The organism is Gemmatimonadales bacterium (assembly GCA_036500345.1).
GTDB lineage: Bacteria > Gemmatimonadota > Gemmatimonadetes > Gemmatimonadales > GWC2-71-9 > Palsa-1233.
Genome location: DASYCE010000027.1, coordinates 1 through 57,671, shown reverse-complemented (window position 1 = coordinate 57,671; position 57,671 = coordinate 1). Strand labels below are relative to the sequence as shown.

44 protein-coding genes and 1 riboswitch (1 of these 45 running past the window's edge) are annotated in these 57,671 nt (G+C 65.7%); of the genes, 38 read left to right on the top strand and 6 right to left on the bottom strand.

The genetic code is table 11. The features are described from left to right. The 4 genes from VGM20_12465 to VGM20_12450 all read left to right on the top strand — a co-directional run. Nucleotides 1-651, top strand: partial view of a twin-arginine translocation signal domain-containing protein gene (locus VGM20_12465; GenBank protein ID HEY4101677.1) — the 3' portion only. Its footprint begins 18 nt before the window's first position; 651 of the gene's 669 nt are visible here — the last part of the coding sequence; its start codon lies off the left edge, out of view; the stop codon is at nucleotides 649-651. 2 nt (nucleotides 652-653) lie between these two features. Continuing rightward, entirely contained in the window at nucleotides 654-1,094 is a 441-nt protein-coding gene (locus tag VGM20_12460; GenBank protein ID HEY4101676.1) for a DUF6526 family protein, read from the top strand. A 107-nt stretch (nucleotides 1,095-1,201) separates the two neighbouring features. Beyond that, complete coding sequence (locus VGM20_12455) at nucleotides 1,202-3,004, top strand: M28 family peptidase (GenBank protein ID HEY4101675.1); 1,803 nt, start codon at nucleotides 1,202-1,204, stop codon at nucleotides 3,002-3,004. Nucleotides 3,005-3,093: 89 nt separating this feature from the next. Continuing rightward, a complete protein-coding gene (locus VGM20_12450; GenBank protein HEY4101674.1) occupies nucleotides 3,094-5,433 on the top strand; it encodes a M20/M25/M40 family metallo-hydrolase in 2,340 nt (779 codons plus the stop codon). A gap of 13 nt (nucleotides 5,434-5,446) precedes the next feature. Here VGM20_12450 and VGM20_12445 read toward each other — a convergent pair whose 3' ends face one another. Next, a complete protein-coding gene (locus VGM20_12445) occupies nucleotides 5,447-6,535 on the bottom strand; it encodes a hypothetical protein (GenBank protein HEY4101673.1) in 1,089 nt (362 codons plus the stop codon). Between the two features lie 192 nt (nucleotides 6,536-6,727). On the opposite strand from VGM20_12445, the gene VGM20_12440 reads away from it, so the two are divergent. From VGM20_12440 to VGM20_12405, 8 genes are all read left to right on the top strand, one after another. After that, nucleotides 6,728-8,023 (top strand): amidohydrolase family protein, encoded by a 1,296-nt coding sequence (locus VGM20_12440; GenBank protein ID HEY4101672.1) that lies wholly within the window; start codon nucleotides 6,728-6,730, stop codon nucleotides 8,021-8,023. A 100-nt stretch (nucleotides 8,024-8,123) separates the two neighbouring features. Next, entirely contained in the window at nucleotides 8,124-10,106 is a 1,983-nt protein-coding gene (locus VGM20_12435) for a M20/M25/M40 family metallo-hydrolase (protein ID HEY4101671.1), read from the top strand. Nucleotides 10,107-10,221: 115 nt separating this feature from the next. Then, nucleotides 10,222-11,157 carry an ABC transporter ATP-binding protein gene (locus VGM20_12430; GenBank protein ID HEY4101670.1) on the top strand — a complete coding sequence of 312 codons (936 nt, stop codon included), beginning with the start codon at nucleotides 10,222-10,224 and terminating at the stop codon, nucleotides 11,155-11,157. Next, nucleotides 11,154-12,209 carry a hypothetical protein gene (locus VGM20_12425; GenBank protein ID HEY4101669.1) on the top strand — a complete coding sequence of 352 codons (1,056 nt, stop codon included), beginning with the start codon at nucleotides 11,154-11,156 and terminating at the stop codon, nucleotides 12,207-12,209. Before VGM20_12430 ends, VGM20_12425 begins: the two co-directional genes overlap by 4 nt. Further along, a complete protein-coding gene (locus VGM20_12420; GenBank protein ID HEY4101668.1) occupies nucleotides 12,206-13,114 on the top strand; it encodes an ABC transporter ATP-binding protein in 909 nt (302 codons plus the stop codon). The genes VGM20_12425 and VGM20_12420 overlap by 4 nt, the downstream gene beginning before the upstream one ends. Next, complete coding sequence (locus tag VGM20_12415) at nucleotides 13,111-13,860, top strand: ABC transporter permease subunit (protein HEY4101667.1); 750 nt, start codon at nucleotides 13,111-13,113, stop codon at nucleotides 13,858-13,860. The genes VGM20_12420 and VGM20_12415 overlap by 4 nt, the downstream gene beginning before the upstream one ends. A gap of 81 nt (nucleotides 13,861-13,941) precedes the next feature. Beyond that, nucleotides 13,942-14,343, top strand: a complete 402-nt coding sequence (locus VGM20_12410) for a hypothetical protein (GenBank protein HEY4101666.1) — start codon at nucleotides 13,942-13,944, stop codon at nucleotides 14,341-14,343. A gap of 125 nt (nucleotides 14,344-14,468) precedes the next feature. Continuing rightward, the gene (locus tag VGM20_12405) at nucleotides 14,469-16,616 is read left to right on the top strand and encodes a CHASE3 domain-containing protein (GenBank protein ID HEY4101665.1); all 2,148 of its coding nucleotides are present in this window, start codon (nucleotides 14,469-14,471) and stop codon (nucleotides 16,614-16,616) included. A gap of 6 nt (nucleotides 16,617-16,622) precedes the next feature. On the opposite strand, the gene VGM20_12400 is transcribed toward VGM20_12405, so the two are convergent. Next, on the bottom strand, nucleotides 16,623-19,151 hold the full coding sequence (locus VGM20_12400; protein HEY4101664.1) for a DPP IV N-terminal domain-containing protein: 2,529 nt from the start codon (nucleotides 19,149-19,151) through the stop codon (nucleotides 16,623-16,625). A gap of 115 nt (nucleotides 19,152-19,266) precedes the next feature. Between VGM20_12400 and VGM20_12395 the strand changes: the two genes are divergently transcribed. The 15 genes from VGM20_12395 (at nucleotide 19,267) to VGM20_12325 (ending at nucleotide 36,555) form a co-directional block, all read left to right on the top strand. Further along, nucleotides 19,267-21,684 carry a glucan 1,4-alpha-glucosidase gene (locus VGM20_12395; GenBank protein HEY4101663.1) on the top strand — a complete coding sequence of 806 codons (2,418 nt, stop codon included), beginning with the start codon at nucleotides 19,267-19,269 and terminating at the stop codon, nucleotides 21,682-21,684. Continuing rightward, entirely contained in the window at nucleotides 21,681-22,394 is a 714-nt protein-coding gene (locus VGM20_12390; GenBank protein ID HEY4101662.1) for an ROK family protein, read from the top strand. The genes VGM20_12395 and VGM20_12390 overlap by 4 nt, the downstream gene beginning before the upstream one ends. A gap of 113 nt (nucleotides 22,395-22,507) precedes the next feature. Next, a complete protein-coding gene (locus VGM20_12385; protein ID HEY4101661.1) occupies nucleotides 22,508-22,753 on the top strand; it encodes a hypothetical protein in 246 nt (81 codons plus the stop codon). 39 nt (nucleotides 22,754-22,792) lie between these two features. Then, a complete protein-coding gene (locus VGM20_12380; GenBank protein HEY4101660.1) occupies nucleotides 22,793-23,476 on the top strand; it encodes a hypothetical protein in 684 nt (227 codons plus the stop codon). A gap of 86 nt (nucleotides 23,477-23,562) precedes the next feature. Further along, a complete protein-coding gene (locus tag VGM20_12375) occupies nucleotides 23,563-23,844 on the top strand; it encodes a hypothetical protein (GenBank protein ID HEY4101659.1) in 282 nt (93 codons plus the stop codon). Nucleotides 23,845-23,957: 113 nt separating this feature from the next. After that, complete coding sequence (locus VGM20_12370; protein ID HEY4101658.1) at nucleotides 23,958-25,088, top strand: potassium channel family protein; 1,131 nt, start codon at nucleotides 23,958-23,960, stop codon at nucleotides 25,086-25,088. A 119-nt stretch (nucleotides 25,089-25,207) separates the two neighbouring features. Then, entirely contained in the window at nucleotides 25,208-27,496 is a 2,289-nt protein-coding gene (locus VGM20_12365) for a prolyl oligopeptidase family serine peptidase (GenBank protein ID HEY4101657.1), read from the top strand. A gap of 27 nt (nucleotides 27,497-27,523) precedes the next feature. Next, entirely contained in the window at nucleotides 27,524-29,959 is a 2,436-nt protein-coding gene (locus VGM20_12360; protein HEY4101656.1) for a fused MFS/spermidine synthase, read from the top strand. Next, nucleotides 29,956-30,426 (top strand): DinB family protein, encoded by a 471-nt coding sequence (locus tag VGM20_12355; protein HEY4101655.1) that lies wholly within the window; start codon nucleotides 29,956-29,958, stop codon nucleotides 30,424-30,426. Before VGM20_12360 ends, VGM20_12355 begins: the two co-directional genes overlap by 4 nt. Next, nucleotides 30,423-30,911 carry a GNAT family N-acetyltransferase gene (locus VGM20_12350; GenBank protein HEY4101654.1) on the top strand — a complete coding sequence of 163 codons (489 nt, stop codon included), beginning with the start codon at nucleotides 30,423-30,425 and terminating at the stop codon, nucleotides 30,909-30,911. The genes VGM20_12355 and VGM20_12350 overlap by 4 nt, the downstream gene beginning before the upstream one ends. A 69-nt stretch (nucleotides 30,912-30,980) precedes the next feature. Beyond that, nucleotides 30,981-31,051, top strand: a riboswitch (SAM riboswitch). Nucleotides 31,052-31,169: 118 nt separating this feature from the next. Continuing rightward, the gene (locus VGM20_12345) at nucleotides 31,170-32,183 is read left to right on the top strand and encodes a hypothetical protein (GenBank protein ID HEY4101653.1); all 1,014 of its coding nucleotides are present in this window, start codon (nucleotides 31,170-31,172) and stop codon (nucleotides 32,181-32,183) included. Next, the gene (locus tag VGM20_12340) at nucleotides 32,183-33,238 is read left to right on the top strand and encodes an LLM class flavin-dependent oxidoreductase (protein HEY4101652.1); all 1,056 of its coding nucleotides are present in this window, start codon (nucleotides 32,183-32,185) and stop codon (nucleotides 33,236-33,238) included. Before VGM20_12345 ends, VGM20_12340 begins: the two co-directional genes overlap by 1 nt. A gap of 250 nt (nucleotides 33,239-33,488) precedes the next feature. Next, nucleotides 33,489-34,058, top strand: coding sequence for a YceI family protein (locus VGM20_12335; protein HEY4101651.1), 570 nt, complete (start codon nucleotides 33,489-33,491; stop codon nucleotides 34,056-34,058). A gap of 18 nt (nucleotides 34,059-34,076) precedes the next feature. Continuing rightward, a complete protein-coding gene (locus tag VGM20_12330) occupies nucleotides 34,077-34,736 on the top strand; it encodes a hypothetical protein (protein ID HEY4101650.1) in 660 nt (219 codons plus the stop codon). Between the two features lie 31 nt (nucleotides 34,737-34,767). Next, nucleotides 34,768-36,555, top strand: coding sequence for a glycoside hydrolase family 15 protein (locus VGM20_12325; GenBank protein HEY4101649.1), 1,788 nt, complete (start codon nucleotides 34,768-34,770; stop codon nucleotides 36,553-36,555). Here the strand turns inward: VGM20_12325 and VGM20_12320 are convergent. Further along, on the bottom strand, nucleotides 36,533-37,261 hold the full coding sequence (locus VGM20_12320; GenBank protein HEY4101648.1) for a hypothetical protein: 729 nt from the start codon (nucleotides 37,259-37,261) through the stop codon (nucleotides 36,533-36,535). The genes VGM20_12325 and VGM20_12320 overlap by 23 nt on opposite strands. Continuing rightward, nucleotides 37,258-38,436 carry an FAD-dependent oxidoreductase gene (locus VGM20_12315; protein HEY4101647.1) on the bottom strand — a complete coding sequence of 393 codons (1,179 nt, stop codon included), beginning with the start codon at nucleotides 38,434-38,436 and terminating at the stop codon, nucleotides 37,258-37,260. The genes VGM20_12320 and VGM20_12315 overlap by 4 nt, the downstream gene beginning before the upstream one ends. 178 nt (nucleotides 38,437-38,614) lie before the next feature. Between VGM20_12315 and VGM20_12310 the strand changes: the two genes are divergently transcribed. From VGM20_12310 to VGM20_12290, 5 genes are all read left to right on the top strand, one after another. Then, entirely contained in the window at nucleotides 38,615-39,673 is a 1,059-nt protein-coding gene (locus VGM20_12310) for an acetamidase/formamidase family protein (GenBank protein ID HEY4101646.1), read from the top strand. Beyond that, nucleotides 39,673-41,877 carry a glycoside hydrolase family 2 TIM barrel-domain containing protein gene (locus VGM20_12305; GenBank protein HEY4101645.1) on the top strand — a complete coding sequence of 735 codons (2,205 nt, stop codon included), beginning with the start codon at nucleotides 39,673-39,675 and terminating at the stop codon, nucleotides 41,875-41,877. The genes VGM20_12310 and VGM20_12305 overlap by 1 nt, the downstream gene beginning before the upstream one ends. An 89-nt stretch (nucleotides 41,878-41,966) precedes the next feature. Beyond that, nucleotides 41,967-43,034 (top strand): aldose epimerase family protein, encoded by a 1,068-nt coding sequence (locus VGM20_12300; GenBank protein HEY4101644.1) that lies wholly within the window; start codon nucleotides 41,967-41,969, stop codon nucleotides 43,032-43,034. A gap of 1 nt (nucleotide 43,035) precedes the next feature. Next, the gene (gene araD, locus VGM20_12295) at nucleotides 43,036-43,728 is read left to right on the top strand and encodes an L-ribulose-5-phosphate 4-epimerase AraD (protein ID HEY4101643.1); all 693 of its coding nucleotides are present in this window, start codon (nucleotides 43,036-43,038) and stop codon (nucleotides 43,726-43,728) included. A gap of 51 nt (nucleotides 43,729-43,779) precedes the next feature. Then, nucleotides 43,780-45,177: a hypothetical protein gene (locus VGM20_12290; protein ID HEY4101642.1), complete on the top strand. Its 1,398-nt coding sequence runs from the start codon at nucleotides 43,780-43,782 to the stop codon at nucleotides 45,175-45,177. Nucleotides 45,178-45,184: 7 nt separating this feature from the next. Here VGM20_12290 and VGM20_12285 read toward each other — a convergent pair whose 3' ends face one another. After that, entirely contained in the window at nucleotides 45,185-46,768 is a 1,584-nt protein-coding gene (locus VGM20_12285) for a ribulokinase (GenBank protein ID HEY4101641.1), read from the bottom strand. Then, nucleotides 46,765-48,222, bottom strand: coding sequence for a hypothetical protein (locus VGM20_12280; protein HEY4101640.1), 1,458 nt, complete (start codon nucleotides 48,220-48,222; stop codon nucleotides 46,765-46,767). The genes VGM20_12285 and VGM20_12280 overlap by 4 nt, the downstream gene beginning before the upstream one ends. 113 nt (nucleotides 48,223-48,335) lie before the next feature. On the opposite strand from VGM20_12280, the gene VGM20_12275 reads away from it, so the two are divergent. The 6 genes from VGM20_12275 to VGM20_12250 all read left to right on the top strand — a co-directional run bounded on the left by VGM20_12275 (nucleotide 48,336) and on the right by VGM20_12250 (nucleotide 57,399). Beyond that, nucleotides 48,336-49,322, top strand: a complete 987-nt coding sequence (locus VGM20_12275) for an ABC transporter permease (protein ID HEY4101639.1) — start codon at nucleotides 48,336-48,338, stop codon at nucleotides 49,320-49,322. 34 nt (nucleotides 49,323-49,356) lie between these two features. Next, complete coding sequence (locus VGM20_12270) at nucleotides 49,357-50,355, top strand: substrate-binding domain-containing protein (GenBank protein HEY4101638.1); 999 nt, start codon at nucleotides 49,357-49,359, stop codon at nucleotides 50,353-50,355. Next, nucleotides 50,307-51,848, top strand: a complete 1,542-nt coding sequence (locus VGM20_12265) for a sugar ABC transporter ATP-binding protein (GenBank protein HEY4101637.1) — start codon at nucleotides 50,307-50,309, stop codon at nucleotides 51,846-51,848. The genes VGM20_12270 and VGM20_12265 overlap by 49 nt, the downstream gene beginning before the upstream one ends. Continuing rightward, nucleotides 51,845-53,542 carry a hypothetical protein gene (locus VGM20_12260; protein ID HEY4101636.1) on the top strand — a complete coding sequence of 566 codons (1,698 nt, stop codon included), beginning with the start codon at nucleotides 51,845-51,847 and terminating at the stop codon, nucleotides 53,540-53,542. The genes VGM20_12265 and VGM20_12260 overlap by 4 nt, the downstream gene beginning before the upstream one ends. 120 nt (nucleotides 53,543-53,662) lie before the next feature. Further along, nucleotides 53,663-55,450: a hypothetical protein gene (locus VGM20_12255; protein ID HEY4101635.1), complete on the top strand. Its 1,788-nt coding sequence runs from the start codon at nucleotides 53,663-53,665 to the stop codon at nucleotides 55,448-55,450. 35 nt (nucleotides 55,451-55,485) lie between these two features. Next, the gene (locus tag VGM20_12250) at nucleotides 55,486-57,399 is read left to right on the top strand and encodes a glycoside hydrolase family 127 protein (GenBank protein HEY4101634.1); all 1,914 of its coding nucleotides are present in this window, start codon (nucleotides 55,486-55,488) and stop codon (nucleotides 57,397-57,399) included. Nucleotides 57,400-57,671 lie beyond the last annotated feature (272 nt).

The window sequence follows — 57,671 nt, the reverse complement described above, 5'->3', positions numbered from 1 at the left end:
GATTTCCTCAGCTGGCTCGGCGCTGGTGGCGCTGCCGCCGCGGCCGGCATACCGTTTCCCGCCCGGGCGACGCGCGATTCGATCCCGCGTCCGGTCAGCACCAAATGGGACATGAGCTGGACCGATCGCGCCACGGGCAGGATGCGGGCGGTCTTCGATTCGCCCGGCCTGTCCGAAGGGGCAGCGATCTTCCGGGCGCAGGCGTGGCGCAAGGAGTACCAGGAGGTCTACGGCGGCGACGCCAAGGACCTGACTGCAATCGTCGTCTTCCGCCACGAGGGGATTCCGCTGGTGATGAACGACGCCTTCTGGGAACGATTCAAGTGTGGCAAGGAAAACAAGATCAAGGATCCCAGGACGAAGAAGTGGTCCACGGTCAATCCGGTGAGCGGCGTCCAGGCCGGCGCACCGGCGTCGATGGCTGACTACAACATTCCGGCGTTTGTGGCTGCCGGCGGGATCGTGCTGGCGTGCAATCTGGCCTTTGGCGGGATGGTCGCGATGCTGCAGAAGGCCGACAAGCTCTCCGCCGACGACGCACGCAAGAAGGCGATCGACATGCTCGTCCCGGGCGTCATTCTGCAACCGTCCGGCTTCTTCGCCGTGCTGCAGGCGCAGCAGGTGGGCTGCCACTACTTCCCGGCGAGCTGACGATGAGCCATCCTCTCTCGCAGGACCTGAAGAATCATGCGCGGTACATCCCGCTCTTCCATTTCGTGGCGGGGCCGATCTTCTATCTCAACCTGCTCTACTCGATCGTGATGGCGATCCGCTATCCGATCCTCGACAACATCGTCGGCGTCGCGGTCGCGCTGGCGCTGGTGATCCTCTTTCTCACCGCCCGCCGGTTTGCGACAACGGTGCAGGACCGGGTCATTCGCCTCGAAGAGCAGCTGCGATTCGAGCGGTTGCTGCCGGACGACCTGCGCAACCGGATCCCCGAATTCACTCGCGATCAATTCATCGCACTCCGCTTCGCGTCGGACGCCGAGCTTCCCGAACTGGCGCGGTCGGTGCTCGACCAGCGCATTCACGACCAGGATGCCATCAAGCAGATGGTCAAGGCGTGGCGGGCAGATTACATGCGGGTGTGACCTGACTCGATTCTGACGTCCACCGAAACCACCGGGGCTCGGCGATCGTCGGGCCCCGGCAGCGTATCCTGCTGCCGTCCACGTCGTACCCTGCGAGGAGATCGTCGATGCCCACTCGTCATTTCGTGCGTGCTGTGGCCGCAGTCCTGCTGCTCCCCGGTTGCCTCGTCGCACAGACGCGTGCAGCGACGCCCGCGACGCAGCCCGCCAATCCGTGGGCGGCACTCCTCCTCCCCACCACGCACGCACCGACACCGACCACCGCTGCGATCACGCCGGCCGATCTGCGGACCAGGCTCTTCGCATTTGCCGCGGATTCGATGATGGGTCGTCGCACCGGTACGGCCGGGAACGTCAAAGGCGTCGAGTACATCGCCAGCGAAGTGAAGCGCTTCGGCCTCCTCCCCGGCGGTGTCGACGCCACCTATTTCCAGCCGGTCGCCGTGCCGATCGACCTGCGCACCTTTGATTCGACCAGCACGATCTCCGTCGCCGGCACCGCGCTCACTCCCTGGGTCGATTTCCTCCCGCGCGATCCCGGCGCGCCATTGCGCCCGCTCAACGGCGTCCAGGTGATCTACGGCGGTGTCTGGTCGGATTCCAACTCGGTGATCACGGCGGCCGAGGCGGCGGGGAAATTCGTGGTGATCACATCGACGGCGACCGGAGCGACCAATCCGCGCGGCATTCCGTCGCGTCCGGAGGTCACCGGTCGTTTCTCGACCGCTGCCGGCATCGCGGTCGTCGGGCTCGAGGCCTTTTCGCCGGCGGAGCGGCAGGCGTATCACACCCCGCAAGCCGGAATGCGGGACCAGGATGCGCCGATCTACATGTATGTCACCGGTGCTGCCGCCGAACGACTGATGGGGCATGCGCTCGACGGGCTTGAACGCGGTGCAGCGGGTGGCACGGTGTCCGGCGCGCTGCGCTACACCCGCAGCCCCGCGTACAACCTCCCGGTCCGCAACGTGATCGCATTGTTGCCGGGGAGTGATCCCGCGCTTCGCGGCGAATACGTCGTGATCGGCGCCCACAACGATCATATCGGCACCGTTGGCAGCGCGGCCGCGCCGGTTCCGTTGACCGACATCATGCAGCCGATGGCGCACGACTCGATCTATCTGATCGATCATCTCTTTCGCAAAGGCGGCGCCGATGATCCGCCGCCGGTGCTGAATCCGGTGCAGCAGCAGGACGTCAACGCCATCCTCGCGACGGTGCGGCGCGAGAGTCACGGCAAGTCTGCCCGGATCGATTCGATCTTCAACGGTGCCGATGACGACGGATCGGGGAGCATGAGCGTCCTGGAACTGGCGCAGTACTTCGCCGCCCAGCCGGTCAAGCCGAAGCGCTCCATTCTCTTTGTCTGGCACGTCGGAGAGGAAGAAGGGTTGTGGGGCTCGCAGTGGTTCACCGATCATCCCACCGTGCCGCGCGATTCGATCGTGGCCGAACTCAACATGGACATGGTGGGGCGCGGGGCTGTCACCGACGAGACCGGCAACAGCATCAGCGGCACGCCGTTGCACGGTGGTCCCGGCTATCTGCAGGTGGTCGGATCGCGCCGCCTCTCCACCGAGCTCGGCGATCTCGTCGAGTCGGTGAACAAGTCGGGAGCGCACGGCCTGCATTTCGACTACTCGATGGACGCCGACCACCATCCGCAGCAGATCTACTGCCGCAGCGATCACTACGAGTATGCCCGCTACGGCATCCCGATCGCCTTCTTCACCACCGGCGGCCACGCCGACTATCATCAGCTGACCGATGAGCCGCAGTACATCGACTACTCGCGAATGGCGCAGGTCACGAACTTCATGGCCGACCTCGCCCGGCATGTGGCCAATCTCGATCATCGTCTGGTCGTCGACCACAGCAAGCCGGACCCCCGCGCCGACTGCGTGCAGTAGCGTCCCCGGGCCCGCCGATCGGCGGGCCCTCGCGCTTCCGGCGTCGCCCCGACACCTTCCCTCCTACCGCTTCACCAGGAGCGATCTGCGTGATTGAAGATCGTGCGACGTCGGTGCGCGCCGGCCGAGGCGGTGAAGTCGTCGCGGCCGCGATTCTCGCGGCAGCGCTCTGGGCAGGATTCGCCAGTACCGGATCGCCGCGCGTCGTCCCCGCCACCGCACCGCCCTCCGCGTTCTCGGCCGAACGCGCGATGGCCGATCTGCGCGTGATCGCGGCGGCACCGCACGCCGTCGGCACAGCACAGCATGACCGGATCCGCGACTATCTCGTTGATCGATTGCGCGCACTCGGATGCGGCGACGCCCATGTCCAGTCGGGGACCGGCTTCAATACACTCTCCGGACCGCTTGCTGCCACCATCGCCAACGTGGTGTGCCGGATTCGCGGAACGCCCGGCGCGCCGGCGATCCTGCTCACGGCGCACTACGATGCCGTCCCCCGCGGCCCGGGTGCCGGAGACGACGCCGTTGGCGTCGCGACAATCCTCGAGACGGTGCGTGCGATGCAGAGCTCGCCCCCGCTTCCTCGCGACGTGATCGTCCTGTTCTCGGATGCCGAAGAGGAGGGGCTCCTCGGCGCGGAAGCGTTCGTCAATCTCCATCCGTGGGCGAAGGATGTCGGGACCGTGCTGAACCTCGACACGCGTGGCGACCGCGGCCCGGTGTACATGTTCCAGACGTCACCCGGGAACGCGCCGCTGATCGCTGCCATCGCCACGAGCGTCGACGATGCCCGCACCAACTCGCTCACCGGCGAAGTGTACCGACACCTGCAGAGTGACACCGACATGAGCATCTGGCTCGATTCGGCGTTTCCGGTCGGCGCACTCAACTTCGCCAACATCGACGGATTCACGCATTACCACACGCCGATCGATGATATCACGTCGCTCGATCCGCGAGTCGTGCAGCAGATGGGCGATTACGCCATCGGCCTCGTTCGCCAGCTGGCGATCGATCGAGGACCGGAGCGCACCCACGACGCGATCTACTTCAGCGCCCCGCTCCTTGGTGTGGTCCATTATCCGGCATCGCTTGCGGTGCCGATCGCCATCGTCGAACTGCTCGGGTTGCTGATCCTGGCCGCGCTCGCCGTGCGCCGCGGCTCGCTCTCCGCCCGTGGCACGGGATTGGGCGCGATCCTTGTTGCGATGATCGTGATCGTTCCCGCGGTGGCAACGGCGATCGCGTGGCGCGCAATCCTGCACGTCCACTCGGGGTACGCCGAGATCCTGCAGGGCGATCCGTACAATTCGCGCTGGTACCTGCTGGCGTGTGCGGGATGGACCACGACGATCGCGATCGCGCTTGCTCGCCGGTTCGAACGACGCGCAACGCCGCTCGAACTCAGCGCTGTTGCCCTGTTCCTCTGGGCGATCGTCGGCATCGCCGCCGCATTCCTCCTTCCCGGCGCGACGTACATCTTTGCGTTGCCCCTCGCCGCCGCGATGATCGGCGCAGCATGCTGGCTGCATGCTCGCTCACGCAACCGTCAGCCACCAGCAGCGATCGCGCTCGCGGCGGTTCCGGCGCTGATCCTGTGGCCGCCGACGATCCATGCGCTCGAGGTGGCACTCACTGCCAATCTGCTCACCTTCTGCGCGGCGTTGATCGGCCTCATGATGTCGCTGCTGATTCTGCCGATCGCTCTCCTCGGCAGGTCGCGCAGCTGGATCGTGGCCGCGGCAGCGATCGCATGCGTCGGCGGACTCGTGATCGCGGAAGCGCGCTCGGGATTCACCGCAACGCGCAAACAACCGGACTCGCTGCTCTTCCTCCACGATGCGACCACCGGCCACCAATGGTGGGCGTCGTTTGATCGTCGTGCCGACCAGTGGACCACGCCCATCCTCGGCCCAACCCCAACGCGGCGCACCTTTGATGACTGGTCGTTGGCGCGGCCCGGCATCCAGCTCCTTGCGCGCGAGGGAGCGCCCGTCGCGCCCGACACCGCCTTTCCGGGATCAGTGCTGAGCAGTGCGGTACCGGGTGGACGGCGGATTCACATGCATCTCGCGCAGCACGCTCCCGGTGAGTCGGTCAAGATCGTCGTCGATACCAGCGTGGGCATCACCGACATGACGATCAACGGCCGCGTCCTCGTCAACGGCGGCGACGCCCGGTATCGACCGTCCTATCGCCGAGGGGCCGATGGAACGTTGTTGCGCTACTTCGGTGTGCCGCAAGAAGGTGTCGATCTCTGGTTCACGGCGCATTCCCCAATGCCGGCACGGTTCACGATCATCTCGTCGGTCGATGGACTGCCGCCGCCATCAGCCGGTCCGCTGCCGCCGCGCCCCGCCACCTTGATGAGCAAGCCTTTCGTCCCGACCGACGTCACGCTTACGCGGCACACGGCGACGCTCTGATCGGATGACCGATCTAGTCGCCGGCGGTGCGGTCCGCGGCGAGGAATCGAAGCAGCGCCGTTTCATCCGCGTCGAGATGGTCGCGGCACGTCCGCCGTAGGCACGCTCGCACCCAGCGATCGTAGAGTGCGCGGTCGCGGAACGCCTGCAGCACGGCGGGGTGGATGTAACTCTTGCGGCAGACGGCGACAGTATTGCCGAGTCGCGCCGCGACGGCGGCGATCGCGCTGCCGATCCCTGTGGCACGGCGTTCGCCCGCGTCATCCTGATCGGCCGCGGCGTCCGACGAGTCAAGTTGCTGCGCAGCGAGCAGGGTACCGGCCCAGGTGCGAAAGTCCTTCGCCGTGAAGTCGTGGTCCGAGATCTCTCGCAGGTACTGATTCACGTCGGCGGACTCGATCGGCTGCGGTTCGCCGTGGTCATCGAGATACTGGAAGAGGTGCTGCCCGGGAAGGTCGCGGCAGCGATGCACCAGGCGCGCCAGCCGCCGATCGGTCATCGTGATGTCGTGCGGCTTGCCGCTCTTTCCGCGGAAGTGGAAGCGGATGCGGCTGCCATCCACTTCCACATGCCGATCGGTCAGCGTCGTCAGCCCGAAGGAATGATTGGTGCGGGCGTATTCCTCATTGCCGACCCGCACCAGCGTCGCCTCGAGCAGGCGAACGACCGTCGCCAGGACCCGTTCGCGAGGCATTCCCGGCAGCGCCAGATCCCGGGCAACTGCTGCGCGGATCCTGGGCAGCGCCCGGCCGAACGAGAGCATCCGTTCGTATTTGGTCTCGTCGCGGGCGACGCGCCATCGCGGGTGATACCGATACTGTTTCCGGCCGCGCGCGTCCCGTCCGGTCGCCTGCAGGTGCCCGTTCGCCGTCGCACAGATCCACACCGCCGTCCAGGCTGGCGGAATCGCGAGCGAACCGATGCGCGCCAGCGTCGACGCTTCACGAACGGCGCCTCCATCGTCCGCGGTGTAGGAGAATCCCCGTCCCGAGCGGGACCGACGGATCCCGGGCCCGCTGTCGTCCACGTACCGCAGTTGCGCTGCACGCGCGTCGGAAACAGGCCGGACCGCCGCGACGCCACGCGGCGCCGTCTTTCTCACCGCTCCTCGCCTCACCAGGCCGACCCGACGACGATCATGCGCTCTCTCGAGTGGAAGTCCCCGTGTTACACGTCGAACCGGATACGCTCAGAGACGATTCACGCGATGCGTCGCGACACGACCACCGTCCCCCGTGCTACATTATCGAGACTCACCGCAATCACACTCGGTCGCCTGACTCGGGATTTCGCCATGAAGCTGATCCTCGCCGCGCTCCTTGTTCCCGTCGCACTCGTCGCCCAGGGCCGTCAGGGCCGGGGAGGCGCGCCGAGCGGACCGGCCACACTGCTCACGCCGGCACGCGTCTGGGACGGCACCAGCAGCAAGCCGCACGAAGGCTGGGCGGTCCTCGTTCGCGGCAACCAGATCGTCGCCGTCGGGCCGCGCGCACAGATCAACGCGCCCGCCGACACGAGGACGATCGACCTTCCCAATACGACGCTCCTTCCCGGCTTGATCGAAGCACATTCGCACATGATGCTGCATCCGTACAACGAGACGTCGTGGAATGACCAGGTTCTCCACGAACCGGAAGCGTTGCGCGTTGCCCGCGCCGTCATTCACGCCGACTCGACGTTGCTGGCGGGATTCACCACGGTCCGCGATCTCGGCACCGAGGGTGCCGGCTATGCCGACGTCGGGCTCAAGATGGCGATCAATCAGGGCATCATCCCCGGGCCGCGCATGTTCGTCGTGACCCGCGCGATCGTGTCGACCGGCGAGTACGGCCCGAAGGGATTCGCCACCGAGTACACCGACGACATTCCGCAGGGCGCCGAGGAGGCTGACGGCGTCGACGGGATTTCGCGCGTGGTGCGCGATCAGATGAAGCACGGCGCCGACTGGATCAAGATCTACGCAGATTATCGGTACGGCCCCAACGGGGAAACGGAGCCGGGCTTCACCGAGGACGAGATGAAGCTGATCGTCAACGTCGCCAATACCGGCGGGCGCCCGGTCGCCGCACACGCCACGTCACCGGAAGGGATGCGCCGTGCGATTCTCGCAGGCGTGCGCACCATCGAACACGGCGATGCCGGAACGCCCGAGGTCTTCAAGCTGATGAAGGAACACGGCACCTATTTCATCCCGACGGTCGCCGCCGGTGAATCGCAACTGGAGCAGGCCGGGCGCTATCACATCGGCGATTCGCTGCCGCGCTCGCTCGAGACGAAGCGGACCTCGTTCCAGGAGGCGATGAAGGCCGGCGTGATGATCGGCAGCGGCAGCGACGTCGGCGTCTTCTCCCACGGCGACAACGCCAAGGAATTGATCCTCATGGTCCAGTTCGGGATGAAGCCGATCGACGCCCTCATCGCTGCGACGTCGACCGACGCGAAGATGCTGCAGATGGACGATCGCATCGGGATGGTAAAGCCTGGGCTCTGGGCCGATCTCATCGCGGTCGACGGCGACCCGACGGTCGACATCTCCACGCTCAAGCACGTCACGTTCGTGATGAAGAACGGCGTCGTCTACAAGCAGTGATCGGCGCAACGGTCGAATTGCAACGCCCGTCGCCTTGTCGGCATTGGCACATCGAGGCATTATCTATTTCCTCACCTCTTCCAGACCCGGAGTTGGTTCGATGTTACGCAAGGCGCTGATACCACTGATCGCCCTCTCCATTCCCGCGACGCTCCTCGCCCAAGGCCCCGAAAAGATCGACACCGCGATGAACGCGAAGATCGAGGCCGAGGGGATGCAGCATTCGAAGATCATGTGGATCGAGCATTACCTGACCGACGTCTATGGTCCCCGTCCGATCGGCTCGCCCAACCATGTGGCCGCGGCCAACTGGGCGGTCAAGACGATGACCTCGTTCGGGATGCAGAACGCGCACCTCGAACCGTTCACCTGGAAGGGTGTTGGCTGGATGCCGGGACGGATGACCGGCTGGGTGACGTCGCCCGTCAAGTTCAACGTCAAGTTCGAAGCGCAGCCGTGGTCGCCGTCGACCAGGGGACCGATCAGCGGTTCGATCGTGGCGCTCGAAGCGCCGGTCGATCCGACCCCGGCAGAGCTCACGGCGTATCTCGCGAAGATGGCGCCGAGAGTAAAGGGCGGCATCGTGATGGTGGGACCGCCGGCCGACGTGCCGGTCGACTTCTGCCCGACGGCGACGCGCATCAGCGACAGCGCCGCAAGGGAGATGTTCGTGCCGCGCGATCCCAACGCCGCCGGAGCGGGGCGTGGTGGTCGCGGCGGCGGGGGACGCGGCGCCGCCTGCGGTGGCCGCGGAGGGAACGGGTTTGGCGGCGCACGCGGTGGCCGGGGCGGTGAACCGACGCCGGCCGGCAAGGTGTCGGCGGCGGAAGTGAATCAGGCGATCCAGGCGCTGGCGCGCGACAATCAGCCCGGGCTGCTCCTGCGTGCGCAGGGCGGTGGCCGCATTCCCGGCGAGATCGTGGCACAGAACGGTGGCGGCCAGATCTACGACGACACCACGCCGCAGCCTCCCGCGATCATCCTTCGCACCGATGACTACGGCCGGATCTGGCGGATCATCCAGGATGGCACGCCGGTTACCGCCGAATTCAATGTCCAGAATACGTTCTACCCGCAGGGGAAAACGTCCTATGTCACCGTCGGCGAGATCCCCGGCACCGACAAGGCCGACGAAGTCGTGATGCTCGGCGGACACCTCGATTCGTGGACCAGCGCCACGGGTGCCACCGACAACGCGATCGGCTGCGCCATCATGATGGAAGCGGCGCGAATTCTCGAAGCGATCGGCGCCAAGCCGCGCCGGACGATCCGGGTGGCACTCTGGAGCGGCGAGGAGGAAGGTCTTCTCGGCTCCTTCGCCTACGTCGCGAACCATTTCGGCTCCGCCGAGAATCCCAAGCCGGAGTTCGCCAAGCTCGACGCCTACTGGAACATCGATGACGGCACCGGCCTGGTGCGGGGCGCCTCCATCTTCGGACCGCAAGCCGCGGCCGATGTGCTGGCTCCATATCTGAAGGCGTGGGAAAAGTGGGGGATCTACGGCGCCGGTGCGTCCAGCGCGCGCGTCGAAGGCGGCAGCGACAATGGGGCGTTTGCGGTCGCAGGATTGCCGGGAATCGGCGCGCGCCAGGATCCGATCGCGTATAACTCCACCACCTGGCATTCGAATCTCGACACCTACGAACGGATCATCCCCGACGACGTGATGAAGAACGCGGTGATCACCGCCGCGACGATGCTCGCGCTCGCCGATCGTGACGACATGGTCCCGCGCTTCCCGGCCGACAAGATGCCGGCGATTCCGACGCCTGCGCCGCGCGGAGGCGCCAATCAGATCGCCGCGGGGCCGACGGCGATTCCGCACGTCGTAGTTGTCGCAAAGGCACACGCCGCGTCGATCCGGGCGCCGGGGCTCGCCGGTGGCGGCGGTCGCGGCGGCGCTGAAGCGCCAACGGCATCGCTGGTCCGGAAGGCGGCTCACGGCACGGTGGTCGTGGATGCCAACGGCGCTTTCACCTACACCCCGTCGCCGACCTTCGTCGGCACCGACACCTTTACCTACAAAGTGACGCGTGGCGGCGAATCGAGCGCCGACGGAATGGTGACGCTGATCGTTCGCTGAACCGAAACAGTTTCATGGCTGCAACAAGGGACCGCTCCGGCGGTCCCTTTGTTGTTCCCATTCGCTACATTACCAACGTGCCCTTCACATCACGGTGCGTTGTCCTGGTGCTGCAATGACTCTGCTCAGCACCACGCAGCTGACCAAGCGGTATCCCGGTGGGGTGACGGCGCTCGACGGCCTTACGCTCTCGGTCGAGCCGGGCGTGATCGGACTCGTCGGCGCCAACGGCGCCGGGAAGAGCACCTTCCTCAAGATCATTCTCGGCTTGCTGCGTCCCACCAGCGGATCGCTTTCCGTCCTCGGCTTCGACGCGACGACGCAGGGACCGGAGTTGCGTCAGTACCTCGGCTACATCCCCGAATTTGACTGCCTTCCGCCCGATCAGACGGCGACTGATCTCGTGACGCACCTGGCGCGCGTTTCCGGCCTCCCGGCGGCGGCGGCGAGAGAGCGCGCCGCGGAGATGCTCCGCCATGTCGGATTGTACGACGAGCGGTATCGCCCGATCGGCGGCTATTCCACCGGGATGAAGCAACGCGTCAAGCTGGCGCAGGCACTGGTCCACGATCCGAAGTTGCTCCTCCTCGACGAACCGACCAACGGGCTCGACCCCGCCGGCCGCACCGACATGCTCGAGCTGATCCAGCGCACCGGAAACGAATTCGGGATCAGCGTGATTCTCGCCTCACACCTCCTCGGCGAAATCGAGCAGGTGTGCCATTACCTCGTCGCGATCGACGGCGGCCGGCTGCTGCGCGCCGCGCCGATCGACGTCTTCACCCGCGAGACCGAGATGCTCGCGGTCGAAGTGATCGGCGACGCCGACCGCTTTGTGCAGCGCCTCGGCGAACACGGGTTGGCGGTCCGCCGGGGCAGTGACGGCGCCATCCTGATCACGATCGACGGCGATCCACCGTGGGACCTGGTGCGCGATCTGGCGGCGGATGGCGGCGTGGGATTGCTGCGAATCGCGCGGCGCCGCGACCGGCTCGAAGATCTCTTTCACCGCGAATCGGCACCGGTCGCGATGTCAGGCCTGACCGCATGACCGCCACACCGGGGACACCCGACGTGCCGCGTCCCGCCGGTGCGATCTACGACATCGGCTACCAGCATTACGACGGAAAGCGGCTCGGGCGTGCCGGCGCGATGCGAGCGCTCTACGTGCACGGACTCCGCGCCATTTTCGGCCTGGGCCGAGGGGTCCGCGCCAAAATCCCGCCGGTCGCGCTGGTGGCGTTCATCCTGATTCCGGCGGTGATCCAGGTCGCGGTGGTCGGTCTCGCCGGCAACGCGGTACAGCTCTTCACCCACGCCACGTATTTCCGGACCACCGTCTGGGTCTTTGCCCTCTTCTGCGCCTTCCAGACACCGGAGCTTGTCACCGGCGATCAGCAATATCGCGTCCTGGCGCTGTACTTCTCCCGCGCCATCAGTCGTTCGGATTACGTGCTCGCACGACTCGGTGCGCTCTTCACAGCGCTCTTCGTCGTGGCGCTCCTGCCGCACATCGTTCTGCTCGTCGGGACCTGGTTCGCGGCCGACAACGTCTTCACCGCGGCGCGCGATTCGGTGTCGATCATTCCGCGAATCCTGATCGGAGCTGCTGGCGTCTCGCTGCTGCTGTCGAGCGTGTCACTCACGCTCGCCGCGCTGATTCCGCGCCGGCCGTTCGCCACGGCGGCGATTCTCACGGTGTTCATTCTCACCAGCGCATTCATTCTGCCGCTGGTGCTCAATCGTCCGGCGAAGATGCGGTACCTGGTGCTGGCGTCTCCCGCCGACGTGGGGATCGGATTCACCCGCTGGGTCTTCGACACGACGCATGGCGATTCGACATTCGCCCAGCGGCAGTTCACCGATTCGGTGGAGCAGGTGGCTGCCCAAGCCAGGATGAACGCGCGATTCGATTCCCTCCCCGATTCGGTGAAGGCGAGACGCGGCGGACATCCGCCCGTGGTGCGTCAGCGTTTCCGTCGTCCGCGCGGCCTGCTCGATACGGCGTCGCTCCCGGGATCGATCTTCCTGGTCACGACCTGCGGTCTCCTCATCCTCGCGGGCGGCGTCCTGACCTGGCGGTACCGGCGGGTCGAGACGTGACCGTCGCCGTCACGAATGCCTCCAAGTGGTACGGCAACATCGTCGCGGTCAACGACGTCTCGTTCACCCTGTCGCCCGGGATCACCGGCCTGCTCGGCCCCAACGGCGCCGGCAAGTCGACGCTGCTCCACATGATCACCGGCCTGCTGCGGCCGTCGAACGGCACTGTATTGATCAATGATATAGCTGCGTGGCAGCATCCCGCGGTCTATCGCGCCATCGGATTCGTCCCCGAGTCGGAAGCGGTGTATCCGTTCCTGAGCGCGTTCGAGTTCGCGCGGCTCAACGCGAGGCTGCAGCGCGTCGCCGACCCCGCCGCTGCCGCCGCGCGGGCGATCCGGATGGTCGACCTCGAGGCAGCGCAGCACCGGCCGATCGGGACGTATTCCAAGGGGATGCGGCAGCGCGCCAAGATCGCCGCGACGCTGGTGCACGACCCGGAGATTCTCCTCCTCGACGAGCCGTTCAACGGGATGGATCCGAAGCAGCGGCTCGAGATGATGACGCTGCTGCGCGAACTGGCGGAGCGCGGCCGGACGATCCTCGTGTCGTCCCACATCCTCGAGGAAGTCGATCGGATCGCCGATACCGTGCTGGTGCTGATCGGCGGGCGCCTCGCGGCGTCCGGCCCGAGCCGCGTCATTCGCCAGCTGATGACCGACCGGCCGCACACCTTCACGGTGCGATCGAGCGACGATCGTCGACTCGCCTCCGCGCTGATGGCGCAGCCCGCGACCACGAGCGTCGAGATCGCGCCGTCGGGTCTCACCATTCGGACCGCCGACCTTGGCGCATTTGCCCGCGCGTTGCCGGTGCTCGCTCGCGACGCGTCGATCTCGCTCACCGAGGTGCTTCCCAGCGACGAGTCGCTCGAAAGCGTCTTCTCCTACCTGGTGCAGCGATGACCGCGCCGATCAATCGCGCCATCGCCGAGCTCACGATTCGGCAATCGCTGGCGCGGCGGCGCTGGATCATCGTGGCGATCCTCGCCGCACTCCCGGTCGTGATGGCGCTCGTGTTGCGGCCGTACCTGCAGGACAACGCCGAACGTCTCAACGCCGCGGTCGACATCTGCTCCACCGTGGCATTCACGGTCGTCGTGCCGATCATCGCGCTGGTCCTCGCCAGCGCCGGATTTGGCGCCGAGATCGATGACGGCACCGTCGTCTATCTGCTCACCAAGCCGACCGAACGATCCACGATCGCGATCACCAAGCTCGTGGTGACCGCCGCGCTGGCGCTCGCCTTGAACGGCGCGTCGGTCGCGCTGGTCGGGATCATCCTGCTGCGCGGCACCGGCTCAACCAATCTCGGCGTCGGCTTCGCGGCCGGAGCGGTGCTGGGAAGCATTCTCTACGCCGCGATCTTCCTGGCGCTCGGCCTGATCACGCGCCGCGGAATGCTTGTTGGTCTGGTCTATCTCGTGGTCTGGGAAGGGGTGCTGTCGCGACTCTTCGCGGGGACCCGGACCTTCAGCGTGCGGCAGTACATGATGAGCGTCACCGACGCGATCGCCAAGGCGGACGCGGCCGTCTTCACTGCCGAACTGCCGCACGCCCGGGCGTACATCATGAGCGGCGTGGTCACGGCGGCCGCCCTCGGCTACTGCATCCGGCGGCTCCGCGATTTCGAGGTTGGCCACACCGCATAGCCCCGGCAGGTGACCTTTGGCTGGTGGACGAGGTCCTCTCACGCAGGGGGTTCGATCCACACCTGCATCCGGGGAGGTCGCATGCGAGCACCGGCGGTACTTCTCTCCCTGGCGGCCGGCGTGTTGCTCGCCGGATGCCACGACGCGCCCAGCAGTGACACGCTGATCGGCTACTGGACCGCCGACAACCTCCATTTTTCTGCGACGGCGACCGGCGCGGTCCTCGACATGCCGTGTCTCCACGCCACGTACGGGCCGATCGTCCTCACCAGCGATGGCAAGATCATGGCCACCTCGACCTCGCTGACAGTGACCGGCAACATCATGCACTCGCCCGGCGCGGAGCTCCAGATCAACGGCGGACGCGACGGGCAGTCGCTTGCGCTCTCGGTCGTCATCGTGAATACGTCGCCGGTCAACGACCCACTTTCGGTACTGTTGTCGCCCGGTGGTTCGCACGATCCGCTGCTCTGTACCGCCTGACGCAGCGGGCGGGATGATCGGCCCCGCCTTGCCACCGGGCGCCCTGCCACGATACGATGCTCTGGTCGCTGCGCCGCGGCAGGTCGCGACGTGCTCCTCGTGTATCGTGGATTCCCGGGACATCGATGAAGTATCCCATCGACAAGGTGTACTCGATCGGCATCGCCGTGGCCCTGGCGGTGACGGCGGGCAATACCATCCTCGCGATCCAGAGCACCTCCTTCCTCTACCGGAGCGCCGCCGACGTCTCGCACACGTACGCCGTGTTCGACGCCCTGGGACTGGTCCTCGCCAGCACTGAAGACGCCGAGACCGGCGAGCGCGGGTTCGTCATCACCGGCGACCCGGAATACCTCGAACCGTACCACATGGCGCTCGGCGCCCTCCCCGGCCGGGTGCGCTCGCTCGACACGATGACGCGCGACAATCCGCGCCAGCACGAGCGGATCCCCGAGCTGCGTCGCGCCATCGCCGACAAGCTCGACGACATGCGGCAGACAATCGCCCTGCGGCAGGACGAAGGGTTCGCGGCGGCGGAGCGGCTGGTCACGTCCGGCCACGGCAAGGCGACGATGGACGGGATCCGCTCCCAGGTGCGCGACATGGTGAGCGATGAGGACTCGCTGCTCACCGAGCGCCGCGGCGGCGCCGTGCGCCAGCGCGACCTCGCCATCACCGGGCTCGTCCTCGCGGGGGCGCTCGAGTTCCTCACCCTCGCGGCGCTCTTCTACCTCGTTCGGCGCAAGGTCCGGGTGCGGGAACAGGCCGCGGCCGCACTCAATCAGCAGAAGGAGCTCTTCCGGATCACGCTGGCGAGCATCGGCGATGGCGTGATCACTACCGACGCCGATGGCCGCGTCACCTTCCTCAATCCCGTGGCCGAGGCAATTACCGGCTGGCAGACCGACGACGCTGCCGGTCATCCGCTCGATGTCGTCTTCGACGTCATCAACCACGATACCCGCGAGCGGGTCCCCAACCCTGCCCTCCGTGCACTCCGCGATGGCGTGATCGTGGGGCTCGCGAATCACAGCGTCCTGATCGCGCGCGATGGCACCGAACGGCCGATCGATGATTGCGCCGCACCGATTCGCGGCGCCGGTGAGACGATCGTCGGCGCGGTACTGGTCTTCCGCGACATCTCCGAGCGGAGCCGGGCCGAGCAGCGGGTGCGCGAAGCGGACCGCCGCAAGGATGAGTTCCTTGCCGTGCTGGCACACGAGCTGCGCAATCCGCTCGCGCCGCTGCACAACGCGCTGAGCGTCGTCCGGCTGTCGCAGAACGATCCCGCGACGGTCGAGCGGGTCGGTGGGATCATGGAGCGGCAGCTGCAGCAGATGGTCCGGCTGATCGACGACCTCCTCGATGTCTCGAGAATCACCAGCAATCGCCTGGAGCTTCGCCGCGAGACGACCGATCTTGCCGCCGTGGTGCACCTGGCGCTCGAAACGGTCGGTCCGTTGCTGCGCCAGTCCGGGCACTCGCTCAAGCTCATCATGCCGCCGTCGCCGCTGCACATTGACGCCGATCCGACGCGGCTGGCGCAGGCGTTCGGCAATCTCCTCGGCAACGCCATCAAGTACACCGAAACCGGCGGCCGCGTCTGGCTCACCGTGGAGCGAAGCGGGCGCGAGGCGGTGGTCACCGTGCGCGACACCGGGATCGGCATTCCCGCGGAGATGCTCGATACCATCTTCGACATGTTCACCCAGGTGGACCGCTCCCTCGAACAGGCGCGGTCGGGTCTCGGCATCGGGCTGTCACTGACGCGCCGCATCGTGGAGATGCACGGCGGATCGGTGTCGGCGACGAGTGAGGGACTCGGAACCGGGAGCCAGTTCGTGGTGCGACTGCCGCTCGTCCTCGCGCCGACCGCCGGCGCGCGGGAGGGTGGTCCGGTCCTGACCAGCCGCCTGGTGCGGCGGATCCTGGTGGCGGATGACAACGCCGATGCCGTCGATTCACTGGCGATGATGCTGCGGATGATGGGACACGAACTGGCGGTGGCACGGGACGGGGCGGAAGCGCTCGAGCAGGGTGAGCGCTTTCATCCGGATATTGCACTGCTCGACATCGGCATGCCAAAGGTCAACGGCTACGATGTCGCGCGCGCAATCCGGACGGCCGAGTGGGGGCGGCAGATCGTGCTTGTCGCCCTCACCGGATGGGGCCAGGACGAAGACCGGCGCCGCTCACTCGACGCCGGGTTCGATCATCACATGGTGAAGCCCGTTGATCTCGCCGCGCTGACCGCGGTCCTCAACGGCGGCTGACGGCGGCTATCGGCCGCCGCCACCTCCCGCCGATCCGGCGCGCCCCGCGGGTGCAGCACCACCGCGGCCCCCGGCGCGGCCGCGACCACCGGCGGCGCCGCCACGCCCACCCTGCGTCCCCATCTCGTACTCCTTCGGCGGTTCGCCGCCCATTAGATAGCGGACGAAGTAATCCCACCGCCGGCGCTGCATGTACGCCGATTCGGTCCCGTAGCCGTGGACCTGGTTGGGGAGGAGCAGCAGGTCGAAATCCTTGTTGGCCTTGATCAGCGCATCGATGACCAGGAAGGTGTTGTACGGCGGCACGTTGTTGTCGACGGTGCCATGGGCGAGGAGGAGATGCCCCTTCAGGTTCTTGGCGAAGTCCTCGTTCGCTTCGGCGGTGTAGCTGTCGGTGCCGTCTGCTCCCTTCACGTCGAGCCCCTGATAGCGCTCGCCCCAGTCATCCTCGTATTCGCGATTGTCGTGGTTCCCCGATTCGGAAATGCCGACCTTGAAGAAATCGGGATAGCGGAACATCGCATCCGCCGTCGCGAACCCGCCGCCGGAGTGCCCGTAGATCCCCACCTTGTCGAGGTCGACCCAGCTGTAGCGCTGGCCGAGTTCCTTCATCCCCGCGACCTGATCGGGGAGGGTATTGTCGCCCATTTTCGCGTAGTAGGCGTCGTGGAACTTCTTGTCGCGATCCGGCGTCCCCATCCCGTTGATCTTGACGACGACGAAGCCGAGGTTGGCGAGTCCCTGCCCTTCGCCACCGGCCGGCGTGAATCCCCAGGCGCCATTGCTGCCGGACTGCGGGCCCGGGTAGATGTTGTTGATGATCGGATACTTCTTCGATGGATCGAAGTTGGCCGGCTTGTACATCACCCCGTAGATGTCGGTCGCACCGTCGCGCGCCTTCATCTTGATCGTCGTCACCGGATTCCAGCCCGCCGCCTTGAGTGCGGCCGGATCGGCGCCCTTCTCCAGTGGCATGATCAGCGCACCGGTGGTCGCATCGCGCAGCGCACTCTGGTACGGGACGTCGGTCTGGCTCCAGGTATCGACGACATACTTCCCCGACGGCGAGAATTGCGCGGCATGCGTCCCGTTGTCGGGCGTCAGCGACACCATCCCGGTCCCATCCAGCTTCACGCGATAGTAATGCGCGTAGTACGGATTCTGTCCCGGTTCGCGGCCGACAGCGGTGAACCAGAGTGTGCGCGTCGTGTCGTTGAGGCGAAGGACGCCGGTCGTCACACCGTCGCCGGGCGTGACCTTGTTCTTGAGTTGTCCGGTGGCGAGATCGTAGAGATAGAAGTGGCCCCAGTTGTCGCGCTCCGAGTACCAGAGCACTTCCTTCGTCGGCCAGATCACTTCCCAGATCGGCGACCCGCCGGGGCCGCCTTCGAACTGCGTCGGCGAGCTCTCATCGAAAACCGTGCGCACGTCGCCGGTGTTGGCGTTCGCTTCGCGCAGCCAGACATGCTTGTGGTCACGCGACGATGACGCGAAGACCACCGACGAATCATCCGGGCTCCACTTGATGTCGCCCATGTTGAGGTTGTCGACCACGGTGCCGCGATGCTGGTCGGGCGGCATCTTGAAGCGCACCATCTTCCCGGTCTCGACGTTGATCACCACCCGCTGGATCGTGGTGACGATGCTGTCGCCGGGGAGCGGATACGGCCATGCCTGCAGCACCGGATGTCCGCCCTCGCGGCCGTTGGCGGAATAGCGGCCGCCGCTCGGCGTCGACACCAGGTACATCAACCCGACACCGCGCTGATCCTGCTGCTGCGTCGCAATCATCCTGCTGTCGGCCGACCAGAGGCCGATCGCCCGATCGCTGTTGACCCATCCCGCGTTATCGGTGGCGTAGCCGAAATTCTCGACGCCGTCACGCGTCAGCTGCCGTTCCTGTCCGGTGGCGAGATCCTTGACCCAGAGATTCCAGTCGTGCACGAAGACGCCCTTCTTGCCGTCGGGCGCCATGTTGAGCGGCTCACCGTGCGACGACTGCGCGCCGCCCCCGGCAGCTCCGCGCCCGCCGCGTCCGCCACGCCCACCGCCGCCGAAACCGCCACCGTTCCCCACGTCCTTGGGAATCGTGCCGGCCGGAAGCGCGGCGCACCTGGAGCCTTTCGCATCGCAGCTCCATTCCTTCCCGTCGACCGCGACCATGATCGAGCGACCATCCCTGGTGAATGCGATCGAGGTGAACGGCAGATGCTGCGCGTCAACCGCCTGCCCGCTCGCCTTTGCCAGAGCCGCGGCGACCTTCACCTGGTCGAACGCCGGCGCGTGGGTCTTCTTCGCGGGATCGACGAGGATGAATGCCCCGCTCCCCTCGCGGTACCAGAAGCGATCGCCGGGAAGCCAGTTCGGAGAGACCTGGCCTTCGGCGGCGAGCTGCGTCACCTGGAGGTTGTTCATCGACCGTTCCGCCGCGGCATAGTCGGCGGTGGTCACGACGCGCTGCGCCGCGGCGGGAATCGCCACGGTGCACGCTGCAACTGCGGCGACCCAGTGGTGGCGTTTGACCTGAAGCAACATGCTGATCCTCGGATGAATGCGCCGGAACATCTGCCGGTGCGATGATGTGGGGGGAGAGCGCTGCAACATCATTGCGGCGCACGCGGAGAGCAAGTGCGGCCAACTACCTTTCGGCATGGGCGAGTCGTTTGCTCCGGGGTGGCCGGGAATTCCCGCGCGATGGACGTCGAGCGCCAAGAGCGGCGTCGGCACGGCGCTGAGCGAGGCGAGCGAGCTCTGGTTCACGTTGAGCCACGGCGTGATCAACGAGGTGTATTACCCGCGCGTCGACCGCGCCTGCACCCGCGACATGGGATTCATCGTCACCGACGGTCGCGGCTTCATGTCGGAGGAGAAGCGACAGGCCTCGCACGAAGTCGAATCGATCGTCCCCGGCGTGCCGGCCTACCGACTGCGCAACATCTGCCTCGAACACCGCTATATCATCGAAAAAGACATCCTCACCGATCCGCAGCGGCCGGCGCTGCTGCAGCGCACCCGCTTCAGCGCCCTCGGCGGCAAACGCCAGGATTACCGGCTGCATGTCCTGCTGGCGCCGCACCTCGGCAACCGTGGCGCCGGCAACACCGCATGGATCGACGAGCACAAGGGCATTCCGATGCTCTTCGCCGAGCGGGCGGGAACGGCGCTCGCGCTGGCGTCGTCGGTGCCGTGGTTCAACCGGTCGGCGGGATTTGTCGGCACGTCGGATGGCTGGAAGGATCTGACCACCAACAACGCGATGCAGTGGAGTTACACGCGCGCGGAGAACGGCAATGTGGCGCTCACCGGCGGGATCGAGATTCCGCCCGACGGAGAATTTCTCCTGGTACTCGCGTTCGGCTCCGACGCCGCCGAGGCGGGGCATCGCGCGCGCGCTGCGCTGCATGATGGCTTCGAAATGGCGCATGCGACCTACTTGCGCCAGTGGGACGCATGGCAGGATCGGCTGATTCGCCTCGACGACCATCGCCGCGACGATCCGCTCGATCGCTACCGGGTGAGCACCATCGTGATGCGATCACACGAAGCGTCGACGTTCCCCGGCGGGATGATCGCGTCGCTGTCGGTGCCGTGGGGATTCAGCAAGGGCGACGAGGATCTCGGCGGCTATCACCTCGTCTGGCCGCGGGACCTGGTGGAGATCGGCGGGGGACTTCTCGCCGCCGGCGCGAACGCCGAGGTGCGGCGGATCCTCGCATACCTGCAGACCACGCAGGAAGCGGATGGCCACTGGGGCCAGAACATGTGGATCGACGGGACGCCGTACTGGAACGGGATCCAGATGGACGAGACCGCGCTGCCGATCCTCCTCGTCGATCTCGCGCTGCGCGAGGGAGCGATCGGCGATCCCGACCTGGCGCGCTTCTGGCCGATGATCCGCCGGGCCGCCGGGTACATCGTGCGGAACGGTCCGGTGTCGCCGCAGGACCGCTGGGAAGAAGATCCCGGATACTCGCCGTTCACCGTGGCGGTCGAGATCGCGGCACTGCTGGTCGCGGCCGAAGCCGCTGATCGCGCCGGCGAGCCCGATGCCGCGCGCTATCTTCGCGAAACGGCGGACGGCTGGAACGCGTGCATCGATCACTGGATGTACGCCTCGGGCGCCGAGCGCGGGGCGCATTTCGATGTCGACGGCTATTACGTGCGCGTGGCACCAGTCGACGGTGAAGACGGCGATTCGCGACTGCAGTCGAGCATCTCGGTCCGGAACGTCCCCGCGTGCGATGCCGATGTTGCCGCGTGCGATCTCATCTCCTGTGATGCCTTGGCGCTGGTGCGGTTCGGCCTGCGCAAACCCGACGACCCGCGGATTGTCTCGACCCTCCGCCTGATCGATCAGCTCCTCAAGGTCGACACCCCCAGCGGTCCGGCGTGGCGCCGGTACAATGGCGACGGGTACGGCGAGCATGCCGACGGCTCGCCATTCAACGGCACCGGGATCGGCCGGGCATGGCCGCTCCTCACCGGAGAACGCGCGCACTACGAACTCGCGGCCGGGCACACCGCCGAGGCGATGCGTCTCCTCGGGGCGTTCGAATCGTTCGCCAGTGATGGTGGTCTCTTTCCCGAACAGACGTGGGACGCCGCCGATATCCCCGAGCGCGAACTGTACTTCGGGCGCCCCGCAGGTTCGGCGATGCCGCTGGTGTGGGCCCATGCCGAATACGTGAAACTGCGCCGCTCACTTCGCGACGGGACCATCTTCGACCTGCCTCCGCAGACAGTGCAGCGGTACCTCGTCGACGAGACGCCGTCGCACTTCGCCGCGTGGCGCTTTTCGCACAAACTGCATTCGATGACCGCCGGGCAGCTGCTGCGCATCGAGACGACCGCCGCTGCGGTGGTGCACTGGAGCCGCGACGGCTGGGCCACGCACGCCGACACCCCGACCACCGACTCGACCTTCGACATGCAGATCGCCGACCTCGCCACCGGCGATGTCGCCGCCGGCGGAGAGATCGTCTTCACCCTGTACTGGACCGAGGCACGCCGCTGGGAGGGAGTTGATTTCACCGTGACGATCGTGCGCCCCGACTCGGAAGGTCGATGATTCCTGATCATCCGACGGTCCTCGTCATCGACGTAGGCGGAACCCACGTCAAGCTCCTGGCAACGGGGCAGCGCACACCCACCAAGCTCGATTCGGGGCCGACGCTCACGGCGCGGCAGATGGTTGCCGCGGTGCGAGCGGCAACGAAGGAGTGGAGTTACGACGTCATCTCGATCGGCTACCCCGGTCCGGTCGTCAACGGACGGGCGAGCGCCGACCCGCACAATCTCGGACCTGGATGGACCGGCTTTGATTTCGAGCGCGCCTTCAAGCACCCGACCCACCTGATCAACGACGCTGCGATGCAGGCCCTCGGCGGCTATCGCGGCGGCCGGATGCTCTTCCTTGGCCTCGGCACCGGGCTCGGATCGGCGCTGGTCGTCGAGGGGCACCTCCAGCCGCTGGAGCTGGCGCACCTCCCCTACCGGAAAGAGCGCACCTTCGAAGACTACCTCGGCGACGAGTACCTCCGGCGCAAGGGCGCGCACCAGTGGCGCCGGTTCGTCTTCGACGTCGTGGCCCGCCTCACCGTGGCGATGCAGGCCCACTACGTGCTGATCGGCGGCGGCAACGCCCGCCATCTCGCCCGCCATCGGGCCCAGCTCCCCGAGGGGACGATCCTGGGCGGAAACGCCGACGCCTTCCGCGGGGGGATGCGGCTCTGGAAGCCGGCCCATCAACGGATTCCCCGGCCAGCCAGGACGCGGTAGCCCGCTCCAATCGAACGCCGTTCTGATCTGATGATGCGCCATGCCGGACCCGGCGGGGTAGATTTGTCGCGTCGTGCTTTCGGCCGCCTCTACCCCCGGATCTGCGAGGTTTCATGACCAGCTACAAGGTCGAACAGCGGCACCTGACGCTTCGGGGGCGGGTCTTCCATTTCGTCTCGTACGAGGGACACCCGGCCAATCCGCGGCGCGAGGAGCCCGCTGTTGAACCGACCTGGTTCCTCATGGGACCCGGGCGGCGCTGGCCGGTGATGCTGCAGCATCCCAGTCAGGCTCCCGACGATGTCGATCGCTGTCTCGTTGCGTGGCTCGAGGAGAATCTCGGCGCCGCGGCGGAATGAACCACCGCTCACGTTGACCAACTCAGGAGGATCAGTCCGATGGTGAAGACCTTCAAAGCAGTGGCGCTGGTGACCTTGGCGGCGGTGGGAACGTTGTCCGCCCAGCGCGGCGATCCGACCAACGCCATCCAGGGCAGCGGCAAGCTCCCCGCCGGGTGGATGATGCGCTTCGATCCGCCCCGCGGCAATCGGCCGATGCCGGCGCCGACGGCGGTCTCGTTCGTCACGATGGGGAGCGGCTACCACGTGACCAGCGGACCGGCGGCGATCTACTACAACACCAAGGATGTCGGCAGCGGCCAGTATAGCGTTTCCGCAACGTTCAAGCAGTCGAAGAGTCTGCAGCATGAAGCGTTCGGCATCTTCATCGGCGGCTCCAACCTGCAGGACTCGACGCAGAACTATCTCTACCTCGCCATCAAGCCGTTTGACGGATCGATGCTGATCTCCCATCGCAACGGCTCGAAGAACACAGCGATCGTTCCGGAGAACGCTGCAGCACCGGAAGCGGCGATCAACCGCGACTCACCGACCGATGGCAGCGCCACCAACACGCTGATGATCCATGTCGCCAAGGACACGGTCCATTTCCTGATCAACGGCAAGCTGGTCAAGGCGATCGCGAAGAGTCAGCTCGACGGGGCCTCGACCAGCGGGCAGGCCGGGATCCGTATCAACCACAACATCGACGTCCACATCGATGACTGGGCGCTGAAGCACTAGAACAGTGTCGCTGCTCGCGAGGGCATCGTCTCCGATGGGTAAGGGGCGCGCGCAGGACAGCGCCGACCATTCGCTCGGGAGGAACGATGACCACGATGAGAGAGACCGCGAAATCGGCGTTCGAGCGGAATCGCAAGAACGCTGAACATGTGAAGAAGGTGGCGAAGACGGCGGCACGGGCGGCGGCGAAGGCTGGCGTCCGTGCCGCCGCTGCCGTAGTGGCCCTCGAAGTCGCCGAAGGGCTCAGGAACAGCAAGTCCGTCAAGGCGAAGAAAGCCAAACGGGTGAAGGTGGCAGCAACCGTGGCCGGTGTGGCGGCGGCGACCGCCGCCGGAGTAGCGATGGCCCGGGCGCGGCGGAAGCACTAGGAGCTTCCACCGCTCATTCCAACTGACTCGCGGCGAGGGGCGCACGTCACGGCCGGCTGACCGGGTTCACGCCGCGACGTTGCGCCTTTTCGCTCGAGCGGGTATCGATCTGAATGCACGTCATCGTCGCAATCGCAGGCTTTGCGCTCCTGGTCGCCACCCTCCGCGATGCCTTTGAAACCATCATTCTCCCGAGGCGTGTCAGCCGGAAGTTCCGGCTCACATCCTTCTTCTACCGGACCACGTGGGGTCCGTGGCGGTTGGGTGCCGAGCGCTTCCCGCCCAAGTTTCGCGAGAATTCCCTCAGCTGGTATGGACCGCTCTCGCTCCTCGTCCTGCTGTCGATCTGGGCCTTCGCCATCGTATTCGCATTCGGGATGCTGCATTGGAGCTTCGGCTCGGCGATCCGCACCGACGGTCACGCGCCGGGGTTCTTCGACGATCTGTACCTGAGCGGCACGACCTTTTTCACCCTCGGCATGGGCGACGTCGTTCCGCGCGTGGCCGTGGCGAAATTCATCACGGTCTGCGAATCGGGGATCGGGTTCGCGTTTCTCGCCATCATCATCGGATATCTCCCGGTGATCTACCAGGCGTTCTCCAAGCGAGAGATCGCCATCTCGATGCTCGATGCGCGCGCCGGCTCCCCGCCGTGCGCCACCGAATTGCTGTTGCGCCAGAAGAGCGACGTCGATCACGCCGATCTCGCCCGACTCCTCGCAGAATGGGAGCGATGGTCGGCCGAAGTGCTCGAGAGCCATCTGTCGTATCCCGTCCTGGCGTACTTCCGGTCGCAGCACGGCAATCAATCGTGGCTCGCTGCCCTCACCACGATGCTCGACACCAGCGCGCTGGTGATGATCGGCTTCGATGGCTGGTGCATGCGGCAGGCACAACTCACCTTCGCGATGGCGCGGCATGCGGTCGTCGACCTGGCGCAGGTCTTCTCGGCGCCGCAACCGATGGAACTCGCCGAGCGCCTCGACGGGAACCAGTTTGCCAAGATGATCGAGCAGCTCGGCAATGCGGGGATGACATTTCGCGATCGGAAGACCGGTAATCAGCTGACGGCGCTGCGGCGGATGTATGAACCATATGTCCTGGCCCTGTCGCGGCACCTGGCGATTCCGCTCCCGGTCTGGATCCGCGACGAGCAGCGCCCGGACAACTGGCAGTCGGCGCCATGGAAGCTTCGGCCCTCCGAAGATCGCGCCGACGACGGAAACGAGCCCGACCACTTCTAGCGGGCGTTGCAGATCGGTTCTTGGCCCCGCCGCAGACCAGCGGCGTATCGCAGACGGCGTTACGATTATCCTCCGCGCCGGGCCGCTGCCCCGGGCGCGCCACCCGACCCAGAGGCATCATGTTCCGCGCGTTCCGCGTCTCCAGCGCGATCATCAGCGCCGCTCTCGTCACGTCGGCGGCCCCCGCACTGATCGCCCAGGCTCATCCCACCGTTGCCCAGTTTCTGTCGTCGCAGGAGGCGATGGAGGTCCGCTCCGCGCGACACGCGGATCGCATCGCGTGGGTGACCTACGATCGCGGGATGCGGAATGTCTACAGCGCGGTCGGCCCGGCGTTCCGGCCGGTGCGGCTCACATCGTTTCTCAAGGACGACGGGACCGACCTGACCGACGTCGCGATCTCCGATGATGGATCGACCATCGTCTTCGTGCGCGGCTCCGATCCGAATCGCGCCGGATGGATCGCCGATCCGACCCACGACCCCAACGGCGCCGAGCGGGCGATCTGGGCGGTTCGGCCCGGTGCAGGAGTTCCCTTCCGTGTCGCGGTGGGCAGCAATCCGCAGCTCTCGCCCGACGGGCGATACGTCCTCTTCTCGCGCGACTCCCAGATCTACCGCGCTCGCGTCTCGCCGGCACCGGCAACGACGCGGATGGATACTGCGGGGACGGCATTCATTCGTGAATGGGGTCGTCAGACGGACCCCGTCTGGTCGCCCGACGGCAGCAAGATCGCCTTCGTGAGCCAGCGCCAGAATCATTCACTGGTTGGCGTCTACGACGGTCGCACCCGGACCGTCTCGTTCCTCGCGCCGAGCGTCGATTTCGATGCCTCACCGGCGTGGTCACCCGATGGAAAAGAGATCGCCTTCGTCCGCCGGCCCGGCACACCATTCGGGCGGCAGACGCAGTCGGGCGGTGGCGGCGTCGGCTTCCCCGCCGGAGTTGCCGCGAATCCACAGGGCGTCCCGGGCGGGCGTGGTAACGGCGGTGGTGGCGGAGGCGGCGGTCGTGGCGGACGAGGCGGCGTCGGCGGTGACAGCGGTACCGCGCGACAGCCCCCCGGACTCTTCGTCGCGAAGTTCCGCGGCGGATCCACGCTGGAACTGCTCGTCGCGGACGTCGCCACCGGCCAGGCTCGTGAAGTGTGGCACAACGCCCCGAACGAGCGCGTCTTCACCGCGATCAACGGTCTGCATTGGGAGAACGATCATCTCGTCTTCCCGCTCTCGCCGCAGAACGAGGAATGGGATCGTTACTACTCGATCTCCATCAACAATCCACCACCCTCTCCGGTGGTCCTCACCACCACCAACGGCCTGATCGAAGACGCCACGTCCGCGACCTTCTCGCGCGACGGCACGACGCTCTTCTACTGCACCAACGCCAACGACATCGAACGGCGGCATATCTGGGCGGTTCCGGTCGATGGGAGCTCACCGCCGCGCCAGGTTTCCAGCGGCGACGGTATCGAGACCTATCCTGCGGCGCTTGCTTCCGGAAAGACCATCGCCGTGATCTACGCCGACGCCAGGCGCCCCGCGTCGATCGCGACGGTGCCGGTCGCGGGCGGAATTCCCAAGGTGATCACTTCGCTGCCAACCGACTTCCCGCTCGCGAGCGAAGTGGTGCCGCAAGTCGTCACGTACAAGGCGCCCGACGGACTGGAAATTCACGCCGACCTTTTCCTGCCGGCTGATCTCAAGAGCGGGGAGCGGCGTCCCACCATGGTGTTCGTGCACGGCGGACCGCAGCGCCAGATGATGCCCGGGTACCACTACTTCCAGTTCTACCACTGGGCCTATGCGGTGAATCAGTGGCTTGCATCGCAGGGTTACGTCGTCCTGTCGATCAACTACCGCCTCGGCATCGGCTACGGTCGTACCTTCCGTCGCGCGCAGAACACCGAAGCGCGCGGCAACGCCGAATATCAGGATGTGCTCGCCGGCGCCAAGTACCTGCAGACCCGCGACGACGTCGACCCGAAGCGGATCGGGATCTGGGGATTGTCGTACGGTGGTCTGCTCACGTCGCAGGCGCTCGCCCGCAATTCCGACATCTTCATCGCCGGCGCCGATCTGGCCGGGGTGCATCTCTACGGCAACACGCTCGACACCGCGGCACTGTCATACCGCTCATCGGCGATCTCGCAGATCGATCACTGGAGGTCTCCGGTCTTTCTCGAGCAGGGCGACGACGACCGCAATGTCGACTTCGCGCAGATGGTGGGGCTGGTGCAGCTCCTGCGTGCCCACGACATCTACTACGATCTCACCGTCATTCCCGACGATGTCCACGAATCGCTGCTGCATTCGCGCTGGCTCGACATCTTCTCGCGGATGGGCGACTTCCTGCATCGTTTCGTCTGGAATGCCGAACCGGCGCCGCACGTCGCCGAAGAGAAGTAGACCCGTTCACCCTCAACCGGTACCCGAATGACCGTGTCCTCATCGCGCTCCACCCGGCTCCTTCCGCTCCTCCTGATGCTCTTCATCGGAAGCGGGTGCGCTGCGCTGATCTACGAAGTCGTCTGGTTCCAGATGCTGTCGCTGATCGTCGGTTCGTCGGCGATTTCGATCGGCGTGCTCCTCGGCACCTTCATGGGTGGGATGTGCATCGGGTCGCTGCTGCTGCATCGCTACATGCCGCGCGAGGAACATCCCCTGCGCGTCTACGCGCTGCTCGAGCTGGTCATCGCCGTCTGCGGCGTCGCGATCCTCTTCGGCCTGCCGTACGCGGGCGGCTTGTACATCGCCATCGGCGGCGCCGGATTCACCGGGCTGCTGGTCAAGGGATTCTTCTGCGCCCTCTGCCTCCTGGTGCCGACGATCTGCATGGGCGCCACTCTTCCGGCCGTGGCCCGCTGGATCGAGACGACGCCGAGTGGTGTGGCGTGGCTCGGATTCTTCTACGGCGGCAACATCTTCGGCGCGGTCTGCGGCTGCCTCCTCGCAGGCTTCGATCTCCTGAGCAAGCACGACGTGATGTACGCCACGTTCGTCGCCGCGGGGATCAACCTCGTCGTGGCGGCGATCGGATTGATCCTCTCACGCATCACACCGTTCGAGAACGCAAGTGTACCGGCGACCGCAGGTACTGCCAACGATTCGTGGCTCGCCGACGGGTGGCCGGTCTATCTCGCCATCGCCCTCTCCGGAATGACGGCGCTCGGCGCTGAAGTCCTCTGGACGCGCCTTCTGTCGCTCCTCCTCGGCGCAACGGTCTACACCTTCTCGCTGATCATCGCCGCGATCCTCATCGGACTGGGCATCGGATCGGCCGTCGGCTCCTCGATCGGCAGAACGTCGCCCAATCCGCGGCGCGCCCTCGGTATCTGTCAGGCGCTGCTGATGATCGCCATCGCCCTCGGCGCGTATTCCGCGGTGAATGTCCTCCCCTACTGGCCGGTCAATCCGATCCTCTCGAGCCGCCCGACCGCGCTCTTCGAGATCGACTTCGTCCGCTGCCTCTGGGTCGTGACCCCCGCGGCACTCCTCTGGGGCGCATCGTTCCCGCTGGCGCTCGCGGCGGTGGTGCGCGGCACGGAAGATCCTGCGCGCCTCGTTGGCCGGGTGTACGCGGCGAATACCGTGGGCGGCATCGTCGGCTCCGTGCTGACAGCACTGGTGCTGCTGCCGTGGAAGGGAACGCAGTGGGGACAGCGGACGCTGATCGCGCTCGCGGGAATAGCAGCACTGTTGCTCCTGGTCCTCCCGGCCCGCGCTGTGGGCGAGCGCGCGACGATCACGAGGAACGGGATCGCCGTCGCGGTACTCCTCGCGGTGATGCTGATCGGCGGCGCGGCACTTGTCGACCGCCCGTCGGGACTGCTGATCGGATACGGGCGACTCTCGGCTGTGTGGCTCGGCAACACCGGAGAATTCATCTACACCGGCGAGGGAATGAACTCGTCGATGGCGGTGTCGCGGCTCCAGAACGGGGTGCTCAACTATCACAACGCCGGCAAGGTGCAGGCATCGAGCGAACCGCAGGACATGCGGCTGCAGCGGATGCTCGGCCATCTCACGACGCTGATCCCGGCGCACGCGCGGAACGTCCTCGTGATCGGCTGCGGTGCCGGCGTGACCGCCGGTGCGGTGAGCATCTCTCCCGACGTGGAAAGCGAGACGATCGCGGAGATCGAACCGCTGGTGCCGAAGGTGGTGTCGAAGTTCTTCGGCGCGCACAACTACAATGTCGTCGACAACCCGAAGGTCCACGTCCAGATCGACGACGCACGCCATTTCCTGCTGACCACCAACCAGAAGTTCGACGCCATCACCTCCGATCCGTTTGATCCCTGGGTCAAGGGCGCCGCAACGCTCTACAGCCGTGAATTTTTCGAGATCGCCAAGAAGCATCTCAATCCCGGCGGCGTCGTCACGATCTTCGTGCAGCTGTACGAAAGCGGCGAGCCTGCGGTCAAGAGTGAAATGGCGACATTCTTCGAGGCGTTCCCCAACGCGATCGTCTGGGGAAATACCAACAATGGCGCGGGATACGACATGGTACTGATGGGGCAGGTCGAGCCGTCCCGCATCAATCTCGATTCGATCGATGCGCGCCTCTCCAATCCGCGCTACGCCCAGGTCGCGCAGTCGCTCCGCGAGATCGGATTCAACTCGTGGGTCGACCTCTTTGCCACGTATGCCGGTCGGGCGCAGGATCTTGGTCCCTACCTCAAGGACGCGCAGGTCAACCGCGATCGCAATCTTCGGCTCGAGTATCTCGCCGGTCTCGGCGTCAACGTCTACGCGCAGGACGAGATCTATCGCAACATCCTGCAGTACCGCCGGTATCCCGAGGGTTTGTTCGTCGGGTCACCCGAACACATCGCGGCGCTCGCTGCCGCCGGGACGACCGGGCAATGAGCGAAATCGAGCGGATCGCCGACCAGATCGAACGCGGATACTGCGGCCACGCCTGGCACGGCACGCCGCTCCGCGACCTGCTGGTCGATGTCGACGCAACCACCGCTGCTGCGCATCCGGTTCCCGGAATACACAGCATCTGGGAACTCGCCGGGCACATCGAGACATGGCTCGACGTGGTGCGGCGTCGTCTTGACGGACAGGTGGACCCAACCGAGGACGAGAACTGGCCCGCGATCCGCGACACGACCTCCGAGCATTGGCTCTCGACGATCGCATCGCTCGATCGCATGCATGAGAAACTCGTGGCAGCCGTGCGGCGTCTCACCGATCCCGATCTTGAGGTACCGGTGCCGGGAAAGCATTACACGCGGTACGTCATGCTTCACGGCGTCGTGCAACACTCGCTCTATCACGCTGGACAGGTCGCGCTCCTGACGCGTGCCGCAGCCGGCGCGCCACGGTGAGCGTGGCCACGATCCGCCGGGCGATGGAATCCGACGTTCCGCTCATCCTGCAGCTGATTCGCGAGCTCGCCGAGTACGAACGGCTGGCGCACGAAGTCGTCGCCACCGAGCGGGATCTCCACGACTCGCTCTTCAGCGTCCATCCACAGGCCGAGGTGGTGATTGCCGAGGTCGATGGCAGCGCGGCGGGATACGCGCTCTATTTCCACAACTATTCGACCTTCCTCTGCAAGCGCGGCCTTTATCTCGAAGATCTGTTTGTCCGCCCGCCATATCGCGGCCGCGGCGTGGGGAAGCAGCTGCTGCAGTATCTCGCGCGGCTCGCGGTCGAACGGGGCTGCGTGCGCTTCGAATGGGCGGTGCTCGACTGGAACCAGCCCGCGATCGATTTCTACCGCGCGCTCGGCGCGGTGCGGCTCGATGATTGGCGGGTCTTCCGCGTGACCGGTGGCGCGCTCAGGACCCTCGCCGGGATTGGATCGTGACGGCGACGCTTCCGGATTGATACCGATTCCCTTGACGCCGATTGCCGGGCCCCGCTAGAGTTGGAGCACAATTGATGTCGTGGTGATTTGCCGCCTATTGCCGCCACGTTAAACAAGAGCTAAAACGCGTACGCCCGGGCGGCTGCATTCCTGCCCGGGCTTTGTCGTCGACGGACCGCGCGCCCCCACCCGGGGCCCGTGGTGTGATCTTCGATTCCGTTCGCGCCGTGCGGCATCACCTGTTGCTGGAGTGATCGCATGAGCCGACGTCGCAGTGGCCCCCTCGCCATCTATTACGAGCATCCGGACTGGTTCCGACCGCTCTTTGCCGAACTCGATCGCCGCGGCCTTTCCTGGCTGCGGCTCAATGCCGCCGCGCACTGGTACGACCCCGGCGAAACCGACCTGCCGTGGTCGCTGGTCTTCAATCGCGCGTCGCCATCGGCGTACCTGCGCGAGCACGGCCAGTCCACGTTCCACACACTCCATTGGCTGCGGCATCTCGAAGGGCTCGGCGTGCCGGTCGTCAACGGCGCCGACATCTATGCGCTGGAACTCTCGAAGGCGAATCAGCTCGACCTCCTCCGCTCGCTCGGACTGCGCGCACCACGGAGCCGCGTGATCAACGCTGCCACCGAAGCGCGCGACGCGGCGCGAGGGCTCCGCTTCCCCATCCTCATCAAGGCGAACGTCGGCGGGTCGGGCGCCGGGATTACCCGATTCGATTCGGCGGAAGCACTGCGTCACGCCGCCGCCGCCGGCGAACTCGCGTTCGGGCCCGATGGCACCGCGCTCGTACAGGAAGCAGCCCCGCTCGCCGGTGGTCATATCACCCGTGTCGAGACACTCGGCGGAAAATATCTCTACGCCATCAATGTCCATCCGTCGACCGGATCGTTCGACCTCTGCCCCGCCGACGCCTGTCAGACCACCAACGGCAAGGAGCTGGTTCGCGGCGCCTGCGCGCTCGATGCTCCGCGCACCGGGCTGCGCGTCGAAGCCACCACACCACCGCGCGCCATCGTCGAGGCGGTCGAACTGATCGCCCGATCGGCGAAGCTCGACGTCGGCGGCATCGAATACCTGATCGATGACCGCGACGGCGAGGCGTATTTCTACGACATCAACGCGCTGTCCAACTTCGTCGCCGACGCGCCGAACGTGGTTGGGTTCGATCCCTTCGCCCGGCTGGTCGACTATCTCGAACAACGGATCGAGCAGCCTGCGAGCGGGCCCTATCTGGAATCCGCGCTGGCGGCGGGGGTGTCCTGATGCGCTACGGATACTGGCTTCCGGTCTTCGGCGGATGGCTCCGCAACGTCGAAAACGAAGGCGTCCCCGCGTCGTGGGAATACGTCAAGCGACTGGCGCAGCGCAGCGAAGAGATCGGCTACGACCTCACACTGATCGCCGAGCTGCTGCTCAACGACATCAAGGGAATTCACGCACCGTCACTCGACGCCTGGTCGACGGCAGCCGCGCTCGCCGCCGTCACGTCGCGCCTCGAACTGATGGTGGCGGTGCGCCCGTCGTTTCATCCGCCGGCGATCCTGGCCAAGCAGGCGGCCAATATCGATCGCATCTCCAATGGCCGTCTTGCACTCAATGTCGTGTCGGCGTGGTGGAAGGATGAGGCGCGACGATATGGCGCGGCGTTCGACGAGCACGACGATCGATACGCACGTACCGCAGAATGGCTCGACGTCGTTACCGGGGCGTGGAGCGAATCGGTGCTGCAGTACCGCGGTAGCCGATACCAGGTCGAGGACCTGATCCTCGAGCCGAAACCGGTCCCGCTCGCCCACCGCACCCGGCCGACGATCTACGCCGGCGGCGAATCTGATGCCGCGAAGTCGCTGATCGCCGAAAAGTGCGACGCGTACGTGATGCATGGCGACCCGCCAGACCGGATCGCCGCCCGCATCACTGACCTTCGCACTCGCCGCGAGCAGGCCGCTGAACGTCTCGGCCACGATCTCCCGCCGCTGGAGTTCGGCATGGCTGCGTACGCGATCGTCCGTCCCACCGAAGCGGAAGCGAAGCGCGAAGTCGAGCGGATCACGGCAGTGGCTCCCGGCTCGCCGGGGTACGGCAACTATCAGGACTGGATCGCCAACACGAAGCTCGAGCAGCGGGTCAGCGTCGAGGACTATTCGGTTTCGAATCGCGGCCTCCGCGCCGGGCTCGTCGGTACCCCGGATCAGGTCGCCGACCGGATCGCCGAGTATGCCGCCACCGGGGTCACCCTCCTCCTCCTGCAATGCTCTCCGCAATACGAGGAGATGGAACGGTTCGCCGATGGCGTCATCAGCGCGGCAGTCGCCTAGACCAGGGGAGAAGCTCAGAGCCACGAGGGGGCGGAATACCGCCCCGTGCGGCGTGGTTGGCGGTATTGAGATCGCGTCCCGAGGCGTGCACCGCGCGGCGAGGTGGCTCGTCCACCCCGGTAGACGTGCTCTGGGGAGCCCCTCTTGACGGTTGTAGTAAGTGCTGTATAATTCATATGTGAACTATTTGGCGCTGTACTGAAGGCGCCGGAACAACATGACGGGCGGCCGCCGCCCGATGGAGCAGACGATGACCACCGCAACCCTTGAGACCACCGACACCGCCGCCGCACCCTGGCAGATCGATTCCAGCCACACCGAGGTCGAATTCTCGGCGCGGCATCTGATGATCTCCAACGTCAAGGGACGCTTCTCGAGTCCTTCCGGCACTCTGCGCTACAATCCCGAGCACGGCATTCCCCTCGAACTCGACGTCACCGTGCCGATCGATACCATCGACACCCGCAATGCGCAGCGCGACGCCCATCTGCGCTCCGCCGACTTCTTCGATGCCGAGCACTTTCCGACGATGAACTTCAAGGGACGCCACATTGAAGGCGAGATCACCAAGTCGTTCAAGCTGATCGGCGACTTGACCATTCGGGGCGTCACGCGGGACGTCACCTTCGACGTGACCGCGGAGGGGAACGGCCCCGATCCGTGGGGGAACGACCGGCTCGGTTTCAGCGCCACTGCGTCGATCAACCGCACCGACTTCGGGCTCCTCTGGAACCAGCTGCTGGAGACCGGCGGCGTCGCGGTGAGCGATCAGATCAAGATCATCATCAACACCGAGCTGATGCGGCCGCACCTCAAGTAGGCCGGTTACCTTGCGGGGGTGACCGCTTCGCCCCCGCTTCGCGCGCTGCTGGTTCACGGCATTGGCCGGACCAGGTTCTCGATGTGGCGCATCGCGCACGCGTTGCGCCGTTCGGGGATGCGGGCCGAGCTGTTCGGTTACCTGGCGGCGCGCGAGCCGTTCGACGCCATCGTGCAGCGTCTTGCAGGTCGAATCGCGCGCGAGCCCGATGACGAGTACGTCGTCATCGGCCATTCCCTTGGCGGACTCCTCCTTCGAGCGGCGCTGGCGCAGATCCCGGCCGGCGTGCCGCGCCCGCGACGCGTCATCATGCTCGGTACGCCCAATCGTTCGCCGCGGCTCGCGCGCCGTTTCGGAGGGGCGTGGTGGTATCATCTCCTCAACGGAGACGCCGGTGCACTCCTCGCCGACGAGGACCGGATCAGTCGCATTCCGCCGCCGGTCGATCCGGTCACCATCATCGCGGGGACTCGCGGCATCAATGGGCGCTGGAGCCCGTTCGGCGATGATGTCAACGACGGGATTGTTGCAACCGACGAAACGCACCTCGACGGCGCCGAATGGATTGCGGTGGCGACGCGACACCCGTTCATGATGAACTCGCCGATCGTTCGACAACTGGTGCGGGAACGGTGCGACGTGTCAGATCCCCCCGTGGGTCGTCACCTACCCAAATGAACCATTCCTCATTCCTCTCTCCGGTGCCGGCATGTCGTCTCTCGACCTTGGCCTGATCGGCAACGGCTCCATCGGCGCTTTGATCAACCCGCTCGGCGAGGTGGTGTGGGCATGCTTTCCGCGCTTCGACGGCGATCCGATGTTCTGCACCCTGCTCCGCAGCGGCAATACGCCCGATGAGATCGGCTGCTTCGCGATCGATCTCCTCGACGTGGTGCGGAGCGAGCAGGAGTATCTCCTCAACACGGCGATTCTCGTCACGCGTCTCTACGACAAGCACGGCGGCGCGATCGAGATCACCGATTTTGCGCCACGGTTCGATCAGTACGACCGCGTCTTCTGCCCGATGACGCTGGTCCGCCAGGCGCGGCGCCTCACCGGGAATCCACGCGTGCGGATTCGGATCCGTCCGGCGTACGAATACGGTCGGCTCCGTACCACGGTGACCTTCGGCAGCAATCACATCCGGTATCAGAGCGCCGATCTCACATTGCGCCTCACCACCGACGTCCCCGTCAGCGCGGTTCTCGAGGAGAACATCTTCCTCCTCGAGGAGCCGATCGCGTTGATCCTCGGTCCCGACGAATCGGTCCTGAGTTCGGTCGCAGATGTCGCGATGCGCTTTCGCGACGACACGGCGCGACACTGGCAGACGTGGGTGCGGTCGCTGGCGATCCCGTTCGAATGGCAGGACGATGTGATCCGCGCCGCGATTACGCTCAAGCTCAATACCTTCGAGGACACCGGCGCGATCATCGCAGCGATGACGACCTCGATTCCCGAATCGCCGGAGAGCGGTCGCAACTGGGATTACCGCTACTGCTGGCTGCGCGACGCGTACTTCGTCATCAACGCGCTCAATCGTCTCGGCGCCACGCGAACGATGGAGCGCTACATCGAATACATCGCCAACCTTGCGGCAGGATCGGAGAGCTGGGCGCTGCAGCCGGTCTACGGCATTACCGGGCGCGCCGTGCCGGATGAGCGAACGATTGATTCGCTGCCGGGATATCGCGGGATGGGTCCGGTGCGGGCGGGTAACCAGGCGCACGAGCAGATCCAGCACGATGTCTACGGTTCCGCCATTCTGGCCACGGCGCACGTCTTCTTCGATCAACGGCTGGTCCATCGCGGCGGCGAATCGCTCTTCCGCCGGCTGGAGCCGCTTGGCGAGCGGGCAGCTTCGCTCTTCGATCGCCCCGACGCCGGGATCTGGGAGCTCCGCGGGATCGCGCGGGTACATACCTTCTCCAGCGTGATGTGCTGGGCCGCCTGCGATCGGCTGGCGCGGATCGCCAAGCGGCTCGGCGCATCCGATCGCGCCATCTACTGGCAGGAACGCGCCAAGGCGATTCACAACGCGATCTGCGAAAAGGCGTGGAACCCGTCGCTCAACTCGTTCGCGTCAACCTTTGGCGGAAGCGCTCTCGATGCGTCGCTGTTGCACATGAACGACGTCGGCTTCCTCGCCGCGAGTGATCCACGATTCACGGGAACGGTGCGGGCGATCGAGAAGACGTTGCGCCGTGGCGCGTTCCTGCTCCGCTACGACGAGCAGGACGATTTCGGCACGATGGACAACGCGTTCCTCGTCTGCACCTTCTGGCATATCGACGCGCTCGCCGCCATCGGCGAACGCGACAAGGCGCGGGATCTCTTCGAGACGGTGCTCGCGCGGCGCAACCGGCACGGATTGTTTGCCGAGGACATCGATCCGCGCACCGGCGAGCAGTGGGGAAATTTCCCGCAGACCTACAGCATGGTGGGGCTGATCAACTCCGCGCTGCGGTTGTCGATCAGGTGGGATCAGGCGGTGTAGCCGGGGGAGCGGCGGTCCGGTCGGACAGCGTTGCAGGTTCCGTCGTTGCCGGCTCCGTCGGCAGCGTCAGTTGAGCAGCCAACTCTTCCATCTGGCGCCCACGAAGACGCGCCCAGCCAGGCACGCGGACAACACCATTCACGATCAGCACCGCGCCGGCACCAATGAATCCCCAGGCCGGCGCCACGTCGAGTCCGAAGAAGCCGCCGATCCCGACAATCGCGGCACCAGCAATGGCGGCAAGACCCATCTTGATCGAACGGGCTGCCATCCCGTGCAATGATCCCAGGCGGAGACGACGCCCGTCTGCGGTCGGCTCATCGAGCACATAAAGGTTGCCGTTGGTCCACTGGCGCAACGAACCTTCCGACTTCGTCGTGCCGCGGGCACCGAAGACATCTCGGAGCTGGACGACGAGGCGCTCCCACTCCCCGTCGGTGAGTCGTCGCGGGAGCTTGACCCGACGTTCGACCCCGATCGGCAATCCGAGAAGCCGTCGAGAGACGGCGCTCTTCCGGACCTCGACCAGGTGCGCCGCGCGTTCCACCGCATCGTCCGGCAGTCCGACTTCGCGGCCGATCGCCTGCAACTCGACAAGGGTGAGCCCTTCGAGTCCGGACGTCTGCGCGATGCCGGGTCCGGGATGCTCGGTTGCGAAGCGGAAGATCGCTCCGGCTTCCTCTTCCGAATATCGACGTTCGGTCACTTCGGAAGCCGCCCCTTGAGCGACTCCGCGTCGAACGGCCCCGGCTCCGCGATCAATTCCCGCGCATGATCGACCTGGCCCCACGTATTCCAGAGCAGCACGCCGCGCACGCGTCCCAGTGACAGGTAGTACACCACCCCTTCCCTGAACTTCTCCTTCCAGTCGGCGACAACGTCGAGCCGCGGGTCAGTTTCTCCCACCGCCTCGTACCCGAGATCGAAGAGATCGGAATAGAAGAACGGCAGATGGGTATACGGCGTGGCGTCGCCCGCCATGGCGCGCCCAGCCGCAGTCCCCATCGTGTTGGCGTTGTCCTCGTGTTCCACCCGCATCCGCTTGCCGAGCTGCGGAGACTGGAAGCGCGCGACATCGCCGGCGGCGTAGATATCGTGAAGCGACGTGGTGAGATGCTCATCGACGATGATCCCGTCCTCGACCGCAAGCCCCGCTCCACGCGCCAGTTCCACCTCAGGTTCGACACCGATCCCCGCGATCACCGCGTCGGTCTTGATCTTCTTCCCCGCCTTGGTGGTCACGGTGAGCTGGCCATCGACCCGGTCGATCGACGCCAACTGCTCGCCCGCTCGCACATCGACACCCTTCTCTCGATAGTACGTCACGAGGAATACGGCGAGATCGGCCGGGAAGATTCGTGCACCGATCCCGGGCTCCGGAAAGATCATCGTGACCTTGCAGTCGTTCATCGCAAGTCCGGCCGCGATCTCCGAACCGATGAAGCCACCGCCGATCACCACGAACGAACTCCCCTTGGTCGCCAGCGCGCGCACACGACGGTAATCGTCGAGTGACCGGTAGTAGATCACGTCGTCGCCGCCAAACGGAAGCTGCCGGGGCTTCGCACCGGTGGCGAACAGGAGCTTGTCGAAGGTGTGTCGATTGCCGGCGCTGTCGGTCACATGTTTCGCCGGAAGATCGACGGCGGTAATCGACCGGCCGATGTTGAGGTCGACGGCAACGTCGCCGGTCTTCCGCCAGATTGAATCGAGGGTATCGCCCTTCCAGAGTCCCTTCGTGAGCGGCGGTCGATTGTACGGCGGGTCCTGTTCGGCGCCAAAGAGGCCGATCGTCCCCTCGGCGTCGACGGCGCGGATCCCGTGAACCGCGGCATCCGCCGTCATTCCACCGCCGATGATCAGATAGCGATACGCAGTCATTGTGCTTCCGCGGGAACGAGTCGGAGGTAAGCTAGCGCTCGCGCGTCACACGGGAAACGCGATCGGGGAAGCTCGCCGTCCGCGCAGGTCCCCAGCGCCTTCCCGTGGTGATACATTCTCATGCCGTGGCCGATCTGCGGCTGCGACGGTTCGCACACCCCCGCCAATCGGAGCCTCGATGCCGCTTCCCCGCCTTGCCGCGCTCCTCTCCGTGGCCGGTTTCCTGGCAGCGCCCGTCGCCGCACAGGCGCCGATCGTCCTGCCGGCAACGCCGTCGACCGTCGCGTGGGGATACTACTGGTCGCAAGCGAAGCCGGTCCTCCGGATCAAGTCGGGCGATCGCGTGCTGGTGCACACGATGATCACCAATTCGCCGACCGGACTGATTCGCGCCGGCCTCGACTCGACCAAGGTGCAGCCCGAACTGCGCACCATCTACGATTCGGTCCCTCGCACGGCGCGCGGACCGGGCGGGCACATCCTCACCGGACCGATCTACGTCGAAGGCGCCGATTCCGGCGACGTGCTCGAGGTGCGTTTCCTCTCGATCCACCCCGACGTCGACTACGCCTACAATTCGTTCGGCACCCGCAGCGGTTTCATCCCCGAGGATTTCACCGCCGGCAAGACACGCATCATCCCGCTCGACACCCTTCACAACCTCGCTCATTTCGCACCGGGGATCGTGATTCCGATGCATCCATTCTTCGGATCGATCGGCGACGCACCACCGGCGTCGATGGGCCGCGTCAACAGCGCGCCACCCGGCATCCACGCCGGCAATCTCGACAACAAGGATCTCGTCGCCGGGACGACGCTCTACATCCCGGTGTGGGTGCCGGGCGCATTGCTCGAAATCGGTGACGGCCATGCCGGCCAGGGAAATGGCGAAGTCGACATCACCGCGATGGAGACGGCGCTCCGCGGGACGATCCAGGTGATCGTCCGGAAGGATATGCATCTCAAGTGGCCCCGCGCCGAGACGCCGACCGACTGGATCGTGATGGGGATCGACAGCAACCTGGTGACGGCGGCGAAGAATGCTGTGCGCGAAGCAATCGACTTCCTCGGCACCGAGGCACACCTCTCGCGCGAGGACGCCTACATGCTGTCGAGCGTCGCAGTCAACTTCAACATCACCGAGCTGGTCGATGGGACTGTCGGCGTGCACGGGCTGATTCCGAAGTCGCTCTTCATCTCGACGCCGACCGGCGGTGGCGCCGGAGGCGGCCACTGATGTGGGCCGTCAGGCGCACTGCCGGCGCGGCACTGCTTACCGCGGCGTGTATCGCTCCGGTTCACGCGCAGGTGGCGCACGCTCCGTTGCGCACGCGCTGGGCCGCGCAGGTCAACGCCGATCATCCGCTCCCGGAATACCCGCGCCCGCAGCTGCTTCGGCGCGACTGGGTCAATCTCAACGGACGCTGGGAGTACGCGATCACATCGCGCGACGTCGACCATCCGGTCGCGTGGGACGGATCGATCGTCGTGCCGTTCCCGGTGCAGTCGCAATTGAGCGGCGTCGAGCGGAGCGTGTCCGATTCACAGCGACTCTGGTACCATCACACGTTCACGGCGCCGGAGATTTCGCGTGGTGGCGCGCTGCTGCTGCATTTCGGCGCAGTCGACTGGGACGCGACGATCTACGTGAACGGCACGCAGGTGATCGAGCATCGCGGTGGCTATGATCCGTTCACCGTCGACATCACCAGTGCGCTTCGCGCCGGCGCCAATCAGGAATTGACCGTCGCCGTGTGGGATCCGACCGATCACGGCCCGCAGCCACGCGGCAAGCAGGTCCTCACGCCCAAGTCGATCTGGTACACCGCCGTCACCGGGATCTGGCAGACCGTCTGGCTCGAACCGGTGCGCGCCACGTATCTCGACTCGCTCATCGCCGTACCCGACATCGACGCGGGCACCGTGACGATCCACACCGCGCTCGCCGGCGAGAACGGCACCGCGCGGATCACCGCGCAGGTGCTGTCCGCGGGTCAATCGATCGCCACGACGACGGGAACGGTCGCCTCGCCGCTCGTTCTTCACGTTCCGGCCGCACACCTCTGGTCGCCCTCCGATCCGTTCCTCTACGACCTCCGCCTGACCGTTGCCGGCGGCGATACCGTCACGAGCTACTTCGGGATGCGGAAGATCGCCGTCGCCCGCGACAGCGCCGGTGTGATGCGCCTCTTTCTCAACAATCATCCGCTCTTCGAGTACGGGATGCTCGATCAGGGATGGTGGCCCGACGGCCTCTACACCGCGCCCACCGAGGACGCGCGCCGCTTCGACATCGCCACGATGAAGTCGCTCGGCTTCAACATGATCCGCAAGCACGTGAAGGTCGAACCGGAGCGCTGGTACCGCGACGCTGACAGCATGGGAATGCTGGTGTGGCAGGACATGCCGAGCGGCGACAACAATACCGACGGCGGGAAAGCGGAGTTCGAGCGGGAATTGCATCGTGTCGTTGCGTCGCTGCGCGATCACCCGTCGATCGTGATGTGGGTGCCGTTCAACGAGGGATGGGGCGAGCACGACGTCGAACATTATGTCGGGTGGATCAAGGGATATGACCCCACACGCCTCGTCGACGACGCCAGCGGCTGGACCGACCGGCTGGTCGGCGACGTGATCGATCTCCATGACTACCCCGGCCCCGGGATGCCGCCAACGGAGCCGACGCGCGCCGCGGTGCTCGGAGAATTCGGCGGACTCGGCCTGCCGCTGGAAGGTCATACCTGGCTCGATCGCAACAACTGGGGATACCGCTCGTTCACGTCGCAGGCCGATCTCGGCCAGGCATATCGCGGGCTGCTCGACCAACTCCGCTGGCTGATCGCCGACGGGCTGTCCGCCGCGGTGTACACGCAGACGACCGACGTCGAAATCGAAGTGAACGGCCTCATGACGTATGATCGCGCGGTGATCAAGCTGCCGCCCGAAGCCGCAGCTGCCGCGACGACGCTCTGGCAGCCACCGCCTCGCGCGCGTCCGTTGGTGGAGACGTCACAGCGAACCGGACAGCCATGGCGATATACCGCGATGGCACCAGATACATCATGGTTCGCCCCAACATTCGATGATCGGGGCTGGAAGCAGGGCCCGGGCGGGTTCGGCACCACCGGAACCCCGGGTGCCGTCGTGCGGACGACCTGGAATACCGGCGATATCTGGATGCGACGGCATTTCACGCTGACGTCCGTCCCCGGCGCCGAACTGCAATGGCGCGTGCATCACGACGAGGACGCCGACATCTACGTCAACGGCGCGCTCGTGGCGCGGCTCCCGGGATATACCTCCGGATATGTGCGCCTCCCGCTCGATGCAGCGGCCCGGGCGCAACTGCATCAGGGCGACAACGTCCTCGCCGTTCACGTGCGCCAGACGCGTGGCGGTCAGTATATCGATCTCGGGCTCGATGAGGTCATCACTCCGTGAGACATTCCGCAGGCACGATCGCTCTCTCCCTTGCCGCGGTGGCACTCATCGCGTGCAGCCATCCGGTATCCCCTTCGGCCGATCATGCGATGACACGTCCAACCATCACGAGCGCGCCGTTCGGAACGCTTCCCGGCGGCGATTCGGTCACGCTGTACACGCTGTCGAACGGTCGCGGCATGACCGTCCGGATCATGACATACGGCGGGATCATCCAGTCGATCGATGTGCCGGACAGGAGCGGCGCGATCGGCGATGTGGTGCTCGGTTACGATTCGCTGGCGGGATATCTCCGCAGCTCACCGTACTTCGGCGCGCTCGTCGGCCGCTACGGCAATCGCATCGCCCACGGCCGCTTCACGCTTGACGGTGAGACGTATCATCTCGACACCAACAACGGCCCCAACGCGCTGCACGGCGGCCTGCGCGGGTTCGACAAGGTCGTCTGGGCGGCGGCCCCATTCACCCGTGACAGCGAAGTGGGTGTCGTCCTGAGCCATACCTCTCCCGATGGAGATCAGGGATATCCCGGAACGCTGCAGGCACGGGTGACGTACACTCTTCGCGAGTCGAACGAACTGGTCATCGACTATCACGCCGCCACCGACAAGGCGACGCCGCTCAATCTCACCAACCACTCGTATTTCAACCTCACCGGGCACGGCAACATCCTCGGCGAAGTCCTCACGCTCAATGCTGATCGGTACACGCCCGTCGATTCGACGCTGATCCCCACCGGCGAGCTCGCGTCCGTAGCGGGGACTCCCTTCGATTTCCGCACGCCGACCGCGATCGGCGCACGAATCGACAGTGCCGATCCGCAGATCAGGAACGGGCACGGTTACGACCACAACTTCGTGATCAATCGCACCAGCGACACCACCCTCACGCTGGTCGCAAAGGTCGTCGATCCGGCGACCCGGCGGGTCCTCACGGTGTCGAGTACCCAACCCGGTGTGCAGTTCTACACCGGCAACTTCCTCGACGGGTCGATCACCGGTAAGGGCGGCGTTGTCTACGCCCGTCGGAGCGGGTTCGCGCTCGAGACCCAGCATTTCCCTGACTCGCCCAATCACGCCAACTTTCCGTCGACGATCCTGCGCCCCGCGCAGGAGTTTGCGTCGCGAACCATCTTCGCCTTCGGCGTGGAGCAGTGACGTGACGGTTGACACCCTCCGGGATGAGGTTCTCCGCGCCAATCTCGCGCTGGCGACCAGCGGGCTGGCGCGGTTCACCTTCGGCAATGCCAGCGCGATCGACCGCGCCGCCGGCGCGATCGTGATCAAACCGAGCGGCGTGCCATATGACGAGCTCACGCCCAGCTCGATGGTCGTCACCGACCTCGACGGTCGCGTTGCGGAGGGTTCGCTCCGTCCCTCGTCCGATCTCGCGACGCATGTCGCATTGTACCGCGCGTTCCCAGGCATTGGCGGCATCGTTCATACGCACTCGCACTTTGCCACCGCCTGGGCCCAGGCCGAGCGCGAGATCCCGTGTCTCGGCACCACGCATGCCGACTATTTCCACGGTCCCGTGCCGGTGACAGCGCCGATGGAGCCGCATTCGATTGACGGCGAATACGAGGCGAACACCGGAACGGCGATCATCGAACGGTTCGAGACCCTTGATGCAGCGACAATGCCGGCTGTCCTTGTTGCCGGTCACGCACCGTTCTGCTGGGGCAAATCCGTGGGAGCGGCGGTGCACACCGCCCAGGTGCTCGAAGAGGTCGCCGCGATGGCGTATCACACGATGATGATCAACGCCGAGGCGGCCGGGATCTCGACGGCGCTCCGCGACCGGCACTTTTTCCGGAAGCACGGGAAGGACGCGTATTACGGACAGCGGTGACGTACGAGGACCTGCTGTGACCCGCGACACGATCTGCGGGTCTAGTACAATATGCACCGCTGTCTCATCGCCCTCGCCCTCTGCATCACGGCAACAACTGCCTGTTCCGACAACCCAGTCACCATTCATTCTCCTGTCGACGATGCGAGCGGGATTCTCGTTATCGCGGGCGATGCGCAGCAGGGGCCGCCCAGCAGCACGCTGAGCGACGCCGTGCGGTTCGAAGTCGTCGACGCTGCGGGCGCACCGGTCGGTGGCATCGAGGTCGCAATCGACGTCGTGACCGGCGGCGGCAACGTGACGACGTCCGATGCGACCACAGGCGCCGATGGCATCGTCGGCACCACCTGGAAACTCGGTCCCGACCCCGGCCGGCAGCAGATCGAAGCGCGCGTTGCGGCGAAGACCGGGCTTCGATCGACCGCGCTCGCCTGCGCCGGCCCCTGCGATCCGGTGCACCCGCTCGACCTGGTGTCGCTGGTACCACTCTCGACCTACGAAGGCTCGGGTCAGGCTGTGCACCCCGACGTGGTCGTCGCGCCCGGATTCACCGGTGGATACTGGCTTGCGGCGACGCCGTACCCCGGCGGAAATGCCAACTTCGAAAACCCGTCCCTCTTCCAGAGCGCCGACGCGATCGGCTGGACGGTCCCGCTCGGCCTGATGAATCCGATCGATCATCCCGCGAACGGCGCCTACCTCTCCGACCCCGACATCGTCTTCAACCCGGCGACGAACGAACTCTGGCTCTACTATCGCGAAGTCGCCGATGGGGCAAACCGGGTGCGGCTGGTCCGCAGCGCCGATGGCGTGCATTGGAGTGCGCCAACGGTCGTTGCCTCGGCACCGAGCCACCAGATCGTCTCTCCTGCCGTAGTGCGTGGTTCACCACTCGGCGCGTGGGCGATGTGGTCGGTCAATTCGGGGCCAGCCGGATGCGATGCGACCGCGACAACGGTCGAACTCCGGACGTCCAGCGATGGCGTGCACTGGAACGCACCGACAGCTGCCGGCCTCGCGCAGCCCGGGGTCAATATCTGGCACATCGATGTGCAGTGGCTGCCGGGGCGCGGTGAATACTGGGCAGTTTACAACACGTATGCGCATGGCGGCACGTGCACGACCGACGCACTGTACATGGCGGTGAGTCACGACGGGACGCACTGGCAGACCTTTCCGTCGCCGATCGCGCGGCGCGGCGTGATCGATGCGCTCGCCGACATCATCTACCGTTCGACCTTCCTTCTCGATCCGGCGGCGAACACGGTCACTTTCTGGTATTCCGGCGCGGCATATAATTCGGGAAGTGGCTACGTATGGCGGATCGCGACGGTGACGCGAAGAGTCGATGATCTCCTCGCGGCGGCAGCGGCGCCCGCTGCCACGATACTGGCGAATCCGCAGCGGATGTTGCCGCCGCCGGAGCCCGACGTCGGGGGAGGGAGCTGAGCGCCCCTTACGCCCGGGCTCTCGCGTTCCGGGCAATCTCCCGGAGGTCGGGAAGGATCGTTCCAACCGCCACCGGCTCCGAGCCCTGCTGTCCCAACGAATAGTATAGCGAGCGCCAGTGCGCGAAGAGCCGGTCGTACGTCTCCACGGCGGCCGCATCGGGGAGCACGACGCGGTACGGCGGGCAGAGCGCGCGCTGCGCCGCCTCGATCGTCGGATGCAGTCCGGCGGCGACGCACGCAAACATCGCGGACCCAAGCGACGTGATCGGTCGCTCCGGCACCAGCACAGGCTTGTTCATCACGCTGGCATAGATGCGATTCAGCGCGTCGTTCTTCTGCGGAATCCCGCCGCCGTGAATCATCCGGTGAATCGGCACGCCATGCTCGCTCATCCGCTCGAGGATCACGCGGGTATGGAACGCCGTCCCTTCGATCGCAGCGAAGAGCTCGTCCGCGGCGGTGTGATTGAGATTCCAGCCGAGCGTGACGCCGCCGAGCGCGGGGTTCACCAGGACGGTCCGATCACCGTTGTCCCACGTGAGCCGCAAGAGCCCGGTCTCGCCGGCGCGGTACCGTTCGACCTCGGGACCGAGCGCGGCGACGGTCGTGTTCGAGCGCCGGGCAATTGATTCGAACAGGTAGCCGGTGGCAGAAAGCCCCGCCTCGATGCCGACGTAGTCGGGATGGATCGAGCCGGGAACGATGCCGCACAATCCCGGGATCTCGCCGGTCGATTCGGCGATCGCCATGGTGCACGTCGCGGTGCCGAGGACGTTGACGACGTCGCCGACCGCGATCCCGGCGCCGATCGCGTCCCAGTGCGCGTCGAACGCGCCGACCGGAATGGGAATCCCCGGCCGGAGCCCAAGGGTCTTCGCCCAGTGCGGCGTGAGCTTGCCGGCGATCCGATCCGACCGTTCGTATCGGCCGCCAAGCTTGCCGCGCATTCCGGCCAGCAACGGATCGACCGCATTGAGAAACGATTCCGGCGGGAGGCCGCCATCGGCTTCGCTCCAGAGCCACTTGTGGCCCATGGCACAGACCGATCGTGGCAGCGCATCTACGTCGGTGACCCCGCACAGGACCGCGGCGACCATGTCGCAGTGCTCGAGCGCGGTGACCACGTCGCCGCGCGAATCGGGATGATGCCGCAGCCAGTGGAGGAGTTTGGCGAAGCCCCACTCCGATGAGTAGACGCCGCCGCAGGCGCGGATGGCGGGAAGGTCGAGGTCGTGCGCGATCTCGGTGATCCGCGCCGCTTCAGCCGCCGCACGATGATCGCACCAGAGGTAGTAGTCGTCGAGCGGCTCGAGATTCTTCCCCACGATGACAACGGTCGATCCGGTGGTATCGAGCGCCAGCGCCTGGATCGCCGAGCCGTCGATTTTCGCGTCGGCGAGCGCAACTCGCATCGCATCCACCAGGGCTCCCATGTGCGCCTGGTGCGATTGCGTTGCAAAATCAGGGTCGGAACGGTCGCGATTGATCGGATATTCGGCCACGCCGAACCCGACCACACCTTCGAGGTGATCCACGATCGAGACGCGTACGCTCTGGGTGCCGAAATCGACGCCTGCGACGACAGTCATCGATGCCGTACCACGTCCCATTGCATGTACGTCGTCGCAGCTTCATGCAGCGCATCGGCGACGGTCGAGAGATTCGCCGCGACGTGATGCTCGAATCCATTGGTGCAGATGTAGCGCAGCAATTCCTGCAAATGTGGAATCTCCACCACGCCGGCGCCGCCGAAGGTATCGAGCGGATCATCGGTAAAGCGCCCCTCGCCGACGTACCCCCGGATCTTCCCGGTCAGGTCATCGGTCGAGAACCGGGCGAACGACATCGGGCTCGCGCGCACATGGCCGACGCACGTCCCCCAGGTGTTCTCCTTCCCCACCGTGCCGGCGATGATTTCCTGGTAGTCCATCTTCACGTCATCGAAGAAGTGCTTCGGCAGGTTGCTGCAATGAAAACAGACCGCCTTGTCGGGATCGTCGCCGTAGTTGTTGTTCCAGTCGAGCAGAGCACTCGGCGATTCCGACGCGAGAGACAGCGCATACATGCTCAGCGTTCCGCAGACATCGACCTCGCAGGCACTCGGGAAGAGGTCGTTGCTCATCATGCTCATCAGCGTACACGGCACCACGCCGAAGAACTCCTCCAGCGACGTCCAGCATTGCACGGCGCTCACGGTCACATCCGCCTCGCGCATCCAACCGTCGATCACGGCGCCGAGTTTCGCCATCTTGACGAGCGCGGGCTCCGGAATGCCGTCGGTGGGGACATACTCGCGAATCATCGCAAGCTTGCGCGTCGCCGCCGGCGCATCGTCGGCCATCCGGTCCGTGCGGCCCAGAATCTCCGACAGGTCGATCGGCTCGACGGCGATCCCGCTCGCCTCGAGGATCTTCTCGCTGTAGCGCACCGTCTTGAACGCCGCGGGCCGCGCGCCGATGGCGCCGATCCGCGCGGTGCGCAGCCCCTTCACCACGCGGCAGACCGCCGCGAACTTCTGCACATCTGCGCGGAACGTCGCCGTTCCCGGCCGATCGGTGTGCCGTGTCGTCAACGAATAGGGGATCCGGTACTGCGAAAGCACATTGCAGACCGAGATCTTGCCGCAGAACGAATCGCGCCGGTCGCGAATCGTCATCCGGTCGGGAGCATCGGCCATTGCGTGGATCAGCACCGGCACGCGAAGGTCGGCGAGGCGCAATGTCTCGGCGACCGCTCGTTCGTCCCCGAAGTTGGGGAGGGTGACGATGATGCCGTCGATCGCGTCGCGATGGTCGCGAAAGAGCGCCGCGCACGCCTTCGCCTCGTCACGCGACTCGATCGCTCCGTGGCGCGCGTCGCCGGCATCGATCACGATGACGGCAAATCCCTCCGCTTCGAGCGCAGCAACGATCTCCTTCCTGCCGTCCAGCGCGAGATGTTGCGGGAAGAAGCCGCGGTTACCGACGATGAGACCGAAGGTGATCTTGCGTGGTGCGGGCACAGGTCGCGACGTGACCTGCGGCTGGTAGAGCGGCAGTGGCATGGACTCCCTCCATTTGACAGACTACCTCCCAAGGCCTAGTCTTGCAAGCGCTTACACCTCCGAGTCCACTCGTCGTGTATCGAACGTTCCTGCGTTCTCCATCTGCCGGGCTGGTGATCGTTCTCTTCGCCCTCGGCACAGTCCTCACACTGGTTGCCGGTTCGCACGTTGACCCGATGACCGGGTCGTCGGTCAACAACTTTCTCAATGCGCACACCCTGATCCAGATGGCCACCGACGCGAGCACTTTCGCGATCATGGGCGTCGGCGCCACGCTGGTGATCATTTCGGGCGGGATCGATCTCTCCGTCGGCGCCGTCTACGCGCTCGCCGGCGTGGTGATGGCGATGGTGCTGCACGCTCTCGGTCCGATGAGCGGACTCCTCACTGTCGCCGTCGGCCTGGCCACCTGCCTCGTCGTCTCATTCCTCTGCGGGCTCGCCAACGGGATCATGGTGGTCGGACTCAATGTCCATTCCTTCATCATCACGCTCGGTACGATGTGGATCCTCCGCGGCGTCGCGTTCGTCATCAGCCACGCCGAGAGCATTCTGGTCCCCGACTCACTGACATCGGTCGCGAAGGCGTCGCTCGGACTCGGTGAATCGCTGTCGCCGGTGCCATTGCTCTGCATGATCGCGGTGACAATCCTCGGCAATATCTATCTGGTCCGCACCGTCATGGGGCGGCATGTCTTTGCGGTGGGCGGGAACGCCGAGGCGAGCCGCTTCTCGGGCCTCAACGTGAAGCGGATCAACGTCGGCGTCTTTCTCTGGTCGGGGATCACCGCCGGGATCGCGGCGTTCATCGGCGCAGCATTCTACGGGTCGGCGACGTCGTCTGATGGTACAGGGTACGAACTGTACGTGATTGCGGCAGCCGTGGTCGGCGGCGCGTCGCTCATCGGCGGCAAGGGGAGCGCCACCGGCGCGATGCTCGGCGCACTCCTCATCGTGCTGATCCGCCAGGCGATCCGGACGTTGCACCTCGACCAGAACTATGAGTGGATCATCATCGGTACGACGATGATCCTCGCCGTCGTCCTCGACCAGAGCGGGTCCAGACTCCTCGCGCGCCGCCTGGCGCGCGGCTCGACGTAGCGCACCACATCTTTCACGAGACACGAGGGAACGCATGACGATCCGTCAGATGATTGTCGCTAGCGCACTCCTTGGCATTGCCGCGTGCGGCAAGTCGACGGCGGGCGGCGGGAAGACCTTTCGCATCGCGATGGTCGCCAAGAGCTCGACCAACCCCGTCTTCATCTCGGGGCGCGCCGGTGCCGATTCGGCGGCGAAGGAACTTTCCGCTACCTCCGGCGTGCACGTCGTGATCGACTGGCTTACGCCGCCCAACGAAGACGGCACCGTGCAGGCGCAGCGCATCGCGCAAGCAGTCAACGAGGGGGACAACGCGATCCTCGTCTCCGCGAGTGACGCGGGAAAGGTCACCGGCGCAATTGACGACGCCGTCGCGCGCGGCGTCCCGGTGATGATGTTCGACAGCGATGCGCCGCAGTCAAAGCGGTTCTCGTTCTATGGTGGCGACGATCACGCGATGGGCGCGCAGGTGATGGACGAACTCGCGAAGCAGATGGATGGCAAGGGAAAGATCGCCATTCTCGCTGGCAACCAAAACGCGCCGAATCTGCAGATGCGCGTGCAGGGGGTGAAGGATGAGGCGAAGAAGTATCCCGGCATCACCATCCTCAACACCTTTTACCATCTCGAAACACCGCAGGACGCCGCCGGCGAGGTGCTCCGCGCCCAGAATGCCTATCGCGAGATCCAGGGATGGGCGATGATCGGCGGATGGCCGCTCTTCACCAGCGCACTCCTCACCGACCTCGATCCGTCGAAGGTGAAGATCGTGTCGGTCGACGCGCTGCCGGCCGAACTGGCGTATGTCGACAAGGGACTCGCTCCCGTCCTTCTCGCCCAACCGACGTTCCTCTGGGGCTATGTGTCGGTGAAGACGATCTTTGATCACGTCTATCTCAAGAAGGACGTGCCGGCGCACGTGCAGATGGATCTGGTTCGCGTCTCGAAGGAGAACCTCGGCACCTGGGCACGGCAGCTCAAGGCGTGGGGCTTCACCGACGTCGACCCGAAGTACCTGGCGTTGCCCAACTGACCATCCCCGCCGTCGCCTTTCGTAGCGTCACCAAGCGGTTCCCCGGCGTCACCGCGCTGGAGGATGTGTCGTTCGAAGTCGCCGCCGGTTCGTGCCACGCGGTCTGCGGCGAAAATGGCGCCGGCAAGAGCACGCTCGGGCGGATCCTCGCCGGGATCCAGTCGCACGACGGCGGCGAAATCCTCCTCCATGGCGAGCCGGTGCACTTTGGTTCGCCGCGCGATGCACTGGATCACGGCGTCGCGATGGTGCACCAGGAGCTCGCCTTCTGCGACAATCTCACCGTGGCGGAGAATCTCTCGCTCGGCGCACTTCCCTCCCGACGCGGATTCGTCGATCGACCGACCCTCCGATCCCGCGCCCGCGAACTCCTCGCCGCGATCGGCGCGAACATTGACCCCACGCGACAACTGGCCACGCTCAGCATCGCGGAGCAGCAGCTGGTGCAGATCGCAGCCGCGGTCGGCAGCGGCGCACGAGTGATCGTCTTCGATGAACCAACGAGTTCCCTCGGCCAGGACGACGCCGAGCGGTTGTACGACCTGATCGGACGGTTGACGGCGAGCGGCGTCACGGTCCTCTTCGTGTCGCACCGGATGCCGGAGATCTTCCGGCTCTGCGATCATGTCACCGTGCTGCGCGACGGCAAGCACGTCGGGACCGATTCGGTTGCGTCGATCGACGAAGGTGAGCTCGTCCATCGGATGATCGGGCGGCGGCTCGAACAGTATTTCCCGGCGCACGCGAATGTCCCGCTCGGTGACGAGGTCCTCCGCGCCGAACATCTCTCCTCGCCGGGGCGCTTCAGCGATGTCTCCTTCACGCTGCGCGCCGGTGAAGTCCTCGGACTTGCCGGCCTGGTGGGTGCTGGCCGCTCGGAGGTGGCGCAGGCGATCTTTGGTCTCGACCGGCGTGCGAGCGGCGACGTCTTCGTCCGCGGCAATCGTGTCAGCATTCGCAGTCCACGGCACGCGATGGCCCACGGGATCGGGCTCGTGCCGGAGGATCGCAAGCGACAGGGGCTCGTCCTCGGCATGCTCGGCCGCGAGAATGCGACGCTGCCGATCCTGGAACGCCTTGCCCGCTTTACCCTCGTCCGGCGACGTGCCGAAGCCGAACTCGCGCGGGAAGAATCAGAACGCGTGCGGGTCCGGGAGGGAGCACTCGAACAGCCGGTGAGCGCACTGTCCGGCGGCAATCAGCAGAAGGTCGTCCTCGCCAAGTGGCTGGCGGCGCGCAGCGACATCCTCATCCTCGACGAGCCGACGCGCGGCGTCGACGTCGGCGCGAAGGCGGAGCTGCATGCGTGGATCGACAGGATGGCCGCCTCCGGAGCGGCGGTGCTGCTCATCTCCAGCGAGCTTCCCGAACTACTCAATCTCTCCCGGCGGATTCTCGTCCTTCGCGGCGGCCGCGTTGTCGGTGATCTGCCGCGCGACGATGCCAACCAGGATCAGGTGCTCCGGATGATGGCGGGGCTGCAGGCGGCGTGACCACTCGTCGCGAGTTTGTTCAGCACATCGGCGCGGCACTCCCGGTCGCCGCGGTTGGCCCGTCGCTGAGCAAAACGATGGCGCAGGTGCCGACCGCAGCTGGCACTTTCGTCGATCTCAGCCGGTCTCCCGACAGTATCGAAGTACAGACCGCATCGGGATATGTGACCCTTGCGGCGGGCGCGAACGGCCGCTGGGACGGCGGGCGCGTCATCGTCACCTGCACCTCCGCGCCAGGCACCACACGAATCACCCTCGCGGCTCCCACCGCTGAGATGCGCCGGATCCGAATTCGCTGGCGCGCCGATCTCCAGCGCGTTCGCCTCCTCCTGGGCGATGCCTGGGAACGCGCGTACGGCGACCTCGAATGGCGCGGGATGGCGCCCGATCGCACCATGCCGTGGTATGCCGCGACATGGGACGGTCGAGCGACGCACGGTTACGGCGTTCGCACCGGAGCGGCGGCGCTCTGCTGGTGGCAGATCGACCCCGCCGGAATCACCTGCTGCGCCGATGTGCGAAGTGGTGGTAGTGCGCTGCAGCTTGGCGACCGCGAACTCGCCGTGTGCGACATCGTGTCGCGCAAGGGAACATCGGGCGAATCGACGTTCAATGCGATCCGGTCGCTGTGCCACCTGATGTCGCCGGCGCCGAGACTGCCGGCGCAACCGGTGTACGGCCACAACGACTGGTACTACGCCTATGGTCACAACAGCGACGCGACGGTGCTCGCCGACGTGGCGCATCTTGTCGACCTCTCGCCCACCGGAAACAATCGGCCGTTCGCGGTGATCGACGACGGCTGGCAGCCCGAACGGGGCGGCGGTGGCACGGGTGCGCGCGGTCTCTGGGATCGCGGCAACGAAAAGTTTCCCGACATGGCGGCGCTCGCGGCGAAGATCGTGACCGGTGGCGCGCGTCCCGGGATCTGGACGCGGCCGCTTCTCGCCACCGCCGACGCGCCTGACTCGTGGCGATTGAGCCGATCGCGCGCGACTTTCGATCCGACCGTCGCCGGAGTGCAGGAGAAGATCCACGCCGACATCGCGCGGCTTCGCGAGTGGGGCTACCAGCTGATCAAGCATGACTACTCGACATACGACATCATGGGGCGCTGGGGCCGGACGATGGGAACCGCGCTCACCACTGATGGATGGCGCTTCGCGTCGGGGACATCACGCACCACCGCGGAAGTGATCGGCGATTTCTATCGGGTGATCCGCGCGGCGGCGGGCGACTCACTCGTGATCGGCTGCAATACGGTGAGTCATCTTTCAGCGGGCCTCTTCGAGATCTGCCGCATCGGTGACGATACCAGTGGCGCCGAGTGGCAGCGTGTCCCCGAGATGGGTGTCAACGCACTGGCGTTTCGTGGCGCGCAGCACGGCGCGTTCTATGTCGCCGATCCCGATTGCGTCGGTGTCACGACGTCGATCCCGTGGCAACTCAACCGCCAGTGGCTCGATCTCCTGGCGCGAAGCGGAACCACGCTCTTCGTGTCGCTCGCGCCGGACGCCCTCACGCCGGAGACGAAGCGCGACCTCAAGGCGGCGCTGGCGATCGCGGCAGTGCGGCAACCGCTGGCCGAGCCGCTCGACTGGCAGGAGACGATCTGGCCGACGCATTGGCGTGGGGCGAACCACGATGTGAGCTATCAGTGGACCGCGCCGGACGGATTGCCGCCGTCGATCTGAGCACCGACAACTGCGGCCAGCGCCCACTTTCGCGTTATCTTTTCGGGCCACACGCATGTCAGCTGGTTCGATCCTGCACACCAGACCGGTGGCTTTGATGCCGACGGAGTCCATCTCACCATGCCCGATCCTCTCCCGCGCCGCGATCTCATCAAGCTGATGGGGGCCGCCGGTGCCGCCTCGCTCTTTCCCGGCGCAACCAGTTCGATCGTCGATGCCGCCAGAGATGCGCCGCTGATCGGCGCGCGGCGCGCCGAGATCCTGCCGCTCACGTCGACGAGCGAGGTGTACGTCCCGCCGCGCGGGCGTGGCTACAACAAGTTCTCGTTCGACTTCCCCGAACCCTCGGTCGCGTTCGACGGGTTCCGCTTCGGCTTCATCGTCTTCACGCCAGAAAACGCCTACAGTCTCGACCAGTCGAAGATGACCGCCGACGTCACCGCCGACGCGATGCGGATCACCTGCACCGGCTTCACCTGGGCCGGTGGTCAGGAAAAGATTCCCGGGAAGTTCTCGGCGGAATTCCGCAAGGACGGCGGTTCGATCACCTGGACGGCAACGGCCGAGATGGATCGACCGGTGAAGACCGTCTCGGCGATCATTCGCGGCATCCCGCGCGGCGCGGTGACCTTCGGCGGCGGAACGCGGTTCGGCATGGCGACCGACAACGAATCACTCGTCGGCTATCCGTTCAGCGGCGGTGACCTCAACGCCTCCGGCGGAATGGGGACGCCGCTCGCGATCGTCCGCGCCAGCGACACGTCGTTCGTGTCGATCTCGTCGCGCGATCCCCGTGTCGGCACCAAGCGCTTCTTCTTCCAGCCAGGCGACGAAGGGTTCCGCGTCGAGGCGATCTCGGAAGCCGACGGGTGGACGCCGCGCAACCGCTACGACGTCCCGCCGTGGACGATCATGCGCACCGCGACTCCCGATGCCGCGGTCGACGCGCATTTCGCGCAACTGGAGCGCGCCCACAATCTCATGTCGTGGGAGAAGCGCAGCGATGTGCCGCAGTGGATGCGCAACCTCGCCATGGTCACCACGCTGCACGGACAGCACTACACCGGCTACATCTTCAACTCGTATGCGCGTCAGCTCGAAATCCTCAAGTGGATTGCCGCACAGATCCCCGCCGACCGCGTTCTCGTCTTTCTCTCCGCGTGGGACGGCCGCTACTACTGGGATTACCCCAACTACCGCGTCTCCGACCGGATGGGCGGCGACGCCGGCTTCCGCGCGCTCATCAACGGCGCACATCAGCTCGGCTTCAGGATGATGCCGATGTTCGGCACCAACTCGGCGAACCGCCATCAACCGGTCTTCCGCCAGATCGCCAACGGCGCGACGGCGAAGATCGACGGCGACGTGATGAACCTCAACTGGGTCGACTGGGACAACGACCGGCACCAGGAGGGGTGGCTCGCCTACATGAATCCCGGTGTCGATTCGTGGCGCAACTGGCTCACGTCGCGGATTGACGCGATGATCAGCACCTACGGCGTCGACGCGTATTTTCTCGACATCGTTGGCGGCTACACCAACAACACCACCGGCGACATGCACGAAGGGACCCGTCGCCTGGTGATGGATCTCCGCGCGAAACATCCACAGGTGCCGTGCGTCGGCGAGATGGCGTATGACGCGCTCGTCGAGTTCATCCCGATGTACCAGGTCGGACTCGGGCGGATGGATACCTACGCGAGATACTTCCAGCATCTCAGTTCACCGGCACCGGGACGCGGCAGCAGCGGCGTGCACGAATCGGGATTCGGGCGATTCAATCCGCAGACGCTGTCGCTCTCGCCCGGCGCGATTCCGACGCTCCAGGTGGTCGACGACACGTTCGACAAGTACCGCGACGTGATGGCGGCGATCTGCGCCAAGGCGAAAGAGCGGGCGGGGATCTAAATTGTGATGAAGGCATTCGTTCAGACGAGGCAGCTATGAGCTCGAATCCCACCCGCCGCGAGTTCGTTCTCACCACCGGGGCCGCGCTCGCCGCAATCCCAGTCCTCCCGCGCGCCATGCGAGCGGCACTTGCCCGGCGCGGCGTCGCTGGATCCGCCCCCGCCGGCGCAGTCGCCACCCCGTTCGATCTGCACCGTGTCCGATTGCTCCCGAGTCCGATCCTCGACGACGTGATGATCAACCGGCGCTACATGATGGGGCTCGATCCCGATCGCCTCCTCGTCTCGTTCCGGACCACCGCGGGTCTGCCGACGACGGCCGAGCCGTACTACGGCTGGGAAGCACCGAACAACGAACTGCGCGGGCACTTCGTCGGACACTACCTCTCCGGCTGCGCGCTCATGGCAGCACAACTCGGCGACAACGACGTCAAGGCGCGCGGCGATCATCTCGTCGCCGAACTCGCCAGATGCCAGAAGGCGAACGGCTATTTGAGCGCGTTTCCGGAAGAGTACTTCGACCGGCTCAAGGCACGCCACGGCGTCTGGGCGCCGTTCTACACGGTGCACAAGATCTTCGCCGGCCTCCTCGATTCGTATACGCTCAGCGGCAATGCGCAGGCACTCGAGATGGCGAAGGGGCTCGGCGGCTGGACTCGCGACTGGGTGGCGCCGATCGACGACACCCAGATGCAGGCGATCCTCCGCACCGAGTTCGGCGGGATCGGCGAATCGCTCGACAATCTCGCCGCGATCACCGGCGACATGTCGTGGATCGAGGTGAGCAAGCGATTCGATCACACGCGGGTGCTGACACCGCTCGCCGCAGGGCGTGACGAACTCACCAAGGTGCACGCCAACACCACGATCCCCAAGATCCTCGGCGCCGCGCGGCGCTACGAAATCACCGGCGACACGACATCGCACGACATCGCGCAGTACTTCTGGACCGAAGTTACCGGGAAGCGCTGCTTCGTCACTGGTGGCACCAGCAGCGGCGAAAACTGGAAGAATCCGGTTGGACAACTCTCCGGCGAACTTGCGCCAGATACCGAAGAGAGCTGCCCCACCTACAACATGCTCAAGCTGACGCGGCAGATCTTTCAGTGGACTGGCGATGCCCACGCCGCCGACTACTATGAGCGCGCCCTCTACAACGGGATGCTCGGCACCCAGCACCCCGCGGACGGCGAGAAGATCTATTACACGCCGATGCAATCGGGGTACTGGCGGATGTTCGGCACTCCCGATCACGGTTTCTGGTGCTGTCACGGCACCGGCGTCGAATCGCATTCGAAGTTTGGCGACAGCATCTACTTCCACGACGACAGCGGGATCTGGGTGAATCTCTTCATCCCGTCGGAAGTCGACTGGGACAACCGCGGCGTCAAGCTGCGGCAGGAGACCTCGTTCCCGGAGAAAGGCGCGACGCGCCTCACCGTGCAGGCCGCGACGCCAACGCGGTTCGGGCTGCGGATTCGGATGCCGTACTGGCTCGCAGGCGGTGCAACGATCAAGCTCAACGGCAAGGCGATCAAGGTCGCGACGCCGCCGGGGAATTACGTCACCATCAACAACCTCTGGCACAACGGCGATCACGTCGACGTGACGCTGCCGATGGCGCTGCGCGTCGAAGCGATGCCCGATGACCCGACAGTGCAGGCGGTGATGTACGGACCGCTCGTCCTCGCCGGCAAGCTGGGGCACGAACCGTTGCGCGCACCGCCAACGCCGCCGCGGATGACTCCCGATTTCGACCTCACGCCGGAGACGAAACCGATCGCGGTCGCGGCGATCAAGGCGAAGGACGGCAACATTCTTTCCGCCGTGAAGCATCACGGCGGGATCGATTTCCGGATCACCGGCCAGGAGCATGAGATCGCGCTGGTGCCGTTCAACTCCGTGTTCGACGAGCGATATGCGGTGTACTGGAAGGTGGTCCGCGCCTGAACGGCGCGGACCACCTTGCACAATTCATCGCGAGAAGGGACATTCGATTGCACGACCATTGAGATCCTTCGACTCCGCAACCGCTTCGCGGCTGCTTTGCTCAGGATGACATCATGAAGACACTTGCCTTGTTCGCCGCGATTGGAGCGCTCTCAGCCTCCTCGTCGGGGCCACAGCCCGCCTCGCCCCACAAGGCCGTCGTCCATCGACCAGCCCCGATCGCCGCCCCCGCCCCCGCCCTCGCCGCCACCCCGCCGATGGGATGGAACTCG

Coding starts and splice junctions, on each gene's coding strand:
- VGM20_12370 (HEY4101658.1), top strand. CDS start 23,958: ATGCACGTCATCGTCGCAATCGCAGGCTTTGCGCTCCTGGTCGCCACC.
- VGM20_12360 (HEY4101656.1), top strand. CDS start 27,524: ATGACCGTGTCCTCATCGCGCTCCACCCGGCTCCTTCCGCTCCTCCTG.
- VGM20_12375 (HEY4101659.1), top strand. CDS start 23,563: ATGACCACGATGAGAGAGACCGCGAAATCGGCGTTCGAGCGGAATCGC.
- VGM20_12395 (HEY4101663.1), top strand. CDS start 19,267: ATGGGCGAGTCGTTTGCTCCGGGGTGGCCGGGAATTCCCGCGCGATGG.
- VGM20_12365 (HEY4101657.1), top strand. CDS start 25,208: ATGTTCCGCGCGTTCCGCGTCTCCAGCGCGATCATCAGCGCCGCTCTC.
- VGM20_12290 (HEY4101642.1), top strand. CDS start 43,780: ATGCACCGCTGTCTCATCGCCCTCGCCCTCTGCATCACGGCAACAACT.
- VGM20_12345 (HEY4101653.1), top strand. CDS start 31,170: ATGAGCCGACGTCGCAGTGGCCCCCTCGCCATCTATTACGAGCATCCG.
- VGM20_12400 (HEY4101664.1), bottom strand. CDS start 19,151: ATGTTGCTTCAGGTCAAACGCCACCACTGGGTCGCCGCAGTTGCAGCG.
- VGM20_12390 (HEY4101662.1), top strand. CDS start 21,681: ATGATTCCTGATCATCCGACGGTCCTCGTCATCGACGTAGGCGGAACC.
- VGM20_12405 (HEY4101665.1), top strand. CDS start 14,469: ATGAAGTATCCCATCGACAAGGTGTACTCGATCGGCATCGCCGTGGCC.
- VGM20_12355 (HEY4101655.1), top strand. CDS start 29,956: ATGAGCGAAATCGAGCGGATCGCCGACCAGATCGAACGCGGATACTGC.
- VGM20_12415 (HEY4101667.1), top strand. CDS start 13,111: ATGACCGCGCCGATCAATCGCGCCATCGCCGAGCTCACGATTCGGCAA.
- VGM20_12325 (HEY4101649.1), top strand. CDS start 34,768: ATGTCGTCTCTCGACCTTGGCCTGATCGGCAACGGCTCCATCGGCGCT.
- VGM20_12270 (HEY4101638.1), top strand. CDS start 49,357: ATGACGATCCGTCAGATGATTGTCGCTAGCGCACTCCTTGGCATTGCC.
- VGM20_12380 (HEY4101660.1), top strand. CDS start 22,793: ATGGTGAAGACCTTCAAAGCAGTGGCGCTGGTGACCTTGGCGGCGGTG.
- VGM20_12255 (HEY4101635.1), top strand. CDS start 53,663: ATGCCCGATCCTCTCCCGCGCCGCGATCTCATCAAGCTGATGGGGGCC.
- VGM20_12250 (HEY4101634.1), top strand. CDS start 55,486: ATGAGCTCGAATCCCACCCGCCGCGAGTTCGTTCTCACCACCGGGGCC.
- VGM20_12425 (HEY4101669.1), top strand. CDS start 11,154: ATGACCGCCACACCGGGGACACCCGACGTGCCGCGTCCCGCCGGTGCG.
- VGM20_12285 (HEY4101641.1), bottom strand. CDS start 46,768: ATGACTGTCGTCGCAGGCGTCGATTTCGGCACCCAGAGCGTACGCGTC.
- VGM20_12410 (HEY4101666.1), top strand. CDS start 13,942: ATGCGAGCACCGGCGGTACTTCTCTCCCTGGCGGCCGGCGTGTTGCTC.
- VGM20_12315 (HEY4101647.1), bottom strand. CDS start 38,436: ATGACTGCGTATCGCTATCTGATCATCGGCGGTGGAATGACGGCGGAT.
- VGM20_12385 (HEY4101661.1), top strand. CDS start 22,508: ATGACCAGCTACAAGGTCGAACAGCGGCACCTGACGCTTCGGGGGCGG.
- VGM20_12310 (HEY4101646.1), top strand. CDS start 38,615: ATGCCGCTTCCCCGCCTTGCCGCGCTCCTCTCCGTGGCCGGTTTCCTG.
- VGM20_12460 (HEY4101676.1), top strand. CDS start 654: ATGAGCCATCCTCTCTCGCAGGACCTGAAGAATCATGCGCGGTACATC.
- VGM20_12305 (HEY4101645.1), top strand. CDS start 39,673: ATGTGGGCCGTCAGGCGCACTGCCGGCGCGGCACTGCTTACCGCGGCG.
- VGM20_12440 (HEY4101672.1), top strand. CDS start 6,728: ATGAAGCTGATCCTCGCCGCGCTCCTTGTTCCCGTCGCACTCGTCGCC.
- VGM20_12435 (HEY4101671.1), top strand. CDS start 8,124: ATGTTACGCAAGGCGCTGATACCACTGATCGCCCTCTCCATTCCCGCG.
- VGM20_12430 (HEY4101670.1), top strand. CDS start 10,222: ATGACTCTGCTCAGCACCACGCAGCTGACCAAGCGGTATCCCGGTGGG.
- VGM20_12340 (HEY4101652.1), top strand. CDS start 32,183: ATGCGCTACGGATACTGGCTTCCGGTCTTCGGCGGATGGCTCCGCAAC.
- VGM20_12280 (HEY4101640.1), bottom strand. CDS start 48,222: ATGCCACTGCCGCTCTACCAGCCGCAGGTCACGTCGCGACCTGTGCCC.
- VGM20_12455 (HEY4101675.1), top strand. CDS start 1,202: ATGCCCACTCGTCATTTCGTGCGTGCTGTGGCCGCAGTCCTGCTGCTC.
- VGM20_12300 (HEY4101644.1), top strand. CDS start 41,967: ATGACACGTCCAACCATCACGAGCGCGCCGTTCGGAACGCTTCCCGGC.
- VGM20_12335 (HEY4101651.1), top strand. CDS start 33,489: ATGACCACCGCAACCCTTGAGACCACCGACACCGCCGCCGCACCCTGG.